This window comes from Lentzea sp. NPDC006480 (genome assembly GCF_040611995.1).
Lineage (GTDB): Bacteria > Actinomycetota > Actinomycetes > Mycobacteriales > Pseudonocardiaceae > Lentzea.
On record NZ_JBEXPJ010000068.1, the window covers coordinates 1 to 41,510 of the forward strand.

At 68.0% G+C, this 41,510-nt stretch carries 40 protein-coding genes; 15 read left to right on the forward strand and 25 right to left on the reverse strand.

The window, feature by feature from the left end; all coding sequences use genetic code 11:
* The 3 genes from ABZX92_RS24970 to ccrA form a co-directional block, all read right to left on the reverse strand.
* A partial coding sequence (locus tag ABZX92_RS24970) for a beta-ketoacyl synthase N-terminal-like domain-containing protein (protein ID WP_355563864.1) occupies positions 1-2,104 on the reverse strand: 2,104 nt, incomplete at its 3' end.
* Positions 2,105-2,222: 118 nt separating this feature from the next.
* Entirely contained in the window at positions 2,223-3,437 is a 1,215-nt protein-coding gene (locus ABZX92_RS24975) for a cytochrome P450 (RefSeq protein WP_355563866.1), read from the reverse strand.
* 11 nt (positions 3,438-3,448) lie between these two features.
* Complete coding sequence (ccrA, locus tag ABZX92_RS24980; RefSeq protein WP_355563868.1) at positions 3,449-4,771, reverse strand: crotonyl-CoA carboxylase/reductase; 1,323 nt, start codon at positions 4,769-4,771, stop codon at positions 3,449-3,451.
* Positions 4,772-4,836: 65 nt separating this feature from the next.
* Here ccrA and ABZX92_RS24985 point away from each other — a divergent pair, with 65 nt between their 5' ends.
* Genes ABZX92_RS24985 through ABZX92_RS24995 form a run of 3 tightly spaced genes read left to right on the forward strand, consistent with a single transcriptional unit; the run spans position 4,837 to position 8,940 of the window.
* A complete protein-coding gene (locus tag ABZX92_RS24985; RefSeq protein WP_355563970.1) occupies positions 4,837-6,564 on the forward strand; it encodes an ABC transporter ATP-binding protein in 1,728 nt (575 codons plus the stop codon).
* On the forward strand, positions 6,561-8,447 hold the full coding sequence (locus tag ABZX92_RS24990) for an ABC transporter ATP-binding protein (RefSeq protein WP_355563871.1): 1,887 nt from the start codon (positions 6,561-6,563) through the stop codon (positions 8,445-8,447). The genes ABZX92_RS24985 and ABZX92_RS24990 overlap by 4 nt, the downstream gene beginning before the upstream one ends.
* Before the next feature lie 43 nt (positions 8,448-8,490).
* Complete coding sequence (locus ABZX92_RS24995) at positions 8,491-8,940, forward strand: hypothetical protein (RefSeq protein ID WP_355563874.1); 450 nt, start codon at positions 8,491-8,493, stop codon at positions 8,938-8,940.
* Here the strand turns inward: ABZX92_RS24995 and ABZX92_RS25000 are convergent.
* The 3 genes from ABZX92_RS25000 to ABZX92_RS25010 all read right to left on the reverse strand — a co-directional run bounded on the left by ABZX92_RS25000 (position 8,937) and on the right by ABZX92_RS25010 (position 11,451).
* Positions 8,937-9,578, reverse strand: coding sequence for a maleylpyruvate isomerase N-terminal domain-containing protein (locus tag ABZX92_RS25000; RefSeq protein WP_355563877.1), 642 nt, complete (start codon positions 9,576-9,578; stop codon positions 8,937-8,939). The two genes, ABZX92_RS24995 and ABZX92_RS25000, sit on opposite strands and share 4 nt — an antisense overlap.
* A 42-nt stretch (positions 9,579-9,620) precedes the next feature.
* Positions 9,621-10,658, reverse strand: coding sequence for a GDP-mannose 4,6-dehydratase (locus ABZX92_RS25005; protein ID WP_355563880.1), 1,038 nt, complete (start codon positions 10,656-10,658; stop codon positions 9,621-9,623).
* Positions 10,659-10,731: 73 nt separating this feature from the next.
* Complete coding sequence (locus ABZX92_RS25010) at positions 10,732-11,451, reverse strand: alpha/beta fold hydrolase (protein WP_355563882.1); 720 nt, start codon at positions 11,449-11,451, stop codon at positions 10,732-10,734.
* A gap of 70 nt (positions 11,452-11,521) precedes the next feature.
* On the opposite strand from ABZX92_RS25010, the gene ligD reads away from it, so the two are divergent.
* The gene (ligD, locus tag ABZX92_RS25015) at positions 11,522-12,466 is read left to right on the forward strand and encodes a non-homologous end-joining DNA ligase (protein ID WP_355563885.1); all 945 of its coding nucleotides are present in this window, start codon (positions 11,522-11,524) and stop codon (positions 12,464-12,466) included.
* Entirely contained in the window at positions 12,456-13,370 is a 915-nt protein-coding gene (locus ABZX92_RS25020) for an ATP-dependent DNA ligase (RefSeq protein WP_355563887.1), read from the forward strand. The genes ligD and ABZX92_RS25020 overlap by 11 nt, the downstream gene beginning before the upstream one ends.
* Here ABZX92_RS25020 and ABZX92_RS25025 read toward each other — a convergent pair.
* The 7 genes from ABZX92_RS25025 to ABZX92_RS25055 form a co-directional block, all read right to left on the reverse strand.
* A complete protein-coding gene (locus ABZX92_RS25025; protein WP_355563890.1) occupies positions 13,349-14,095 on the reverse strand; it encodes a hypothetical protein in 747 nt (248 codons plus the stop codon). The genes ABZX92_RS25020 and ABZX92_RS25025 overlap by 22 nt on opposite strands.
* Positions 14,092-14,979, reverse strand: coding sequence for a hypothetical protein (locus ABZX92_RS25030; RefSeq protein ID WP_355563893.1), 888 nt, complete (start codon positions 14,977-14,979; stop codon positions 14,092-14,094). The genes ABZX92_RS25025 and ABZX92_RS25030 overlap by 4 nt, the downstream gene beginning before the upstream one ends.
* 612 nt (positions 14,980-15,591) lie before the next feature.
* Positions 15,592-17,280: an ABC transporter family substrate-binding protein gene (locus tag ABZX92_RS25035; RefSeq protein WP_355563896.1), complete on the reverse strand. Its 1,689-nt coding sequence runs from the start codon at positions 17,278-17,280 to the stop codon at positions 15,592-15,594.
* A gap of 86 nt (positions 17,281-17,366) precedes the next feature.
* Positions 17,367-19,496 carry an ABC transporter ATP-binding protein gene (locus ABZX92_RS25040; RefSeq protein WP_355563899.1) on the reverse strand — a complete coding sequence of 710 codons (2,130 nt, stop codon included), beginning with the start codon at positions 19,494-19,496 and terminating at the stop codon, positions 17,367-17,369.
* Positions 19,496-20,473, reverse strand: coding sequence for an ABC transporter permease (locus tag ABZX92_RS25045; RefSeq protein ID WP_355563902.1), 978 nt, complete (start codon positions 20,471-20,473; stop codon positions 19,496-19,498). The genes ABZX92_RS25040 and ABZX92_RS25045 overlap by 1 nt, the downstream gene beginning before the upstream one ends.
* A 16-nt stretch (positions 20,474-20,489) precedes the next feature.
* Complete coding sequence (locus ABZX92_RS25050; protein ID WP_355563905.1) at positions 20,490-21,467, reverse strand: ABC transporter permease; 978 nt, start codon at positions 21,465-21,467, stop codon at positions 20,490-20,492.
* A gap of 392 nt (positions 21,468-21,859) precedes the next feature.
* The gene (locus ABZX92_RS25055) at positions 21,860-22,981 is read right to left on the reverse strand and encodes a cytochrome P450 (protein WP_355563908.1); all 1,122 of its coding nucleotides are present in this window, start codon (positions 22,979-22,981) and stop codon (positions 21,860-21,862) included.
* Between the two features lie 70 nt (positions 22,982-23,051).
* On the opposite strand from ABZX92_RS25055, the gene ABZX92_RS25060 reads away from it, so the two are divergent.
* Positions 23,052-23,495, forward strand: a complete 444-nt coding sequence (locus ABZX92_RS25060; RefSeq protein ID WP_355563911.1) for a MarR family transcriptional regulator — start codon at positions 23,052-23,054, stop codon at positions 23,493-23,495.
* Here the strand turns inward: ABZX92_RS25060 and ABZX92_RS25065 are convergent.
* Entirely contained in the window at positions 23,488-24,516 is a 1,029-nt protein-coding gene (locus tag ABZX92_RS25065; protein WP_355563914.1) for a hypothetical protein, read from the reverse strand. The two genes, ABZX92_RS25060 and ABZX92_RS25065, sit on opposite strands and share 8 nt — an antisense overlap.
* Positions 24,517-24,534: 18 nt before the next feature.
* On the opposite strand from ABZX92_RS25065, the gene ABZX92_RS25070 reads away from it, so the two are divergent.
* From ABZX92_RS25070 to ABZX92_RS25080, 3 genes are read left to right on the forward strand one after another with little or no spacing between them, the layout of a single operon-like run.
* Positions 24,535-25,068 (forward strand): DUF6886 family protein, encoded by a 534-nt coding sequence (locus tag ABZX92_RS25070; protein ID WP_355563916.1) that lies wholly within the window; start codon positions 24,535-24,537, stop codon positions 25,066-25,068.
* Positions 25,069-25,077: 9 nt separating this feature from the next.
* The gene (locus ABZX92_RS25075; RefSeq protein WP_355563919.1) at positions 25,078-25,737 is read left to right on the forward strand and encodes a response regulator transcription factor; all 660 of its coding nucleotides are present in this window, start codon (positions 25,078-25,080) and stop codon (positions 25,735-25,737) included.
* Positions 25,734-26,978, forward strand: coding sequence for a HAMP domain-containing sensor histidine kinase (locus ABZX92_RS25080; RefSeq protein WP_355563922.1), 1,245 nt, complete (start codon positions 25,734-25,736; stop codon positions 26,976-26,978). Before ABZX92_RS25075 ends, ABZX92_RS25080 begins: the two co-directional genes overlap by 4 nt.
* Here ABZX92_RS25080 and ABZX92_RS25085 read toward each other — a convergent pair.
* Complete coding sequence (locus tag ABZX92_RS25085) at positions 26,959-27,444, reverse strand: SgcJ/EcaC family oxidoreductase (protein ID WP_355563925.1); 486 nt, start codon at positions 27,442-27,444, stop codon at positions 26,959-26,961. The two genes, ABZX92_RS25080 and ABZX92_RS25085, sit on opposite strands and share 20 nt — an antisense overlap.
* Positions 27,445-27,566: 122 nt before the next feature.
* On the opposite strand from ABZX92_RS25085, the gene ABZX92_RS25090 reads away from it, so the two are divergent.
* Entirely contained in the window at positions 27,567-27,944 is a 378-nt protein-coding gene (locus ABZX92_RS25090; RefSeq protein WP_355563928.1) for a PH domain-containing protein, read from the forward strand.
* Positions 27,945-28,275: 331 nt separating this feature from the next.
* On the opposite strand, the gene ABZX92_RS25095 is transcribed toward ABZX92_RS25090, so the two are convergent.
* Positions 28,276-28,713, reverse strand: a complete 438-nt coding sequence (locus ABZX92_RS25095) for a hypothetical protein (protein WP_355563930.1) — start codon at positions 28,711-28,713, stop codon at positions 28,276-28,278.
* Positions 28,714-28,821: 108 nt separating this feature from the next.
* A complete protein-coding gene (locus ABZX92_RS25100; protein WP_355563933.1) occupies positions 28,822-29,484 on the reverse strand; it encodes a helix-turn-helix domain-containing protein in 663 nt (220 codons plus the stop codon).
* A 159-nt stretch (positions 29,485-29,643) separates the two neighbouring features.
* Here ABZX92_RS25100 and ABZX92_RS25105 point away from each other — a divergent pair, with 159 nt between their 5' ends.
* The 4 genes from ABZX92_RS25105 (at position 29,644) to ABZX92_RS25120 (ending at position 31,741) form a co-directional block, all read left to right on the forward strand.
* On the forward strand, positions 29,644-30,789 hold the full coding sequence (locus ABZX92_RS25105; RefSeq protein ID WP_355563936.1) for an acyl-CoA dehydrogenase family protein: 1,146 nt from the start codon (positions 29,644-29,646) through the stop codon (positions 30,787-30,789).
* Positions 30,790-30,857: 68 nt separating this feature from the next.
* Positions 30,858-31,265, forward strand: a complete 408-nt coding sequence (locus tag ABZX92_RS25110) for a VOC family protein (protein WP_355563938.1) — start codon at positions 30,858-30,860, stop codon at positions 31,263-31,265.
* 75 nt (positions 31,266-31,340) lie between these two features.
* On the forward strand, positions 31,341-31,577 hold the full coding sequence (locus ABZX92_RS25115) for a class I SAM-dependent methyltransferase (protein ID WP_355563940.1): 237 nt from the start codon (positions 31,341-31,343) through the stop codon (positions 31,575-31,577).
* A complete protein-coding gene (locus ABZX92_RS25120; RefSeq protein WP_355563943.1) occupies positions 31,529-31,741 on the forward strand; it encodes a hypothetical protein in 213 nt (70 codons plus the stop codon). Before ABZX92_RS25115 ends, ABZX92_RS25120 begins: the two co-directional genes overlap by 49 nt.
* Before the next feature lie 238 nt (positions 31,742-31,979).
* On the opposite strand, the gene ABZX92_RS25125 is transcribed toward ABZX92_RS25120, so the two are convergent.
* The 7 genes from ABZX92_RS25125 to ABZX92_RS25155 are packed head-to-tail and all read right to left on the reverse strand — an operon-like array spanning position 31,980 to position 39,830.
* Positions 31,980-33,656, reverse strand: a complete 1,677-nt coding sequence (locus tag ABZX92_RS25125; protein ID WP_355563945.1) for a DUF2264 domain-containing protein — start codon at positions 33,654-33,656, stop codon at positions 31,980-31,982.
* Complete coding sequence (locus ABZX92_RS25130; RefSeq protein WP_355563948.1) at positions 33,653-34,603, reverse strand: hydroxyacid dehydrogenase; 951 nt, start codon at positions 34,601-34,603, stop codon at positions 33,653-33,655. The genes ABZX92_RS25125 and ABZX92_RS25130 overlap by 4 nt, the downstream gene beginning before the upstream one ends.
* A complete protein-coding gene (locus ABZX92_RS25135; RefSeq protein ID WP_355563950.1) occupies positions 34,600-35,433 on the reverse strand; it encodes a carbohydrate ABC transporter permease in 834 nt (277 codons plus the stop codon). Before ABZX92_RS25135 ends, ABZX92_RS25130 begins: the two co-directional genes overlap by 4 nt.
* Positions 35,433-36,308 (reverse strand): sugar ABC transporter permease, encoded by an 876-nt coding sequence (locus tag ABZX92_RS25140; RefSeq protein WP_355563953.1) that lies wholly within the window; start codon positions 36,306-36,308, stop codon positions 35,433-35,435. Before ABZX92_RS25140 ends, ABZX92_RS25135 begins: the two co-directional genes overlap by 1 nt.
* Complete coding sequence (locus ABZX92_RS25145) at positions 36,305-37,603, reverse strand: sugar ABC transporter substrate-binding protein (protein ID WP_355563956.1); 1,299 nt, start codon at positions 37,601-37,603, stop codon at positions 36,305-36,307. Before ABZX92_RS25145 ends, ABZX92_RS25140 begins: the two co-directional genes overlap by 4 nt.
* 33 nt (positions 37,604-37,636) lie before the next feature.
* Positions 37,637-38,665, reverse strand: coding sequence for a substrate-binding domain-containing protein (locus tag ABZX92_RS25150; protein WP_355563958.1), 1,029 nt, complete (start codon positions 38,663-38,665; stop codon positions 37,637-37,639).
* Entirely contained in the window at positions 38,649-39,830 is a 1,182-nt protein-coding gene (locus ABZX92_RS25155; protein WP_355563961.1) for an MFS transporter, read from the reverse strand. The genes ABZX92_RS25150 and ABZX92_RS25155 overlap by 17 nt, the downstream gene beginning before the upstream one ends.
* A gap of 47 nt (positions 39,831-39,877) precedes the next feature.
* Here ABZX92_RS25155 and ABZX92_RS25160 point away from each other — a divergent pair, with 47 nt between their 5' ends.
* Complete coding sequence (locus tag ABZX92_RS25160; RefSeq protein WP_355563964.1) at positions 39,878-40,279, forward strand: helix-turn-helix transcriptional regulator; 402 nt, start codon at positions 39,878-39,880, stop codon at positions 40,277-40,279.
* A 183-nt stretch (positions 40,280-40,462) separates the two neighbouring features.
* Here ABZX92_RS25160 and ABZX92_RS25165 read toward each other — a convergent pair.
* Positions 40,463-41,510 (reverse strand): DUF222 domain-containing protein (locus ABZX92_RS25165; RefSeq protein ID WP_355563967.1); only part of this gene is annotated, 1,048 nt, incomplete at its 5' end.

Consider the following 41,510-nt stretch of genomic DNA (forward strand, 5'->3'; position numbering starts at 1 on the left):
GGGTGTGCTGGGTCTGGTCGAGGGCTTCTTCGTCGTCGCCCCAGATGATGTTCTTGAGGTTCGGGTCGAGGTGCCTCAGGACCGCGTCGAACGCCTCGGCGAAGACCGGGAAGCGCGCGTACAGGTCCTTGCCCATGCTCGTGCGCTGAGCGCCCTGGCCGGTGAACAGGAAGGCCTGCTTGGTGCGGGCGGCGGTGCCCTGGGTGAGGCCGGGCGCGGGGGTGCCGTTCGCGAGGGCTTCGAGGCCGGTGCGGAGGTCGCCGACGATGGCGGCGCGGTAGTCGAACGACGCGCGGGTGGTCGCGAGAGAGTAGGCGAGGTCGAGGCTGTCGTGGGCGCCGGCGGGGTCGCGCGCGCCGGCGGGGTCGTGCGCGCCGGCCGGGTCGTGCGCGCCGGCGGGGTCGTGCGCGTTGGCCGGGTCGTGCGCGTTGGCGAGGTCGTGCGCGCGGGCGGGGCCGTGCGCGCTGGCCGGGTCGTGCGCGTTGGCCGGGTCGTGCGCGCTGGCCGGGTCGTGCGCGCTGGCGGGGTCGTGGGCGGGGCCGTGGGCGTCGACGGCGGACAGCAGGCGCTCGGCCTGGGCGCGCAACGCCTCGCGGGAGCGGCCCGAGATCAGGAACGGCACGGCGCCGGGCTCGATCGACGTGGCGCCGGCGCTCGGAATCGATACGGATTCGCGGGCCCCCTGGGGGGAGCCACCCCCCATCCCAATCGTCTCAGAGGGGTCTGACAGTTCCTGGCCGGCCGGTTCTGGGGCGGGCGCTTCCTCGATGATCGTGTGGGCGTTGGTACCCGAGAGGCCGAACGAGGAGACGGCGGCGCGGCGGGGCTGGCCCGTGGCGGGCCAGGGGGTGGTCGTGGTGACCAGCTGGACGGCGCCCGCGTCCCAGTCGACGTGGGTCGAAGGGGTGTCGACGTCCAGGGTGGGCGGGACCACGCCCGCGCGGATGGCCATGATCATCTTGATCACGCCGGCCACGCCCGCGGCGGCTTGGGTGTGGCTGATGTTGGACTTGACCGAGCCGAGCAGCAGGGGCTGTGCGGCCGAGCGGCTGCGGCCGTAGGTGGCGAGGAGGGCCTGGGCTTCCACCGGGTCGCCCAGGACGGTGCCGGTGCCGTGCGCTTCGACGACGTCGATCTGGTCGCTCGACAGGCGGGCGTTGACCAGGGCGGCCTGGATGACGCGTTGCTGGGAGGGGCCGTTCGGGGCGGTCAGGCCGTTGGAGGCGCCGTCCTGGTTGACCGCCGAGCCGCGCAGCACGGCCAGCACCTCGTGCCCGTTGCGGCGAGCGTCCGACAAGCGCTCCAGCACCAGCATGCCGACGCCCTCGGACCAACCCGTGCCGTCGGCCGAGTCGGAGAAGGAGCGGCAGCGGCCGTCGGAAGAAAGGCCGCCTTGGCGCGAGAACTCCACGAAGGTCGCCGGGTTGGCCATGACGGTGACACCGCCGGCCAGAGCCAGAGACGACTCCCCCGCGCGCAGTGACTGCATCGCTAAATGCATTGCCACGAGAGAAGAAGAGCAAGCCGTATCCAAAGTCACCGAAGGGCCGACGAAGCCGAGGGTGTAGGAGATGCGGCCCGAGATCACCGAGTTCGACGAGCCGAGCAGGACCATGCCCTCGCCGCCCTCGCCGGGGCCGAGCTGGTAGTCCTGGTTCATCGCGCCCGCGAAGACGGCGGTCGAGGAGCCCTTCAACGCGTGCGGGTCGATGCCCGCGCGCTCCAGGGCCTCCCAGGTGACCTCCAGCAGCACGCGCTGTTGCGGGTTCATGCCGAGAGCTTCGCGCGGCGAGATGCCGAAGAAGTCGGCGTCGAACTCGCCCGCGCCCTCCAGGAAACCGCCCTGGTCGCTGGACGACAGGGCGAGCATCTCCGGGTCCCAGCCGCGATCGGTCGGAAACGCGCGGATGCCGTGCTCGCCGTTCACGACCATCTGCCACAGATCTTCGGGACTGCGCACCCCGCCGGGGAAGCGGCAGCCGATGCCCACGACGGCGATCGGTTCCGACGCGGCCGACTCGAGGTCCTGCAGGCGCCTCTTGGTGCGCTGAAGGTCCGTACTGGCCCGGCGGAGGTAGTCCCGGAGCTTCTGTTCGTTGTCCATCCCTCAACCCATCTCGAGACGCGACCTGTCAGGAATCCTCGCGAAGAAGCGCCTGGCATACCCCTAGAAACGACCAGGGGCGCCCCTACCACGAGGGGCGCCCCTGAATCGAAAGCACTTACCAGGTAACGGGAAGCTCCCGCAGTGAGTAGACGATGGCACCGTCGCGGAAGCGGAGTTCGTCGGCGGGTTTGGCCAGAGCCAGCGTGGGAATGCGGGTGATCAGAGTCAGCAGAGCGACCTGAAGCTCCACCCGGGACAGGAACTTCGCGATGCACGAATGGATGCCGTGCCCGAAAGCCAGCGGAGTCGAGTCCTTGCGCGTGATGTCCAGCGCATCGGCGTCAGAATAGACGCTTTCATCGCGGTCGGCGGAGGACAACAGGGCGATGATCCCCTCCCCCGCCTTGATCGGCTGTCCCGCGATCTCCAGGTCCACTTTGGCCACCCGTCCGACGCCGCACTGCATGACGTTCTGGTGCCGCAACAGCTCCTCGACGGCACCCACGATCAGATCCGGGTTCTCACGCAGCTTCGCGAGCTGTTCCGGGTGCTCCAGCAGCGTCAGGATGCTCAGTGCGATCGACGACGCCGTGGTGTCGTAGCCGGCCGAAAGCAGCATCATGCCGATGACCACGGCTTCTTCGCGTTTCAGCTCGCCCGCGGCCATCTGCTGAGACACGAGACGGCCCAGCACGTCGTCGGTCGGCTCTTTTTCCTTCTGGGCCACCAGCTTCGTCAGGTAGCCGAACAGGGCACCAGCCGCGGCGTTGCGGTGAGCCTGCGACGACGTGGTTTCCACCAGGGTGTTGATCCAGCGGCCGAACGCGAGGCGGTCCTTGTAGGGCACGCCGAGAAGCTCGCAGACGACGGTCAACGGGATCGGCCGCGCGAAGTGCGTGACCAGGTCGACCGGCTGCGGCAGCTTCAGGATCGCGTCGATCCGCTCGTCCACCAGCTTCTGCGCCGACGGACGGACCTCCTCGGCCTTCTTCTTGGTGAACATCGACATGATCATGCGCCGATACCGGGTGTGGTCCGGCGGGTCCACCGTCACGAACGCGCCCGGCTGGGGGTCGACCGGGAACAGGTACCGCGGGTAGCCGGGGTTCATCACCTCGGCCGAAAACCGTTCCGTGTCAGCCAGCAGCGCCCGCACGTCGTGATACCGGGCGACCAGCCAGGCCGTGTCGCCCGCCGGTGTCGTCACCTTCTGCACCGGGCGGTCGGCGCGCAACCGGCCGTACTCCGGCGGCAGGTCCAGCGGGCGGTGCGGGTCGCGGGCGAACGGGAACGGGCACGCCGAAGCCGGCGCGATTACTTCTTCCGTCATCGCGGGAACCTTCAGGTAGAGGTGCGGAATCGGTTGATCGCGCCGAGATTTCTGTCGCGCAGCTCGTGGTCCAGCACGCCGAGGCCCTCGGACGGCGCCAGGCACAGCACGCCGACCTTGCCCTGGTGGGCGTTGCGGTGCACGTCGTGCGCCGCCTGGCCGGTCTCGTCGAGCGAGTACACCCTGGACAGTGTCGGGTGAATCTTCCCCTTGGCCACCAGGCGGTTCGCCTCCCACGCCTCGCGGTAGTTCGCGAAATGAGAGGACACGATCGACTTCAGGTTCATCCACAGGTACCGGTTGTCGTACTGGTGCAGATAGCCGGACGTGGACGCGCAGGTGACGATCTTGCCGCCCTTGCGCGCGACGAAGACGGAAGCACCGAACGTCTCCCGGCCGGGGTGCTCGAAGACGATGTCCGGATCCTCGCCGCCGGTCAGCTCGCGAATCCGCGCACCGAAACGCTTCCACTCGCGCGGATCCTGCGTGTGCTCGTCCTTCCAGAACCGATACCCCTCGGCAGACCGGTCGATGATCAACGAAGCGCCCATCGCCCGGCAGAGCGCGGCCTTGTCCGGCGATGACACAACACAGACAGGAGTCGCGCCGCCGTTCAGCGCGAACTGAGTGGCGTAGGAACCGAGCCCACCGGAAGCACCCCAGATCAGGACCGTGTCGCCCTGCTTCATGTTGCCGCCGTTGACCGACACGAGCTGCCGGTACGCGGTGGAGTTCACGAGACCGGGAGAAGCGGCTTCCTCCCACGTCAGATGCTCGGGCTTCGGCATCAGCTGGTTCGCCTTGACCAGCGCGAGATCCGCCAGACCGCCGAAGTTCGTCTCGAAGCCCCAGATCCGCTGCTGCGGGTCCAGCATCGAGTCGTTGTGGCCGTCCGGGTGCTCCAGCGGCACGTCCAGGCAATGCGCGACCACCCGGTCACCCGGCTTCCACACGGACACACCAGGCCCGACCCGCAGCACAACACCGGCCAGGTCCGAACCCACCACGTGGTACGGCAACGCATGCCGGCCACCAAGCCGGCGAAGGAACCCGAACGTCGACACCGGCTCGAAGATCGAGGTCCACACGGTGTTGTAGTTGATCGCGGACGCCATCACCGCGACCAACGCCTCACCCGGAGCCAGCGCCGGCGTCGCGACCTCGCGGACCTTCAACGACCGCCGCGGATCCTTGTCGCGAGTCTCCAGACCCGCGAACATCTCGGCGTCGCTCTCCTCGACGACGACGGCGCGGTAGCTGTCGGGCACCGGTAGCGCCTCGAAGTCCCGCGCCACCGCGTCGCCCGATTCGATGGCGCTGAGGATTTCGCTCATGCACTAGACGGTAGGAGAGCGAACGCTAGGGAATCTCCGTGAGAAACTGCGGTCTGCTGGACCGCGTGCTCGTCAGATTCCTGAACCACCACCTCCGGCCGTACCGGGGAACACTCGTGCTCCTGGTGGTGCTGCAGCTGGTCCAGACCGCCGCTACCCTGCTGCTGCCCACGCTCAACGCGCAGATCATCGACAACGGGGTGCTCCTCGGCGACGCCGGCTACATCTGGAGCACCGGACTCACCATGCTCGGCGTGGCCGCCGTGCAGATCCTCACCGCGAGCGGCGCCATGCTGCTGAGCTCCCGCGCGTCCGCCGGTCTCGGCCGTGACCTGCGGCAGAAGGTGTTCCGCAAGGTCATGAGCCTCAGTGCCCGCGAGGTCGACCAGATCGGCGCGCCGTCGCTGATCACCAGGACCGTCAACGACGTCGGGCAGGTCCAGAGCATCGTGCTGACCACCGCGGACGTCGCGGTGTCGGCGATCATCATGTGCGCCGGCGGCGTCGCGCTGGCGCTGGTGCAGGACGTGCCGGTGTCCACGATCCTGATCGCGCTGGTCGCGATCGTGATCGTCGGCCTGGTTCTGATGCTGGGCAGGCTCTCTCCGTTCTACGAGGCCATGCAGCGCTTCCTCGACCGCATCAACCACCTGCTGCGCGAGCAGATCACCGGGGTGCGGGTGATCCGGGCGTTCGTGCGGGACCCGCACGAACGCGGCCGCTTCGACGCCACGAACCGCGACCTCTACGGCACCTCGCGCCGGGTCGGCCAGATCATGGCGGCGATGCCGGTGATGGTCATGACCATCATGAACGTGCTGACCATCGCGATCATCTGGTTCTCCGGCCACCGCATCAACGACGGCAGCATGCAGCTCGGCGCACTCCTCGCGCTGCTGTCCTACATCACCCTGATCATCGTCGCGATCATCATGGCCATGCTGGTGTTCACCGAGGCCCCGCGCGCCGCGGTGTCGGCGGGCCGGGTGAACGAGGTGCTACAGGCGGAATCCAGCATCAAACAACCCGAAAAGCCCCTGACAGCAAGGCGAACACGCGGGCATCTGGAGCTGCGTGGAGCCACGTTCGGCTACCCCGGTGCCGAGAAACCCGTGCTGCGGGACGTCGACCTCGTGGCGCGGCCGGGCGAGACGATCGCGATCCTGGGCAGCACGGGCAGCGGCAAGTCGACGCTGCTGTCGTTGGCGCTCAGGCTCTACGACGTCACCGGCGGCCAGGTGCGGATCAACGGCGTCGACATCCGCGACCTCGACCCGCTGGCACTGCACGAGGTCATCGGGTACGTGCCGCAGAAGGCACACCTGTTCAGCGGCACGATCGCGTCGAACCTCCGCTACGGCAAGGAAGACGCGACCGACGACGAACTGTGGCACGCGCTGGAGATCGCGCAGGCCGCCGAGTTCGTCCGGCCGCTCGGCCTCGACGCACCGATCACCCAAGGCGGGTCGAACGTCTCAGGTGGACAGCGGCAACGGCTCGCCATCGCCAGGACGCTGGTGCGCAGGCCCGAGATCTACCTGCTCGACGACTGCTTCTCCGCGCTCGACCTCGGCACCGAGGCCCGCCTGCGCAGAGCCCTCGCCCACGAGCTCGGCACCGCCACCATCCTGCTGGTCACCCAGCGGATCAGCACGGTCGAGGCGGCGTCGCGGGTCGTCGTGCTGGAGGACGGCCAGGTCGTCGGCTCCGGCACGCACGCCGAGCTCATCGCGACCAGCCAGACCTACCGGGAGATTGCCCTCTCCCAGCCTGTTGGAGGGGCCGTCCGATGACACTGCTCGCCGATCCCGCACCAGCCACCGAGCTCGAAGCACCGCGTGAACCGAGTACCACGAAACGACTGTTCGGGTTGCTGTTGCCGTACAAAGGCAAGATCGTCGCGATCGGCTCGCTCGCGGTCGTCACGATCGGGCTCAACCTGCTCGGCCCGATCCTGCTCGGCCGCGCCACCGACCTCATCTTCACCGGCCTGGTCAGCCGCGGCCTGCCCGCCGGCGCGACCCAGGAGCAGATCCTGGCCCAGCTGCGCGACCAGGGCAAGGACACGCTCGCCAACGTCATCAGCACCGTCCACGTCGTCCCCGGCCAGGGCGTGGACTTCCCCGCGCTCGGCCAGCTGCTGCTGATCATCCTCGGCCTGTACGTGGTCGGGTCGCTGTCGATGCTGGCGCAGGGCTGGGTCGTCAACAACATCGTCCAGCACGCGGTCTACCGGCTGCGCGAGGACATCGACGCGAAGCTGACGCGGCTTCCGTTGTCCTACTTCGACCGCAACCCGCGCGGCGAGGTGCTCTCCCGCGTCTCCAACGACGTCGACAACCTGCAGCGGACCGTGCAGCTGTCGATCGGCCAGATGCTGACGAGCGTCGTCAGCGTCGTCGGCGTGCTGGCGATCATGCTGGTGATCTCCGTCGAACTCGCGGTGCTGGTGCTGATCTGCGTGCCGATCGCGCTGGTGCTCGCGGCGTGGATCTCCAAGCGCGCCATGCCGAAGTTCGCCCAGCAGTGGCAGTCCACCGGCGCGCTGAACGCGCACGTCGAGGAGATGTACAGCGGGCACGCGCTGATCACCGCGTTCGGCCGGCAGGAGCAGGCCGCGCAGGAGTTCGCCGAGCGCAACGAGACCATGTACCGGTCGTCGTTCAGCGCGCAGGCGATCTCCGGGCTGATCGGGCCCGCCACGCGGTTCATCACCGACCTCAACTACGTGCTCGTGGCCGTGGTCGGTGCGCTGCGAGTCGCCACCGGCAGCGTGTCGATCGGTGACGTGCAGGCGTTCATCCAGTACTCCGGCATGTTCTCCCGGCCGATCATCGACGTCGCGAACTTCTCCGGCCAGCTGCAGTCCGGAATCGCGTCCGCCCAGCGGGTGTTCGAGCTGCTGGACGAGCCGGAGCAGTCGCCGGCGCCCGCCAGCCCGGCAAAGGTCTCCCCGGTGCGCGGCCACGTGGAGTTCTCGCACGTGTCGTTCCGGTACGTGCCGGAGAAACCGCTGATCGACGACCTGTCGCTCACCGCCTCCCCCGGTCAGCTCGTCGCGATCGTCGGGCCCACCGGTGCGGGCAAGACGACGCTGGGCAACCTGCTGCTGCGGTTCTACGACCTGCAGAACGGCAGAATCCTGTTGGACGGCACGGACATCACGACGATGACCCGCGAGGACCTCAGGTCCGCCATCGGGCTGGTGTCGCAGGACACGTGGCTGTTCGAGGGCACGATCGCCGAGAACATCGCCTACGGACGGCCCGGCGCGACCCGCGACGAGGTCGTGGAGGCGGCGAAGGCCATGTGCGTGGACCGGTTCGTGCGGTCGCTGCCCGACGGCTACGACCACCTGCTCGACGAGGAGCACGGCGGGCTGTCCGCGGGTGAACGGCAGCTGATCACGCTCGCCCGCGCCTTCCTCGCCCAGCCCGCGATCCTGCTGCTGGACGAGGCCACGTCGTCGATCGACACCCGCACGGAAGTCCTGATCCAGCAGGCCATGACGTCGTTGCGGGCGGGCAGGACGAGCTTTGTGATCGCGCACCGCTTGTCCACGATCCGCAACGCGGACCTGATCGTCGTGATGGATCAGGGTGCGGTGGTGGAGCGCGGCACGCACGAGGAACTCATTGCCGCCAACGGGTTCTACGCCCGCCTCTACACCGCCTGAAATCGTTCGTCACCGGGCCGGCGGCCGTGTCACGCTCGTGCGCATGCACATCGACACGCCGCTCGGCCCGGTGACGTTCGCGGTGGAGCCCGGCGCGGACGTGGCCGTCCAACGGGCGGAGCCTCAGGTTCCCGGCCACTTCCCGGCGGTGACGCTGTGGACCGCGACTTTCACCGCGGACCAGACCGGGGTGACCGTCACCGCAGGCCTGACGGCCACGGCATCGGACGTCACAGGCGGGCCCAGCTCCGGGGAGTGGCTCGACGCCGTCACGCTCGAGAACGGCGAGGCGGCCGTGTCCATCGGCGGGCCGGACGAGGACCGTCTGCGCGAGGAGTCGGGAGTCGAGGGCAGCGTCGAGTACGTGGACGACCGCACGATCACCTGGCGGTTGCCCTCGGCGGCGGAGCTGACCATCGCGGTGGCGTGGAGCGAGCCCACCGAGCATCCGGCGTCCTGGTTCGCGGTCGGCCTGCCGTTCGAGAAGCGCTAACCCAGCACGAACGGGATCGCGAGGTCTCCCAGCTCGGCGCGCTCCGCTTCGGTCGGGGCGCGCCGTCCCGTTCCCACCAGCAGAACATCCGCGTCGGACCACGATGCGGGGAACGCGCCGGCGATCTGCTCCAGCATCTCGCGGCACCGGGCCAGCGCCTCCGCGGGCGGACCAGCAGCATCCGGCAGGTGCATCACCAGGTCGAGGTGGTGCAGCGTCCACTCCCAGACGTACGCGCCCAGGAACCCCGACGTGCACAGCACCATGTCCTGGGTGCTGACCTTGAGCGTCGGATCGGCCAGCTCAGCGGCCCGCAACGCCGCCTGCCCCACGTCGTCCACGTGGTGCTTCAACATCCACGGCTCGCCGTAGGCGGCGGCCAGCCGGACGATCAACGCCGACAACGGATCGTCGGACGGCGAACCGGAAACCTTCCAATACGTCACCGAATCGTGCGTGACGGCGTCCGCGGTCGGCGTCACCAGCGTGATCAGCACGTCCTGCGCGTCGATCACCAGATGGCACACCAGATCCCGCACCAGCCAGCCCTCACACCCCGTGGGCCGGGCGAAATCGTCGTCCGTCAGTTCGCCCACCGTTTTGAGAAGCGCCCCCAGCGCCCGCGAAAAAAGATCCACAGCCGCAAAACTACAGCGGCTGTGGATCCCGGGCAGATGGATCTACCAGCTGGCGGCGGCCAGCAGCTCGCCGTACTGGTGCTCGGTGGCGACGTGCTTGAGGTCGGCCTCCACCATCATCTTCATCAGCGACGAGAAGTCGACCTCGGGCTTCCAGCCGAGCTCACCGCGCACGCGGGTGGTGTCGGCGCAGAGGATCTCGACCTCGGCCGGGCGGACGAGGACCGGGTCGATGTAGACGTGGTCCTCCCAGTTGAGGCCGACGTGCTCGAACGCCAGGCGCACGGCGTCGCGCACCGAGTGCATCTCGCCGGTGCCGACGACGTAGTCCTCCGGCTCGTCCTGCTGCAGCATCAGGTGCATGGCACGCACGTAGTCGCCGGCGAAACCCCAGTCGCGCAACGCGTCCAGGTTGCCCAGAGCCAGCTTGTCCTGCAGGCCCTGGGCGATCTTCGCGACACCGAGGGAGATCTTGCGGGTCACGAACTCCGCGCCGCGCCGCGGTGACTCGTGGTTGAACAGGATGCCGCCGACCGCGTACATGCCGAACGACTCGCGGTAGTTGCGGGTGATGAAGTGGCCGTACGCCTTCGCCACGCCGTACGGGCTGCGGGGGTGGAAGATCGTGGTCTCGCGCTGCGGCGTCTCGGCCGCCTTGCCGTACATCTCCGACGAGGAGGCCTGGTAGAAGCGGATGTTCTTGGCAGACGCGCCGTTGTGGCGGCTGCTGGACAGACCCGAGACGATGCGGATCGCCTCCAGCACGCGCAGCACGCCCATGGCGTTGACCTCGGTGACGAGCTCGGCCTGCTGCCACGACATCGGCACGAACGAGATGGCGCCGAGGTTGTAGACCTCGTCCGGCTGCACCAGGTCCACAGCGGACACCAGCGACGCCTGGTCCATCAGGTCACCGTCCACGAAGGACAGTTCGGACATCAGCCGCGAGACCCGCATCTTGCGCGGGTTGGCCTGGCCCCTCATCAGTCCCCAGACCTGATACCCCTGCTTGAGCAGGTGTTCGGCGAGGTACGACCCGTCCTGGCCGGTGATCCCGGTGATCAGTGCCCGCTTGGTCATCCCGTTTTCCTCTCATCACCTTACAACTTGGTCCGACACGGGACGGACCTGAATCCCTTGCAAAATTAGGGGTTCAGGCACTAGGTGATTCGCCGGAAACAAGGGCGGCGACCGCGCTTCTGTTGTCCGACAGAAAGAAATGGCCGCCGGGGAACACGTTCAGCGAGAAAGCACCTGCAGTTCGTTCACGCCACAACGAGACCTCGTCCACCGAGGCCTTCGGATCGGCGTCCCCGGTCAGCGCGGTCAGCGGGCACGACAACGGCGGGCCCGGCCGGTAGCGGTAGGTCTCCGCGGCCCGGTAGTCGGCGCGGATCGCCGGCAGCACCATCCGCACCAGCTCCTCGTCGTCGAACACGCGTGCGTTCGTGCCCGCGAGCCGCCGCACCTCCGCGATCAGGCCGGCGTCGTCCCGGAGGTGCACGCGGTCGTCCCGGACGATCTGCGGCGCGCGCCGCCCGGAGACGAACAGGTGGTCGGGCTCCACGCGCAGAGCGACCTCGAACGCGATCATCGCGCCCATGCTGTGGCCGAACAGGTGCAGCGGCCGGTCGCGGGTCAGCAACCCCGAAATCTGGTCGGCCAACGTCCGGATGTCGTCCAGCAACGGCTCTGACCTGCGGTCCTGCCGCCCCGGGTACTGGACGGCGACCAGCTCGCACCGGCCGGAGAAGTGCTGGGCGAACGGCTGGAACCAGCTCGCCGCCCCTCCCGCGTGCGGGAAGCACACCAGCCGAGGAGCACCCTCAGGAGCCTCGCAGAATCGCCGGAACCACAGGCCGGTATCAACCATGGACGCCACGTCCGCCAGCGAAACACCGTTCGGGCTGAGGAAACGCCTGGAAACGGTTAGGTTGGGCAGCATGGGCAAGTCTCCGGCTGTGGAGCTCGAGGTGGAGGACCGCGTCGTGCGGATCTCCAACCCCGACCGCGTCTACTTTCCCGCGCGCGGCGAGACGAAACTGGATCTCGCGAACTACTACCTGTCCGTCGGCGACGGAATCGTCCGTGCGCTGCGGGAACGGCCGTGCATGCTGCACCGCTTCCCCGAAGGCGTGACCGGCGAGAAAGTGCACCAGAAAAGGCTTCCGAACGGCGCACCGCCGTGGGTGCGGACCGTCCGCGTGCATTTTCCGCGCTACAACCGCCATGCGGACGAACTGTGCGTCACGCACGTCGCCGACGTGATCTGGGCCGTGCAGATGTCCACTGTGGAGTTCCACCCGTGGAACTCCCGCGCGGCCGACACGGAGAAGCCGGACGAGTGGCGCATCGACCTCGACCCCGGCGAGACCTGCACGTTCGACCGGGTGCGCCGCGTGGCGCTCGTGGCGCAGGAGGTGCTGGCGGAACTGGGCGCCACGGGGTTCCCGAAGACGTCCGGCAGCAAGGGCCTGCACATCTACGTGCGGATCAAGCCGGACCACGGCTTCCAGGACGTCCGCAAGGCCGCGCTGGCGTTCGCGCACGAGGTCGAACGCCGCGCACCCGACGACGTGGAGACGACGTGGTGGCGCAAGGACCGCGACCCGTCGCTCGTGTTCGTGGACTACAACCAGAACACGCGCGACCGCACGATCGCGAGTGCGTATTCGGTGCGTGGCTTCCCCGAGGCGACCGTGTCGACCCCGATCCGCTGGGACGAGGTCCCGGACGTCGACCCGCGCGAGTTCACCATCGCGACCGTGCCGAAGCGCTACGCCGAGCTGGGCGACCTGCACGCCGGCATCGACGACGCGGTGTGGTCGATCGAGCCGCTGCTGGAGTGGGCCGCGCGCGACGAGCTCGAGGTGCCCGATGAGCAGTAGCGAGATCAAGTTCTCCAGCCTCGACCAGCCGCTGTTCGGCGGGACGGTCAAGGGCGACCTGGTGGAGTACCTGGACTTCGTCGCCGACCGGTTCGTGCCCGTCCTCCAAGGCCGTCCGCTGTCGGTGTGGCGGATCCTGCGCGGCCAGGACCCGTTCATGCAGAAGAACGTCCCCAAGTACACGCCGGACTACGTGAAGACCGTCGAGATGTGGGCGGAGACGTCGCACCGGCAGATCAAGTACGCGTTGTGCGACGACAAGCAGACGCTGATGTGGTTCGCGAACCAGCGCGCGGTCGAGTACCACGTGCCACTGTTCCTGGGCGACCACCAGACGCACATGGTCCTCGACATCGACCCGCCAGAGGGTTCCGGTTTCGACGTCGTGGTGCGGTCGGCGTTCCTGATCAAGAACGCACTGGCCGACGCGGGCCTGGAAGGCGCCGTGAAGACCAGCGGCGCCAAGGGCGTGCACATCTTCGTGCCGCTCGACAAGCACGACCCCGACGACGTGGCCGCGGCAACCCGGGCGGTGGCGGCGAGAGCCGAGAAGCTCGGGCCCGAGATCGCCACCACCGCCTACATCCGGGCCGAACGCGGCGGGAAGGTGTTCCTGGACTCGACCCGCGCGTGGGGCGCCACGGTCGTCGCCGCCTACAGCCCGCGGCTGCGCGACGGCCTGCCGATCTCGTTCCCCCTGCCCTGGGACGCGCTCGAGGACGTCACCCCGGCCGACTTCACCATCAGGACGAGGTTCGACGGCGACCCGTGGACCGAGCTGATGCCGAAGCCCCAGCGGCTGCCGGAGGACCTGATCGCCGAGGGCCACACCATCCCGGTCGCACGCGTCGTCGCCATGCACGAGGGCAAGCGCCGCAAGAATCAGCGGGAACGCGAGAAGTAAGCCGCTCCCACAGCCAAAAGCGTCAGCACGACGTGGGCGACCCTGGTGAAGTCCAGCGAGCTCACGTAGGCGTATTCGGCTGCCCGCATGAGCAACACAGCCGCGACGGTGAGCCGTGCGGCGAGCTTCGCCGAGCCGGTCAGCGCGATCTCGGCGAGCGGCACGACGACCAGCAGCGGCAGGAACGCCAGGTTGTACGGGTAGAAGCCCGGTTCCATCGCCCAGGCGGCGTTGACCAGCAACAACGCGGGCGCGATCGCGTCACGCCAGCTCTCCCGCAGCGCAAAGCCCGCCCATCCCACGAGCACCACCACGACGATCCAGAAGATCACCGCCCACACCAGGTCGCGTTCCTGCCCGAGCAGCGCCAGCGCCTCCACCAGCAGCACGCCCATCGCACCGGCGCCCAGCACCGCCGCCACGGCCGAAGCCCGCAAGAACACGAGCACGGCCAGCACGAGCGCCACCACCTGGAACGGACCGCTCGCGCCCGCCAGCAGACCAGCCGCACCGCCGAGGAGCCCCAGCACCAGCCCAGGCACCCAGACTCGATCGGACCAGGCCATGACGAACAGCCCGGCCGCGAGCAGCCACGGCAGAGCCCAGGCGAGAAACGCGGTCGCCGGAGTCAGGTCGTTGACGAGCGGCTGGATCACACCGTCGTCCAGCGTCACGGTGCCGAAGACGACCGCCACGAACGCGAGTCCGGCGACAACGCGGGTCACGACGGGTCGGACCCCCGGAACGCACCCCACCACAGTCCCAGAGCGGCGACGACCACCGTCGCCGTGATCCAGCCCGTGAACCCGCTGCCGTCCACATAGGCCCAGAACAGGCCCACGATCGGCGCGGGCACCAGGAAAACCGAGTCCACCCGCAGCTGAGCCAACAGTCCCCGAGGCGCCCGTGTCTCCGGATCGGGCTGCGTGGGGTTGTCGACCCGGCGACCACGCGGATGCTTCACCACCGGACGCCCCGACGGGTAGAGGGTCACACCGTCGACAACGGCAACGCGCCCACCCCGCAGCGAGACGTCAACGGGCGACGGCAACGTCACGAGCACCGGGTCGTAGTAGACCGGCAGCCACCGCTCGACCGGCCCGTCGATCTCCAGCCACGACCGGACCATCAGCCCGGACTGCAACCGGATCCGCCGCACCGACACCGTCTCGGCGGCAGCACGCGCAGAACGAACAGCCAGCAACAGCCGCACCGCACCGGCCAGCACCACCAGTATCGCCACCGCGATCGAGAACGTCACGCCGCCCAGCGCACGATCGGTTTCCAGCAACAGGTCCGCACCGGGAATCACGGCCCGCGAAGGGTCGGCGGGATCGAACGCCACCTGCGTCTGCTTCCCCACGATCCGATCGCCGTCCTCGTACGGGACACGCGCCGAACCGGACGGCCACCGCACCGAGACCGCACCGTCCGAATAGGACACGACGTCGCCCTGCGAACGCGAGGTCATGGAGGACAACAAGTCGCGATCGGACGAATACGCGAGCCACGACAGCAACGCGACCACAAGGCAGACGAGGAGCACGAGAGCGGTCGCGGCGATTCCGTGGCGGAGGGCGCGAACCGGCTGAGAGGTCTGGGAAGTCATCGCGCGGCCATCGTAACCGGCAAGCGGAAAGCCGTGTCCGCGCTGGGCCCCCGCGCGGACACGGCCCTGGAGTTCAGCCTCAGACGTTGACGCAGGCCGTGTTGACCAGGTCGTACCGCCCGCCGCCGAGTGCCTTCCACAGCTGAGCGCACGCCTGACCGGGTCCGACGCCGCTACCGGTGATCATCGGGCGCACCTCGTCGGTGCTGTTCACGTCGAGCCCGCCCGCCCGGTCAGGTGGATGTGCCCGTAGATCTCGGGGTTGAGCGCCATGTCGTGGTACCCGGTGACCTGGTAGAAGTGGCCGTCCTGCCAGTCGCTGTCGATGCAGACACCGGACGGGGCACAGCCCGGAATCGGAGCCGCCGACGCCGACGCGACCGTGACACGGTGGTGATCGCTGCCGCCGCGACGAGCGCGCTGACTGCGGTGCGCGTCTTGAACATGAGAAAAATACCCCGCGAATGCAGTTGAACCAACAGTGCCCGTTCAGTGGCACACGGTGACCACAACGGCGTCCGGGGAGCGATGATCCACAGTTGCACGACACAACGGCCCGGCAGGCGCGAAGCCTGCCGGGCCGTTGTGGCACAACCGGTACAGCGAACTACATCAGGCCGTGAAGCCCATGTGGATGTAGTCGTACGGACGGTTCGCGTACGCGACGGCGCCCATGTTGGCGACGTTGCTCTTGATCGCGACCGCGCCGGGCAGCTGGTAGAGCGGCAGCTGAGCGCCGAGCTCCCAGATCTTCTTGTCCGCCTCGTTGGTGATCTCGGCGCGCTTGGCGTCGTCGAGCTCACCGTTGGCCTGGTCGAGCAGCTTGTTGACCTCTTCCGAACCGATGTGGCCGTAGTTCTGGTTGGTGCTGGCCGGGTCGAGGTAGTAGATGCCCTTGCCGTCCGAGATCGGCGTGGCCGAGGCCAGCCAGCGGAAGCCGGTCATGTCGAAGTTGCCGACGTTGACGTACTGCTTGAAGAAGTCGGTCGACGGCACGGCCTGGATGTCGACCTTGGCGCCGACGTCCTTCAGCTGCGACTGCACGAGCTTCGCGATCTGGTCGGAGACGGGGTTCGGCGTCGGGATGACGTAGCGGACGGTGAGGTCCTTGCCGTCCTTCTTCCGGGTCTCACCCTCGAGCTTCCAGCCCAGCTCGTCGAGCTGCTTCTTCGCGGCTTCCTTGTCGAACGACGCGATGGACGAGTTGTCCTTGTACTCCTTCGTGCCCAGCAGGAAGAAGTGGTTACCGGTGACCTGCGCGTCGCCCTTGAGCATCTGGCCGAGCAGCGCGCGCGTGATGACCTTGGTGTCGATACCGCGCATCAGCGCGACGCGGAGCTTCGCGTCCTTGAGGATCGACGTGTCCGCACCGTTGAAGGTGATGTGCGAGTAGTCCGGCGTGATCGCCTGACGGATCGTGACACCCTGCATCGCCTTCGCCTTGGTGAAGTTGTCGATGCTGGAGCCGATGTCGAAGTAGTCGATCTGGCCGTTGGCGAGCGCGTCCGCGAGCGCGGGGCGGTCGACCTGACGGAACGTGATCTTGTCGAGCTTCGGCTTGTCGCCCCACCACGCGTCGTCGCGGACGACGGTGACGGTCTTGCCGGTGAGGTCGATCGTGCCGATCTTGAACGGACCGGAGGTGATCTTCGGCTGGTCCGCCCAGCCCTTGTTGAACTCCTCGGCCGTGGCGTACGCGGCCTTCGGGTAGAGGGGCGAGAACAGGCCCTTCCACTCGGCGAACTTCTTCTTGAACGTGACCTTGACGTCCTGGTCGGTCGCGCCCTTCTCGACCTTCTCGATGTCCTCGTAACCGGTGGTGCCGGCGACCGAGAAGTCCTTGTTGGTGCCGTTGAGGGCCTTGAACATGCCCTCGAAGTCCTGCCAGTTCAGCTGCGTGCCGTCCGACCACTTGGCCTTCGGGTTGAGCTTGAACTCGAGGACCTGCGGGTCGGTGGACGCCAGCTTCGCCTCGAGCAGGTAGTCCTTGTTGACCTCGATGGTCGAGTCTGCCTTCTGCGTGTACAGGTTCGGCAGCACCGCGTCGATCATCTTGCGGCCGTCGGCGTTGGTGCCGTCGAGCTGGTAGTAGTTCCAGTTGTCCGGCAGCTGGTCGACCGGCCAGCGGAACTCGCCGCCGTCCTTGACCTTGGACGCGTCCTGCGGGTTGATGTCCGCCTGACCGACCGTGCCTTCCGACCCCTTGAGCCCGGAGTCGGTCTTGCTGGGCCCCCCACACGCGGTAAGCGTGAGGGCGACCGCGACCAGCGCGGTCACTCCCACCTTGGTACGTCGACTCACTGTCGTGAACCTCCCTCGTGCCCGGACACCAGTTGCCGGGGACACTGTTCCTTCGTGCTCGCAGGTCATCTGAGGCGACGGATGCATCAGAGGACCTGACGGATCTGAGCGAAGTGGCAGGCGGCCTCGTGGTCGGGGGCCTGGACTTCGCGGAGCGGTTCGACTTCGATGCACTGCCGCTGCTTCTCCGGAGGCAGCTGCGCGTGCAGGAAGCACCGCGTGCGGAACCGGCAGCCGGACGGCGGGTTCGCCGGGCTCGGCAGGTCGCCGGTGAGGATGATCCTCTCCCGCTGGCGTTCCTTGACGGGGTCGGGAATCGGGATCGCCGACAGCAGTGCCTGCGTGTACGGGTGGCGCGGTGCCTCGAACACCGAGTCCACCTCGCCGATCTCGATGATCTTCCCGAGGTACATGACGGCCACCCGGTCCGCGATGTGCCGCACGACGGACAGGTCGTGGGCCACGAACAGGTAGGCCAGGCCGAGCTTGGACTTCAGCTCCTCCAGCAGGTTGATGACACCCGCCTGGATGGAGACGTCCAAAGCGGACACCGGCTCGTCGAGCACGACGAGCTTGGGCTCCAGCGCGAGCGCCCGCGCGATGCCGATGCGCTGCCGCTGACCGCCGGAGAACTCACCGGGATAGCGCGACAGCTGCTCGGGACGCAGGCCGACGAGACGGATCAGCTCCGGCACCCGCCGGTTGATCTCGTCCTTGCCGTAGCCGTGCACCTGCATCGGCTCGGCGATCACGTCGTTGATCGTCAGGCGCGGGTCCAGGGACGCCATCGGGTCCTGGAACACCACCGACATGTCGCGGCGGATCTCGAAGCGGCGCTTGGAGGTCAGCGACGACACGTTGGTGCCGAGCACGGAGATCTCGCCGCCCATGGGCTTCTCGAGACCGAGGATCTCCATCAGCGTGGTGGTCTTGCCGCAACCCGACTCGCCGACGAGACCCAGGGTCTCGCCCTCGCGGACGTCGAACGAGATCCCGTCGACGGCGTGCACGGTCCCGACGCGGCGCTTGAACACCACGCCCTTGTTGACCGCGTACTCCTTGACGAGCTTGTCGAGCTCCAGCACGGTCTCGCGCTGCTCGCGCGGCACCTTGGCGATCTCGGCGTCCTCGACGACCTCGGCACCGAAGATCTCGGCGGCCGCCTCGGCACCCTCGGCGTCGGTCGCGGCGATCTCACCGGTCCTGATGCACGCGGCGTGGTGCTCGGCCGAGCCGTCCACCTCGATCAACGGCGGCTCGGCGGTGTGGCAGGCGTCGACGACCATCGGGCAGCGCGGCGCGAACGGACAGCCCGGGGGCAGGTCCGTGAGCGACGGCGGCTGGCCGGTGATCGGCACGAGCGCCTGCTTCTCGCTGACGTCGAGGCGCGGGATCGAGCCGAGCAGGCCGAGCGTGTACGGCATCCGCGGCTGCTGGTAGATCTCGTCGACCTTGCCGGTCTCGACCGCCTTGCCCGCGTACATGACCATCAGCCGGTCCGCGAACCCGGCGACGACGCCGAGGTCGTGGGTGATGATCACGATGCCCGCGCCGGTGACCTCCTGCGCGGTCTCGAGCAGCTGCAGCACCTGGGCCTGCACCGTCACGTCGAGCGCGGTGGTCGGCTCGTCGGCGATGATCAGGTCCGGGTCGTTGGCGATCGCCATGGCGATCACCGCGCGCTGCCGCATACCGCCGGAGAACTCGTGCGGGAACGCCTTCACGCGCTCGGCGGCGTTCGGGATGCCGACCAGGTCGAGCAGCTCGACCGCGCGCTTTTTCGCCGCGGCCTTGGACACCGCGCCACCGCGGTGCACCAGGATCGCCTCGGCGATCTGGTCGCCGACGGTGTAGACGGGCGTCAGCGCGGACAGCGGGTCCTGGAACACCATCGAGATGCGCCGGCCGCGGATCCTGGACAGGTCCGTGTCGGTGCGGCCGATGAGCTCACGGCCCTGGAACTTGATGGAACCGGTGATGCGCGCGGACTCGGGCAGCAGGCCCATGACCGCGAGCGACGACACGGACTTGCCGGAACCGGACTCGCCGACGATGCCGAGCACCTCACCGGGCGAGACCTGGTAGCTCAGGCCGCGCACGGCCTGCACGCGGCCGGCTTCGCTGGGGAACGACACGTGGAGGTCTTCGACCTGCAGAACCGGTCCCTCGACGACACGATCGGTGGGCGTGTCGAACTGGAGCTCCGAGGTGGTCATCAGGCGGCCTTCTCCTTGGTGTCCTTCTTCTCCCGCTTGCGCACACGCGTGGAGGTGGGGTCGAGCGCGTCACGAAGCCCGTCGCCGACCCAGTTCACCGCCAGCACGAACACGACGAGGAAACCCGCCGGGAACAGGAACAGCCACGGGAAGGTCGTCGCGGACTCGGCGTTGCCGCCGATCAGCGTGCCGAGCGAGACGTCGGGCGACTGCACGCCGAAGCCGAAGAAGCTCAGGCCGGTCTCGGCGAGCACCGCGGAGCCGACGTTGATGGTGGCGTCGATGATCAGCAGCGACGCCATGTTGGGCACGATGTGCTTGGCGATGATCCTGCGCGCCGGCTGGCCCATGAACTTGGCCGCCTTCACGAACTCGCGTTCTTTCAGCGTCAGCGTCATGCCGCGCACGATGCGCGCGGTGATCATCCACTGGAAGGCCGCCAGCATCAGCACCAGCAGCCACCACGACTTGCCCCGGAACCACGGGCTGAGGATGGCGATGATCAGGAAGGACGGCAACACGAGCAGCAGGTCGACCACCCACATGAGCGCCTTGTCGGCGACTCCGAGGAAGTAGCCGGCGGTCGCGCCCACGATCGCCGCCACGGTCGTCGAGATCAACGCCACCAGCAGACCGATGATCAGCGACTTCTGCAGTCCGCGCATGGTGAGCGCGAACATGTCCGTGCCGATCTTGTCGGTGCCGAAGATGTGGTCGGCGTACGGCGGTTCGAGGAACGCGGAGTAGTCGCGGTCCTCGTAGGTCCAGTGCGTCAGCAGCGGGCCGAGGAACGCGAGCAGGTACATCAGCACGATGATGGCCAGGCCCACCAGGGCCAGCTTGTTGCGCATGAAGCGGATGAACACCAGCCGGCCGCGCGTCATCGCCTTGCCCGGTTCGGGCGCGGCGTCGACGGGGCTGCCCGAGGCGGCGCCGGCGGTTCCCGCGGAGTCGCCCTCGTTGAGGATCACGGTCACGTCGTCGTCACCTTGCCTAGTTCACGCGGATTCGGGGGTCGAGCGCGGCGTACAGCACGTCGGCGAGCCAGCCGGAGAACAGCACGCACACCGCGACGAACAACGTCACCGTGGCCGTGATGTTCGTGTCCTGCGCCGAGATGCCGGTGACCAGCCAGTCACCCATGCCGTACCAGGTGAAGATCCGCTCGGTGAACGTGCCGCCGACCACCAGCAGGCCGAAGCCGAACGCGAACAGCGTCGCCATCGGGATCAGCGCGGTGCGCAGGCCGTGCTTCATCAGCGCCTTGCGCCGGGTCAAGCCCTTGGCCTGGGCGGTGCGCAGGAAGTCGCTGCCGAGCACGTCGAGCATCGACGAGCGCTGGTAGCGGCTGTAGTACGCGATCTGGCCGAGTGCGATCGTCAGCGTGGGGACGATCAGGTGCTGCAGCCGGTCGCCGAGGTGCTCGAACCAGTTGCCCTGGAAGCCCGGCGTCTCCTCGCCGACGAAGATCAGCAGGTTGGTGCCGATCGAGTCGTTGACGCCCTGCGCGCCCATCTTGAGCAGCGTGCCCAGCACGAAGACCGGCGTCGACAGCAATATGAAGGAGAACAGGGTCGCGAAGTAGTCGCTGAACTTGTACTGCCTGATCGCGCTGACCACGCCGATCAGCACGCCGAACGCGATGCCGAGGGTGATGCCGAGCAGGAACAGCCGCAGGCTCACGCCGATGCGCCGGCCGAGCTCGTCGGTGATCGGGCGGTCGACGATGGTCTTGCCGAAGTCGCCTTGGACCACACCGCTCATCCAGGTCACGAACCGCTGCGGGATCGGCTGGTCGAGATGCAGGTCTCGTTTCTTCTGCTCGATCGATGCTGCCGGGGGCGGCGGGTTGCGTTGCTGCAACACCCCGATCGGGTCAAAGGTGACGGAGGCCAACGTGAACGCGAGGAACGTCGCCACGAGGGCGAGCACCACGTAGTTGACCAACCGCCGCAACAAAAATCCGGCCACCCGTGTTCAGTCCTCTCCCCGGTGGTTGCGACGTCGGCACACTGGATTGCAGTGGGACGAGTTGCCAGAGATTAACCGCCGATCCGGCGGACCGCCGCCCACCCCCACCATTAGGCGGGGGCCCACTGACCGGGCCATAGTCACCCATGCGTGGCGGAATGGACGGCCGAACAGCCACATCAACAGTTGACGCTCGGCAATTGTGTGTCCAAGCGTGACCATTGTGCGGCCGGATCGCTGTATTCACCGTGAAGTTCTGTCAGGCCATGACGCATCCGGGTGAATGCAATGACCGGAAGATGTGGGACAAGCAGCGCAATGTGATCAAAAGTCGGACATCACGCTGTGGAGCGCTTTGAGCGTGCACGGTTACTGCATCGATGCGGACCAGGTCAGAGGGCCGTCCAGCGCACCGGGAGCTGGGCCACCCCGCCCACCAGCTGCTCCGTCCGAGGGGTGAGCTGCGCCACGTCGACCGCTAGGCCGAACGTCTCGAACCGCGTCACGAGGGCGGTGAAGACCTCGGTCAGCTCGACCCTGGCGAGGGGCGCGCCGAGGCAGAACCTCGGGCCGTGGCCGAAGGTCAGGTGCGGGTTGGACTCGCGCGGGACGAACTGCGTGGGCTCCGGGAAGCGCGTCTCGTCTCGATTGGCCTGATCGATGCCGAGCAGGACGAGGTCGCCAGACGGGATGGTGGTGCCGTCGATCTCGATGTCGGCCATCGCGTACCTCGGCATGCCGATGTCGTCGCTGCGCTGCGACACCGGCGAACGGTGCCGGAGGATCTCTTCGACGGCATTCGGGACGGCGCTGGGGTTTTTGCTGAGTGCGTCCCATTGGTCGGGGTTGAGACTCAGCAACATGACCCCGCGGTCGATCACCGCGACCGTTGTCTCGTGTCCCGCGAACAGCAGACCGGCGCTGAGCTGGGCAATCGTTTCCTCTTGGCCGGACGGGGTGCCTTCGATGAGACGGGTGATGACGTCGTCGCCCGGTTCCTTCTTCTTCCGGTCGACGAGTTCACCCATGTAGGCAGAGAGGTGCGCGTGGCCCTCCTGCGATTTCCGCGGGTCGTTGAGCGTGCTCATTGCCTCTGACCAGCGACGGAACGTTTCGCGGTCCTCGTACGGGACGCCCAGCAGTTCGCAGATCACGAGTACGGGCAGCTTGAACGACACGGCCTCGTGGAAGTCGGCGGGCTGAGGCTGCCGCACGAGGTCGTCGAGGAGGTCGTCGGCCAGCCGCCGGACGCGCGGGCGCAGCTTCTCCATGTTCCTGGCGGAGAACGACGGGGCGAGCATCCTGCGCATCCAGGTGTGGCGCTCGTTCTCCTGCTGTTCGGTGCCCTGGCGCGGACGGCCGAGCACCGCCGAGTCGATGAACCTCGGCGCGTTGTCCGGGTCGACGTGGCTGCGGCCGAGTCTGCGGTCCGCGAGCAGCGTCTTGATCTGGTCGTAGTCGGTGATCAGCCAGGCCTGGTCGCCCGCTGGAGTGGGTACGCGCTTGATCGTCATCTTGTGTCCCCCTAGATCCGTCGTATGCGACGCGTCGCGTCCAACGTACCTCCCGCCTAGACTTCGCGCCATGGTCGATGCCTTCCACGACGCCGAAACCGTGATGGCGCATTTGCGCGTCTTGCGACAGGAGCTGCTGACGACGTCGATGGAACCGGCGAGCGACCAGGCTCGGAGCGGGTTGACCGCCCCGCAGATCGGCCTGATCCGCTCGCTGGTGGTCGAGGGGTCGGCGACGGTGACGGAGCTGGCGCGGCGGCTGAGCCTGTCGCACTCCACCACGTCCGGGATCGTGGATCGGCTGCAGGCGCGCGGGCTCGTCTCGCGAGAGGTCGACGCGTCCGACCGCCGCTACACGCGGGTGCAGGTGACCGCGCCGGTGCAGAACTACACGCGGGAGATCTCGGAAGGTCCGTACGCCCGGCTGACGTGCGCGCTGGCCGAGGCCTCCCCCGCCGAGCGCAAGGCCGTGCTGGACGGGCTGGAGACGTTGCGGGCGTTGCTCGCTAGGTGAGGCGCCAGAGCCTGCCACCGGCGATCACGAACACCTGATCGCCTGTTTTCTCGGCCGCGGTGACCGCTCCGGTCGGGCCGTTCGCGGGGCGTTCGTCCTTTTCGGACACGAGCTTCACGCCGTTGTGGTCGATGAAGAGCGTGGGAGTGCCGTTGACCGGGACGGGGGCGGCGAGGACCTGGTCGTCGGTGACCGGGACGTCCGGGGTGGTCAGCTTCTTCCAGTCCGCGCCGGTGCCGGTCCACCAGGCGAGCTTGCCCTTGCTGCGGCCCACCACGTGGCAGGTGCCGTCCCAGCAGCGGGCGGCCAGCGCGGCGTCGCCGTCCGGGAGCGCCGCTGTGGTCCAGGTCTTGCCGTCGAACTGCCAGACCGCGGCGCTGACCTGGCCCTTGCCGGTCTGCCAGCCGGCGACGAGGACGCCGTCGCCGTTCTGCGCCACGGCGAGCGGGAAGCGCAGCAGGTCCTGCGAGCTCTCCAGGACCGTGCCCGCTGAAGGCTGCCGGCTCCACGTGTCGGCCGCGTAGGTCCAGACCGCGATGTCGAGGCCCGCCTTGTCGCTCTGCCAGGTGCCGATGATCAGCGGACCTCGCGGGGTGCGGGCCGGGCCGATCAACTCGCCCGCGCCGTAGCCGCCGAACGTGCTGAACGCCTGCGGTTTCTCGACGATCTGCCGGGTGTCGCCGGTCCAGGCGCTCCACCGGACGTTGCCGTGCGCGCCGCCGCGTTCACCGCCGACACCGGTGATCGTGGCGCCGTCGGAGGTGATCCCGTACCAGTGCGCTTCCTTGCCGTACGGGGTGGCCGGGGTGAGCCGGGCGTTGTTCAGAACGCCGTCTTTGGTGCGGGTGACCAGTTCCGGGTGGTCGCTGGGGCGGGTGCCGATGATGAGCATGTCGCCGTGCGCGGCCAGGGCTTCCGGCGTGGCTGTGAGATCGACGGCGGTGAACCCGGTCGCACCGTCGCCGGTGGACGACGAGCAGCCGGTGAGGACGAGCAGTACCGCGAGCGTCAGCCTCCGCATGCGGGCCAGTATGACCACATGCGCCCCGAATCCGGTCAGGTACTGCACTTTTCCGAAGATCCGTCGATCACGCGGTTCGTGCCGCATCGGGCGGCGACGGCCCGGCAGCCCGAGGAGTACGTGTGGGCGGTCGACCACGGCCGCTCCCCCGACTACTGGTTTCCGCGGCAGTGTCCACGGGCGATGGCGTGGGTGGTTCCTGGGAGTTCGGCTGCGGACCAGGAGCGGATCATCGGTCCGGGGTGCGGCGAACGAGTGCACGCGATCGAGTACGGGTGGCTGGAACGGATGCGGACGGCGGAGCTGTACGCGTATCGGTTGCCCGCCGGCGTGTTCCGGCCGTTCGGGGACAACGCGCACGTCGCCGTCGAGCCGGTCGTGCCGCTCGGGCCGGCCGAGCGCGTGGGCGACCTCTTCGAGCTGCACGAACAGGCAGGAATCTCACTGCGGGTGCTGCCGAACCTCTGGCCGTTCTGGGACGCGGTCACCGCGAGCTCGCTCGGGTGGAGCGGGATCCGGCTGGGGAACGCCGTGGCGCGTTCAGTGGAATGATCAGCGCCCATGCGGGTGCTGCTGGTGGAGGACGACGAGCCGATCGCGGAATCGCTCACGCGCGGGCTGTCCCGCTACGGCTTCGAGGTGCGGTGGGTCAGGACCGGGGCTGAGGCGCTGGCCGACACCGGCGAGGCGGCCATCGTGCTGGTCGACCTCGGGCTGCCGGACATGGACGGCCTGGACGTGTGCCGCGAGCTGCGGGCGCGCGGGGACGTGCCGATCATCGTGATCAGCGCGCGGTCCGACGAGGTCGACCGGGTGGTCGGGCTGGAGATCGGTGCCGACGACTACGTGACCAAGCCGTTCGGGGTGCGGGAGGTCGTCGCCCGGATGCGCGCGGTGCTCAGGCGCGTGCAGCCGGCCGCGAAGGAATCCTCGCCTGAGGAGCACGGGCGGTTGCGGATCGATCGCCGAGGCAGGCGCGTGCACCTCGACGGTGGCGAACTGGAGCTGACGCCGAAGGAGTTCGACCTGCTGGTGTTCCTCGCCGAGGAGCCGGGCGCGGTGTTCACCCGCGAGCAGATCATGGAGGCGGTGTGGGACGAGAACTGGTTCGGGCCCACCAAGACGCTCGACGTGCACGTGGGGGTGCTGCGCCGCAAGCTCGGTGACGCGGCGTCGCTGGAGACCGTGCGCGGCGTGGGATTCCGGTTGGTGCTCACGTGATCCGCCAACTCGTCTGGAGCTACGTGCTGCTGGTCGCGATCGCGATCGCGGCGTTCACCGTGCCGGTGGCGTTCACGCTGAACAACCAGCTGTACGGGGACGCCGAGAACACGGCGCGCCGCGAGGCCGAGACCGCCGCGCTGCTGCTGGCGTCGGGCGACACGCGCTCGTTGAGCGCGCTGGTCGACGCCTACGAGCGGCAGACGCCTGGCCAGATCGACGTGCTGGGACCTGAACCCGCCGACGTGGTGTGGGACTCCGAAGGTTTGAAACTCACCGTGCAGGCCAAGAAACCGGACGGCACGGTCGTCGGCGCGATCCGGCTGTCCTATCCGGACGGTCCGATCGTCGACCGGCTCTGGTACATCTGGGGTTTCCGGGCGTTGCTCGCGGTCGGGGTGCTGATCGTGGCGGCGTTCCTGGGGCTGTGGCTGGCCCGCCGGGTCACCCGGCCGCTGCGTGAGCTGACCGGGATGGCGACCCGGTTGCGAGACGGCGACCTGTCCGCGCGCGCCGAGGAGACCGGACCGCCCGAGACCCGCACGCTCGCGAGGACGTTGAACACCGCCACCGAGACGATCGGCACGCTGGTCGGGTCGCAGCGGGCGTTCATCGGCGACGCCTCGCACCAGCTGCGCACGCCGCTGACCGCGCTGAGGCTGTCGCTGGACAACGTGGCGGACGGCGTCGACGACCCGCACGTCCGCGAGGACGTCGAGATGGCGACCGCCGAAGTCGTGCGGATGTCCCGGCTCGTCAACGGGTTGCTCGCACTGGCCAGGGCCGAGGCGAACGTCGCGCACCCGGAACCCGTGCAGGTGCTGGACATCGTCACCGAACGCTTCACCGCGTGGCGCGCGGCTGCCGACGAACGCTCGATCTCGCTTGTCTGCGAAGGGTTCGACATCCGCGTGCTCGCCACGCCGGGGCACCTCGAGCAGGTGCTGGACAACGTGCTGTCCAACGCGCTGGAGGTGTCCCCGGACGGCGGCACGATCCTCGTCCGCACCACCCGGCCCGGTCTGCTGGAGGTCATCGACTCCGGCCCTGGCCTGGCGGACGCAGACCGAGCGCGGGCGTTCGACCGGTTCTGGCGCGGTCAGGGGCTGACCGGCAAGGGCGGGTCCGGGCTCGGCCTCGCGATCGTGAAGCAGCTCGTCACCGACGACGGCGGGTCGGTCAGCCTGGAAGCCGCGTCGGGCGGCGGGTTGTGCGTGCGGATCAGACTTTCTCCGGCATAGCCGACGAGTGGTGGTTCACGATGAGCCACTTGCCGTCGACCTTCTCGTAGACGAACGTGTAGCGAGCGTCCACAGTGGTCGGCTTGCCGTCCTTGGTGAGCGCGAACCGGTAGGTGCCCGCGTCGATCGCGTCGTCGGCGTCGAGCACCGCGACGTGCGAGTCGAGGATCGTGCCGCTGGGCTTGTTCTGCAGGAAGTGCTCGAAGTAGTCGACGATCTCGGCGCGCGTGGACCGCACCTGGTTCGACACCGTGGGCAGCAGGACCGCGTTCGGAGCGTAACGGTCGGCCACCTTCTGGGCGTCACCCGTCGCGAGAGCCGCGTTCCAGTCCGCGAACAACGCCTTGATCTGGTCCGTCGTCGGCTTCACGTCTGACTTGGGCGCCTCAGCGGCATTGCTGGCGCATCCGGTCACCAGCAGAGCGGTCGCGGCCAGAGCGGTGATCCCAACAAGCTGCTTGCGCATCGTCATCCTCATCCCGATCGAGTGGCTGTTGACAACCACTTTCGGGTAACGCACGGAAGCGTCAGGACAAGAGAACGCCTGCTCAGGTACAAGCTTTCGGAAAGCCTGGTAAACGTGGACGTATGGGACTTCTCAGCGGAATGATGGGGAACGCGTCGAAGCTCGACCCGCGGGACGCCGCGAAGGAGTTCGGGCGGCTGCTGGCGCAGGGGGAACAGCTGCACGCGGCCTACCAGCTGGTGCGCGACTCGTTCCTGTTCACCGACCGGCGGCTGATCCTGGTCGACAAGCAGGGCATGACGGGCAAGAAGGTCGAGTACCACTCGGTGCCGTACAAGGCGATCACGCAGTTCTCCGTGGAGACCGCGGGTCACTTCGACCTGGACGCGGAGCTCAAGATCTGGGTCTCGTCGCACGACGTGCCGATCTCCAAGCAGTTCGGCAAGGGCGTCGACGTGTACGAGGTGCAGGCGCTGCTGGCGGCCTTCGTGGCCAGGTAGCCCGGAGACGACTGGGAACCGAGCGCGACGGCGATCTCAGCCGCGGCCACGATCAGCGCGGTGACGAGGCTGCTGGTGTCCAGCAGCAGGTTGAGCACGGTCAGGGCGGCGGGCGCGAACCGGCTGCGGACCAGCACTCGCGTGATGACTCCTGCGCAGCGGGTGGTGGACATTTCCGTTCCCTTCCAACGATTCGGCCTCTACAACTACGTCGAACCAGACGCTCGCGCTTCGACATCCAGAGGACGAAAAGTCAGGCTGCGCAACGAAAAATCCCCCGCGAGCACGTGGCCCTGCGGGGGATTTCGCTTGTGTGCTTGAACAGCGCTGTTTAGCGGTACTGCAGCATCGAACGGAACTTGTCGCGGTACGCCCACGCCAATCCGAGCTCGGCGGCGACCACGATCAGCGCGGTCACGATGCCGGACGGCTCCAGGAACACGTGGAACAGGAAGATGTTCACGACCATCGGAGCCAGCATCGCGAGCGCCAGCGGCACGAAACGGCCCACCAGCAACAGGATTCCGGACAGCAGCTGCACACCGGACGCGAGCTGCAGCATGTACCCGGTGGCGTAGAGGGCTCCGCTGAACGCCACCCCGGCCGGCGCCATCGTGCTGGGATCCGGTGCGGGCATGAACATCAGGAACCCGTTCAGGCCCGTCGTGGCGAACAGCAGGCCGGTGAGCACGCGGGTCACGATCGTGGCGTAGCGGCCGACGGCGAACTTGCGGGTCGTGGTGGCGGCGGTGACGGTCGTGGCGGTCATCTCAGGTTCCTCCTGGGCTGTGGTGTCCTTCCACTGATGCGTCGAACGGCCACCACGCCGGATCGACAACCACGCCCAGAAAATCTTGAGAAATTTTGAAGGCCCAGGTCAGGTGGTTCGAGCAGCGCGCACGACCTCGGCGATGGGGCTGAGCTTGAGCCAGTCCGGCAGCCCGCGCACGACCCAGCGCGGCCCGCTCAGCTCGATCGAGCCCGCGCGCACGGCGTCGAGCAGCTCCACCTCGCCCTCCCACATCCGGTAGAGCGTGGCGATGTCGGACGCCAGCACCGCGTCGACCTCCAGGCCGGGGTCGGTGTAGCAGACGGAGGCGTCACCGGGTTCGACGACGAGCCAGAACGTGCGGCGCCGGTCGTTGATGCGGATCTCGATGGTGGCGCGGCGGGTCAGCGTGCCGGTGTCGACGCGGCCGTGCATCCACCACATCAGCACCTCGGGGTCGAGCTCGTCCGCCCGCGGGTCGCCGAACGCGTAGCGCGCACCCCAGTCCGCGAGGCCGAACACCAACGGCCGCAACGCTTCCCCGGCCGGGGTGAGCGTGTACCCGTCACCGGTGCGCACGATCAGCCCGGCGTTCGCGAGCTGCCGGAGCCGCCTCGACAACAACGCACGGGAGAGTCCTGGCAAGCCGCGGGAGAGCTCGTTGAAGCGCGAGGCACCGATGAGCATGTCCCGCACGATCAGCAACGTCCACCGGTCGCCCAGCACCTCGACGGCGCGGACGATCGGGCAGTACTGCGCATACGTCCTCATGGGGCCGATCTCCGCTCTTCCACGATCTTCTGCGGCACTCGATGGCACTGTGCAGACGTCCTCACAGGGAAAGTCTCCGCCGGGACGGGTGTTCCGTTACCGCCGTCCGGTTCACTTTCAGAACTACCTGCGGGGCTCGTCTGTTCTTACGTTCGTCGCATGACAACTCTTGAGACACCCCGAGTGACCAGCACGTTCCCGACCGTGACGAGGGACGACGACGCGAAGTTCGTGGACCTGGCGGCGCGCATCGGCGCGATCGCGGCGGCCCACGCGCCCGAGCACGACCGGGATGCGACGTTCGTGGCCGAGGCGTACGAGGCCATGCGCGAGGAGGGCTACCTGGCGTTGGCCGTACCCGAGGAGCTGGGCGGTCTCGGCGCCACGATGCGCCAGGTCTGCTACGCGCAGGCCGAGCTCGCCCGGCACGACGGCGCGACCGCGCTGGCCGTCACGATGCACCTGTACCTGACGCTGATGCAGGCCTATCGCAGACGTAAGGGCGCGCCGGACGCCGAGGGGGTGCTCACGCGAGTGGCCTCGGAAGGGCTGGTCATCGCCACGAGCGGCGGTTCGGACTGGCTGTGGCCGACGACGACGGCCACGCAGGTCGACGGCGGGTTCCTGGTGAGCGGGCGCAAGGCGTTCTGCAGCCAGTCGCCGCGCGCGAACGTCGTGGCGACCTCCGCGGTCCTCGGCGAGGAGGTGCTGCACTTCAGCGCGCCTCTGAACGCCGACGGCGTGCGCATCGAGGAAACCTGGGACACGCTCGGCATGCGCGGCACGGCCAGTCACGACGTGGTGCTGGAGGACGTGTTCATCCCGGCCGGGAAGATCGCCGCTCGCCGGCCGTACGGGGAGTTCGGCGCGCCGCTGTTCGCCGCGGTCGTGCACTTCGCGCCGGTGTGCGGGGCGACGTACTTCGGCATCGCCTCCGGTGCGCGCGACGTTGCGGTCCGGTCCACGTCCAAGAGCGCCACCAGGCAGATCGGGCTGATGGACTACAAGCTGCGCACCGCGTGGTGGTCGCTGATGGGATCGATCGAGGAGCTGGGCGACGGCTACACGGCCAACGCCGAGTCGACCATCACCGTGATGCTGGCCAAGCGCCAGGCCGTCGTTGAAGCCATCGAGGTCGTGAACATCGCGATGGAGGTCCTGGGGGGACGGTCGTTCTTCAAACGTTCACCGCTGGAACGCGCTTACCGCGACGTCCGCGCCGGCACGTTCCACCCGCTCACCCCGGAAGCCACACTCATGTACGCGGGCAAGGTCGCTCAGGGTGATCCGGGAGTCACGGAATAAGTTCAAGTTGTAGGCATGCCAAGGGTTTGCGAGTATTCGGGTCCGTCTCTCTTGAAGGAGCGATTCCGGTGGCCACTCGCCTCAACCCGTACCTGCGCTTCGACGGTTCCGCCCGTCAGGCGATGGAGTTCTACCAGTCGGTCTTCGGCGGCGAGCTGAGGATGAACACCTTCGGCGAGTTCGGCATGCAGGACTCGCCGCAGGCCGACCAGATCATGCACGCGCAGCTGGAGACCGACGCCGGCTACACGCTGATGGCCTCCGACACGCCGCCCGGCATGCCGTTCAACCCCGGCGACACCGTCACGATCTCCCTGTCGGGCGACGACGAGGTGCTGAAGGAGCACTTCGCCAAGCTCGCCGAGGGCGGCAAGATCGGTACGCCGCTGGAGAAGCAGATGTGGGGCGACGAGTACGGCGACCTCGTCGACAGGTTCGGTGTCGCCTGGATGGTCAACCTGGGCACCCAGGGCTGACGCCGAGTCTGGCCGTCACAGTCGGTGGGGCCGCGGCGGTGGCCCCACCCGCCGCGCTGACGCATCATGTGGACCATGAGCGAGCGTCTGCGCGGTGTGGTCGACCAACTCGCGATCCGGCCTGACGACCGGGTGCTGGAGATCGGCTGCGGCCAGGGAGTCGCGGCCACGATGGTGTGTCAGCTGCTGGCCACGGGCACGCTCACGGCGATCGACAGGTCCACGAAGATGGTCGAGGCCGCCACTCGCGCAACGCCGTGTACGTGGCGTCGGGCAAGGCCGAGTTCCTCATCGCGTCGCTGGAGGACATGAACCTCGGCGACCGGCGGTTCGACCTCGTCTTCGCGGTCCGCGTCGGGCTGTTCCAGCGCGATCCCGACCGCGCGCACTCGCTGCTCGCGCCCTGGCTCGCACCGGACGCCCGCGTGTGCGCGTTCTACGACGTGCCGGTCCAGATGGTTGATTCCAAGGCGTGATCGGCGGCACCGTGCACAGGCTGCCCCGGCCCACATCCATGAACGGCGCATTCATCCACCTGAGGTCCATAAAGGTTCTCTTCATGGACCAGCCCGATCGTGCATACCGGGCACATCGGCCTGGCCGCGCCACGTGTCGGCAGGTTCCCGGGCCGGTTGGTGGCAGTCAGCGGCGATTTGATCAAGAGTTGGTGGTACTTGCAGACGCCAACAGAGCCAGACGCCACTGCGAGGAGCTTCACCTCGCGTCCAGTGTCCTGCCGAGCACCTCGTCGACGCGGGCGTCCCAGTCGATCTCCTGGACACTGCCGTTGAGGACGGCGACCGCCGCGAGCGTCACCGTGCCCTCGATGTCGGCGGTCAGCGTGGGCAGACCCGCCGAGCTGATGAACGCGGTGCCCTGCGGCGCCGCCTGCCACTCGACGCCGGTCCAGCCGCGGATGCCGACCAGCGGTGACGGCAGGTCGGTGGCCCATCCGGTGAGCTCGGCTCGCGTGCCGGGCGGGGCGCCGATCACCCGGTGGATGCGCAGCTCCTGGTCGTCCCACACCGCCGTGACGCTCTCGACCTTGAGACCCGGCACCATCGGCTGGTGCGCGTCGAACACCGGCCGGTGCCACGAGGCGGCCCAGTTGTCCTGCGCACCCAGCGGGTGGATGCGCCTGCGGACACTGCGGTTGCCCCTGATCAGCAGACTGAGGTGGTTGTCGGCCGGGTTCTTCGCCGACGTCGGGCCGGTGGTGGTCGAGTAGGCGAACCGGCTGTAGAGCGGGTCGTCGTCGGTCGCGTACTCGCCCTCGAACGGCCGGACGTGGTCACTGCCGTGGTTGTGCAGTCTGGTCACGCCGTTGTGCCGCTGGATCAGCAGGCCTGGTCCGGGCAGCGCAAGCATGTGGTTCTCGTCGCTGTGCTCCTCCGGGGCGGTCCACAGTGGATGGTCCGGTCCGGCGAGCAGGCAGACGAACGCCTTCGAGGCCCAGTACGGCGAGGCAGGCCCGGAGTAGGGCTGCAGGGTGGCCTCGTGCGGGCCGTGCCAGCCCAGGCTGAGCAGGCCGTCGGTCAGCGAACCCCTGTCGAGGAAGTACTCGAGGGTGTTGCCGATGAGGTACCGGGAGTGGCCGGGGCTGAGCGGTGTCTCGCCGGTGACCGCGCCGAGCGCGATCGCCGACGCGGCCGCGAACCGGTACGTCAGCGACCGTCCGAAGTAGATCGGAGCGCCATCCGCGCCGAAGAGCAGCTGGAAGTTCTCCAGGTGTTCCCTGAGATGTGTGGTGATCGGCTTGCCGTCGAGGAACGCGTCCAGCGCCGGGTAGAGGTGCAGGGCCCAGCCGTTGTAGTGGTCGAACGCGCGGCCGTCGCCGTCGGAGTACCAGCCGTCACCGCGATACCAGCCTTGGAGCAGCTCCATCGCGCGCGACTTCGCCTGCGCTGTTTCCTCGTCACCGCGTCCGGCCGCCTCCAGGAACGCGGCCACCGTGTAGGGGAAGAAGTACCAGTTGTTGGCCGCCGGGACGTGCCGCAGGGCCTCCCGGAGCCAGGCTTCCGCGCGGTCCTGCTGGGTTTCGGACAGCTTGTCCCACAACCACGGCTTGGTCAGGCGCAGGCCGAGTGCGACGGACGCGGACTCGACCATCGGCTGGCCGACGTCGGTGATCGCGGGCCACTCCCCCGCCGTGCCCGCGATGAGACCGGTGGCGTAGCGCTCCAGCCAGTTCTGCGGGTCGTCGCCGTGCGCGGTGCGGAAGGCGGCGGCGAGGAACGTGCGCGCGTAGCCCTCCAAGCCGTCGGACTTCACGCCGTTGCGGGACGGCCGGCCGGGGAGATCCAGGAACGCCTGGCTGGGCGAGGCGTACCTCCAGGCGGAGGTCAGCAGGTCGTCGGCCGTCTCCACCCACTGTTCACGGCTGTAGCTCACGCGATGCGTTCCCTTCGTTCCGCCGGCACCGGAGTCGCGAACGGCTCCCCCGCGACCCACCTGCGCACCTCGGCGAGGGCGTGGTGGGCCAACCGTCCCCACTCGTTGCCCTGGGAACCGGCCAGGTGGGGCGTGATCAGGACGTTCTCGCTGCGCCACAACGGATGCTCCGGCGGCAGCACCTCGGGATCGGTCACGTCGAGCACCGCGCGGATGCGGCCGATCTCGCGCACCAGGGCCTCCTGGTCGATCACCGCGCCTCTCGCCGTGTTGATCAGCATCGCGTCGTCGCGCAGCCGCTTCAGCAGCTCGCCGCTGACCAGCCCCCTCGTCTCCGGCAGCAGCGGGGTGTGCACGCTGACCACATCGCTGCGCGCGAACAGCTCCTGGAGGCTCACCGACTCGGCACCGTCCACTTCGGTCACGAACGGGTCGTGCACCAGCACGTGGAAGTCGAAGGGCCGCAGCAGTTCGATCACCCGCCGGCCGATCATCGACGCGGACAGGATGCCGACAGTCGCGCCGTAGTTGCCGACGGTCGGCGGAAGGTCGTAGTAGTCGATCTGCTTGACGGCCTGGTAGTCGCGTGCCCGTTCCAGCACGCGTTTGCCGCTCAGCAGGATCATCGCGAGCGTGTACTCGGCGACCGGCAGCGCGTTGGCCGACGCCGCCGACGAGACGACGATGCCGCGATCCCAGCAGGCGTCCGTGACGAACCCCTTGACGGAACCGGCGGTGTGCACGATCGCTTTGAGGCTCGGCAGATGTTCCAGCGCCTGTGCGGTGATCGGCGGGCAGCCCCAGCCGGTGACGAGCAGATCCACGTCCGGCAGTTCGGCCAGGTTCTGGGTGACCGGGCCGAAGTCGCAGGTCGCCTTGAGCTGGTCGAGCACGGGTGCGAGGACGGCCTTCTCCGCGTGGGCCGACATGGCACCCGCGGCCCTCACTTGACGGCTCCCGCGGTCAGGCCGGCGCGCCAGAACCGTTGCAGCAGCATGAACGCGAGGATCAGCGGCAGCACGGCGAATAGCGATCCCATGATCACAACCGGGTAGTACTCGGGGCTCACCGTGGCGGAGCTGTTCCACTGGTAGAGGCCGAGGCTGACCGGGTAGAGCTTCTGGTCGGACAGCATGACCATGGGCAGGAAGAAGTTGTTCCAGATCGCGGTGAGCTGGAACAGGAACAACGTGATCAGGCCCGGTCCGAGCATCTTGAGCGCGACCTTGAAGTAGGTCGCCAGATCGCTCGCGCCGTCGATTCTCGCCGCTTCCAGGACCTCGTCGGGCACGTAGCCCTGGCTGAAGATCCGGCCGAGGTAGACGCCGAACGGGTTGAACAGCACCGGGATGAACACCGCCCAGAACGTGTTGACCAGGCCCGCCCCGGACGCCATCAGGTACAGCGGCAGCGCGAGCACGGTCTGCGGCACCATGACAGCGGCGAGCACGAGCCCGAACAGCTTCTCCTTGTGCGCAAATGCGTACTTGTCGAACGCGTAGCCCGCCGCCATCGAGATGAACGAGCTCGCGGCGGCACCGACGACCGCGTACAGGACGCTGTTGAGGTACCACCGGGGATAGAGGCCCTTGTCCATCGCGAAGAGGTTCTTGACGTTCTCCGTGAACGAGAAGTCCTTGAAGGAGAACAGATCGCTCTGGAAGAGGGCGTCGACGTTCTTGGTCGCGGCCAGGAGCAGCCACAGCACCGGCAGCAGGGTGTAGAGCACCGCGATGCCGACGACGACGTTGACGGTGGTGCGGCCGAGGAGGGTCATCAGGCGGCCTTCCTGTTCGTCCAGCGCGTGACGCCGTAGGACAGCGCGATCGTGAAGGCCAGCAGGATGACGGACGCGGCCGCCGCGAGGCCGTAGTTGTTGCGGGTGAACGCGGCGTCGTAGATGTACATGCTCGGCGAGAACCTCGCGCTGATCATCGGCGTGGACTGGCTGAGCAGCACCGGTTCGGTGAACAGCTGCAGCGCCCAGATCAGCGTGAAGATGCCGACCGTCACGATCGCGCCCTTCACCAGTGGCGTCTTGATCCGGACAGCCTGCTTGACCGGACCCGCACCGTCCACAACGGACGCTTCGAGCACTTCCCGGGGCACGGCCTGGAGTGCGGCGTAGAAGATCACCATGTTGTAGCCGAGGTTGCTCCACAGGGCGATGTTCACGATCGACGGCAGCACCGTGTTGATGCCGAGGAAGTTGAGGTGGATGTCGCCCTTGGCGAACAGGTCGATGATCGGGCTGAGACCGGGCGTGTAGAGGTAGAGCCAGATCAGGGCCGCGATGATGCCGGGAACGGCGTGCGGCAGGTACAGCCCCATCTGGGCCCAGCCGCGCAGTTTCGCGACGCCGGAGTCGAGCAGCAGCGCCAGGGCGAGCGCTGCCACGACCATGATCGGGATGTAGAGCAGGCAGTAGAGGACGACGGTGAGCAGACCGTTGCGGAAAGTCGGGTCGCTGAGGACCGCCGCGTAGCTCCGGAGCCCGACGAAGACCGTGCTCTCCGGGCCGAAACCCAGTCCTGGCTGGTCCTGGGCGAAGAAGCTGAGCCAGATCGCGGTGCCGGTCGGGATCAGGAACACTGTGACGAGCAGGACGAAGAACGGCGCCATGAGCACGGCGCAGGCGAGTTTGCCCTTCACCGCTCGACCTCCTCTGTGGACAGTCCGAGCGCCTTGAGGTCGGGCATCGTGCCGCTCTGGGCCTCTCGCACCGCGTCGATCAGGGTTCCCTCGCCCGCACCGGCTTTCGCGAAGCCGTCCTGCATGACCTTCTGGGTGGCGGTCATCCGCGGTCCCCACACCCAGCCGTCGCGGATCTTGTCGGCTTCCTGCTTGAAGAGCCGGTAGATGTCCTGGTTGCCGTAGTACTCACCGGGGAACGCCTTGGCGCCCGCCGTGACCAGGCCGGGTGCGACCGGGTACTGGCTGCTGGTGCCGCTCTTGAGACGTGCGGTGAGCGCGGCGGGGTCGGTGGTCTGCCACTCGATGAACTCCATCGCCGCTTCGGGTTGCTGCGAGTCCTTGGTGACCGCGAACGTGGAGCCGCCGTGCGTGCCGACCACCGGCTGGTCCCAGATCGGCATGGGAGCGATGCGCCACTTGCCCTTCTGACCCGGCCTGGCCCGCATCTGCGCGCCCGCGTCCCACGCGCCGCTGAGCCTGGTGAGGATGAGGTCCTGGCCGAGCTGCGCGTCGTGCTGCTTGCTGTCACTGGCGTTGCGGTACACCAGGTCCTCGTCGATCAGGCTCTGCCAGTAGGCGGCGACCTTGCGCGTGGGCGCGTCGGCGAGCGAGACCTGCCACTTGCCGTTGCCGGTGTCGAACCACTGCGCGCCGGCCTGCCAGGCGAAGCACGCGAACTGCATGGCGCCGTCGGTGGGGAACAGCACGAGCTTCTTGTTCCCGAATTTCGCCTTGACCCACCTGGCGAGGTCGGTGAACTCGTCCCAGGTCTTCGGGGGCTGGAAACCGTTGGCCTCGAACATGTCCGCGCGGTAGTGCAGCACCATCGGCTCGATGTCGAGGGGGACGCTGAACACGCGGTTGTCGAACGTGGTCAGCTTGAGCGCCTGGGGCAGCAGCTTCTGCTTGAGGCGGTCGGTGACGAGGTCGGTGATGTCCCGGGCGACGCCGTCGATGGCGTAGCCGGGCACCTGCGGGTACTCGATGGTCGCGACGTCGGGTGCGTTGCCCGCGCGGGCGGCGTTGCTGAGCTTCGCGTAGCCGCCCTGACCGCCGGAGGGGATCTGCTGGAAGATCACCTTGATGCGGCTCTGACTTGAGTTGAACGCGTCGACGACCTGCTGGCTACCGCGCAGGGCCGACCAGAACGTGATCTCGACCGAGCCTCCGGCACCGCGGCGTTGCGGAGTGGAACAGGCCGCCAGTGGTGCCGTGAGACCTGCCGCGAGGAGGGTGCGACGACTCAGGCGCATGGTTCGCATCCTGATCGCCTGATCGCTTTGCCGTCAAGAAACGTGCAAACGCTCAGTCGATGAGCGGATCTTCAGCTCGGGCAGCAGCTCGATGCGCTCAGCCGTCCGGGACTCGTTGCTGAGCTTCTGGATGAGCAGCTGCGCGGCGACCTTGCCGACCTCGGTCTTGGGCGGCGCGACGGCCGTGAGCGGGATGCTGCCGAGTGCCGCGACGACGTCGTCGTACGCGACCACCGAGCACCGCTTCGGCACCTTGATGCCGGCCTCGGTCAGCTGCTGGACCAGCATCAACGCGTCCACGTCGCCGTGCAGGATCGTCGCCGTCGCCCGGTGCGCCCGGAGGATCCCGACCAGGCCGGTGTCCGGTGAGCTGCCGACCGTGATCGCGTCTTCGAGGTCCCTGGAGATCTCCTTGAAGGCGCTGCGGAGCGCTCTCGCGGTGGGGCTGTCGTCGCGCGCGGCCAGGACGATTCGGCGGTGGCCGAGGTCCGTCAGGTGCTTCACGGCCAGGTGCATGCCGTACCAGTGGTCGGAGCAGACCGAGTTCATCGCTCTGAGCCGTCCGCTCGGCCTTCGTTCCATCAAAACCGTCGGTACGCCGGTGTCCGCGAGCCAGTCGTCGGCTGTTTCTTCTTCCTGCGTGCGCCATCTCGGGGCGATGAGCAGGCCTTGGACCGGCTCGGCGAGCGCCCGTTCGACGATCGGCTTCTCGGCGCCTTTGACCTGCGGCGCGATGTGCAGGACGACCCGCAGGCCGGCGTCTTCCAGGACCTTGCGGGCGCCGTTCATCGTCTCGTACAGGTACGTGTGCCGCTCGGGCACGACCAACGCGACCGCACCGTTCTCCGGGTTCTTGGGCTGCGGCTGTTCGACCGGCGTGATCGGTTTCGCGACGCCGTGCCCGCGGCGGAGTTTGCCGAGCTTCGCCAGCTCCTCGACGTCGCGCCTGATCGTGACGAGCGAAACGTCGAGCTCACCGGCCAGATCACTCACCTTGACCGAGCCCCGGGACGCGATCACGGCCAGGATTCGCTGCCGCCTCTCCTCACCGGGTTCGCGCATGACCGTCCGCCTGTTCGTTTGAGCGTTTTGCGGCGAGCATAACCCGAGGAACGGTCACAGCGCCGACCAATGCGCTCGCAGCGGTGATCGCTGCCGCTGTCATGGCCGCGAAGTGCAGGGAAACGCTCTCAGCCAGCCATGGTCCGGCGATCGCGCCGGTGAGGGTCGCGGCCGCTTCGACGGTCAGGAAGATCGCGCTGATCCGGCCGAGCCTGTTGTTCTCAACGGTTCGCTGCACGGCGGTCTGCGGTGCGACGACCGTGACCGACCCGAACATCCCGATCACCGCTGCCGCGACCATCGCCGAGGTGAGGTCGTTCGCGGAGAACAGGAGCACGAATCCTCCAGCCGTCGCCAACTGCGCAGTCGCGAGCACCGTTCTCAGCTGGATCCGGTCGAGCCAGCGGACCAGCACCGCGCCGCCGAGAAAGCCGATGCCGAGCGCCGACAACACCGTTCCGACTTGTGCGGAGTCGCCCAGATTCGTCATGCCGTACGGGACGAGAAGCGCGCTCAACGCCGCGTTCGCTGCCAGGAAAACTCCGGTCAGCGGCAACAACCGTCGCACCAGTTGTGGGGTCTTCGTCGTTGACTGGCTTGGTGTTCTCGTGATGGGCCTGCTCGCGGTGAAGGCGATGGCCGCTGCCGAGATCAGGTAGCTGGCCACGTCCAGTGCGATCACCATCTCGAACCCGGCCCAGGCGAACAGAACTCCTCCGAGTGGCGGGCCGACCAGCCTCACCACGCCGTCGGTGGTGGCGTTCCACGAGTTGGCGGCGGCGAGTCGGTCTGGACCGACGACCGCTGGCACGTGTGCTTGGGCTGCTGGGCGGAACACCAGTGCCCCAACGCTTTCCGCCACCACCGCGAGGTAGATCGCGGTCGGTGTGCCGATGAGCATGGCGGCGACGGCGGTGGCCCTGAACAGGTCCGCCGCGATCATGACCTGGCGCCGGTCCCACCGGTCGACCAGGACTCCCGCTATCGGGCTCAGCACCAGCACCGGCAGGTACTCGGCGGCCAGGGTCGCTCCCGTCGCGAACACCGAGCCGGTGACCGCGTACATGTGCGCCGGAACCGCCACGACCAGCAGCCACGACCCGAGCAGGCTCACGGCTCGGCCCGACCACAGGAACCTGAAGTCCCTCATCCCCCAGATGCTCATCCTGTCAGGATAGAGACGTGCAGGCTGTGTTCTGTCAAGATAGTCGGGTGGACTCTCTCGGACCTGCTCTGCGTGCCCTCCGGCAAGCCAGTGGTCGTACTGTCGCGTCGGTTGCGGCTGATGCCGGGCTGTCGGTGCCGTACATCGCCAATCTTGAGAACGGACGCGGTAATCCGACGACTGGGGCGCTTGCTCGGCTGGCTGATGCGTTGGGGACTTCGTTGCGGGTCTCGTTCGGGGAGCCGGATGTGGTGGCTCCTGCGTTGCCGGCTTCGTTGGTTCGGTTGCGGCGGACTGAGCGGTTTCGGCGGGCCGTTGCGTTGATGGAGGCTGATCCTGGGGAGGTTGTTGCGGCTTTGGCTGCTGTGGGGCGGGTTGTTGAAGCTGGGGAACCGGATTGGTGGCGGGTGCTGGATGCGATGGTGTTGATTTCCCTGTCCCCTGCTTAAGAGCGCGCCTTGCGGCGACCCGGCACATGCCCTCCTTCGTCGGGCGTGTGCCGGACCGGAATTGTCGGGTCGGCTTGCGTAGGTGGTTGCGGGGCCGGGTTCCGTTGCGGGCGATGGCCGCCGGGTGCGTGCGTGGTCACCAGGTGCGAGTTGCATAGCAGAACAACAACACCTGGCGATGGCTTAGAAGGGTGGTAGGTCGCCGAGTACCGGTTCCGGTTCGCGGGTGTAGGTCTTGCCCGCTGGGCTGGTGAAGGTGAACCTGCCTGGCTTGCGCTGAGCCACTTCCCAGGTTGACCGGTGTTTCACGCGGTGGTGGTAGCGGCAGAACGCACCGAGGTTGCCTTCCGAGGTGGGGCCCTTCGGGAACGGGATCGTGTGGTCCAGATCCGACTCGTGCGAAGGCCTCATGCAACCCGGGAAACGGCAGGTCCGATCGCGGGTCCACACGAACCTGCGCAGGGCGGCTGGTGGCCGGTAGGTGGTGGTGCCGAACTCCAGCGGTTCGCCGCTGGTCGGCTCCGTGAGCAGGCGGCGCCAGGTCGCGTCAGCGGCCAGCTGGCGGGCCATGTCGGCGCTGATCGGGCCGTAGCCCGCCAGTTCACCGGGCTGTTCGGACAGGCCCATCAGGGTGGCGGCGGAGATGGTCACGTAGACCTCGGTCTTGACGGAGCTGGTCTTGTCCGGGGTGGCCAGGATGAGGTCGGCGACGACGTCCGCGCGGATCTGGTCCAGCGTGCGCGCGTCCTTGGGGTTGCGGACCGAGCGGGCGATGGCGTCCACACGCTCGTAGCACTTGGTGGCCGTGTCACCGGGCAGGAAAGCCCAGAAGCGGGCCATGCCGTCATCGAGTTTGTCCATGCCGGTGCAGCGCTGGGCTTTGCGGATCTCCTCGCGGTCCTTCTGGCCTTCGGAGTCGACGCGCATCACGACGCGGTGGGTGAGGCGGCGCATCTGCGCGCCCGTCTGGTCCGGGGCCTTCACCAGCACACGCGCCTCGACCTCGGCCGCGTGATCCGCCGACAACGGCATCGTCTTGTCGTACAGGACACGTGCCTTGTAGAAGTCGATCTCGCCCTTCTCCAGGGCGTCGATGGTCTGCGGCAGCCTGGTGACCGTCTCCCGCCCCATCGCCACCTGGTCACTGGTCCACCGCGTCGTCCACTTCATCGCAGCGGCGATCTCGGCCTCGAAGAACTCGTCACCCTCACACGCGATCGCACAATCCGCC

Excerpts from the sequence above, each read along its gene's own strand:
- ABZX92_RS25090 (WP_355563928.1), top strand. The coding sequence starts at position 27,567 with ATGGGACTTCTCAGCGGAATGATGGGGAACGCGTCGAAGCTCGACCCG.
- ABZX92_RS24990 (WP_355563871.1), top strand. The coding sequence starts at position 6,561 with ATGACACTGCTCGCCGATCCCGCACCAGCCACCGAGCTCGAAGCACCG.
- ABZX92_RS25070 (WP_355563916.1), top strand. The coding sequence starts at position 24,535 with ATGCGCCCCGAATCCGGTCAGGTACTGCACTTTTCCGAAGATCCGTCG.
- ABZX92_RS25150 (WP_355563958.1), bottom strand. The coding sequence starts at position 38,665 with ATGCGCGAACCCGGTGAGGAGAGGCGGCAGCGAATCCTGGCCGTGATC.
- ABZX92_RS25135 (WP_355563950.1), bottom strand. The coding sequence starts at position 35,433 with ATGACCCTCCTCGGCCGCACCACCGTCAACGTCGTCGTCGGCATCGCG.
- ABZX92_RS25005 (WP_355563880.1), bottom strand. The coding sequence starts at position 10,658 with ATGACCAAGCGGGCACTGATCACCGGGATCACCGGCCAGGACGGGTCG.
- ABZX92_RS25010 (WP_355563882.1), bottom strand. The coding sequence starts at position 11,451 with ATGGTTGATACCGGCCTGTGGTTCCGGCGATTCTGCGAGGCTCCTGAG.
- ligD (WP_355563885.1), top strand. The coding sequence starts at position 11,522 with ATGGGCAAGTCTCCGGCTGTGGAGCTCGAGGTGGAGGACCGCGTCGTG.
- ABZX92_RS25040 (WP_355563899.1), bottom strand. The coding sequence starts at position 19,496 with ATGACCACCTCGGAGCTCCAGTTCGACACGCCCACCGATCGTGTCGTC.
- ABZX92_RS25115 (WP_355563940.1), top strand. The coding sequence starts at position 31,341 with ATGAGCGAGCGTCTGCGCGGTGTGGTCGACCAACTCGCGATCCGGCCT.
- ABZX92_RS25030 (WP_355563893.1), bottom strand. The coding sequence starts at position 14,979 with ATGACTTCCCAGACCTCTCAGCCGGTTCGCGCCCTCCGCCACGGAATC.
- ABZX92_RS25020 (WP_355563887.1), top strand. The coding sequence starts at position 12,456 with ATGAGCAGTAGCGAGATCAAGTTCTCCAGCCTCGACCAGCCGCTGTTC.
- ABZX92_RS25105 (WP_355563936.1), top strand. The coding sequence starts at position 29,644 with ATGACAACTCTTGAGACACCCCGAGTGACCAGCACGTTCCCGACCGTG.
- ccrA (WP_355563868.1), bottom strand. The coding sequence starts at position 4,771 with ATGAGCGAAATCCTCAGCGCCATCGAATCGGGCGACGCGGTGGCGCGG.
- ABZX92_RS24975 (WP_355563866.1), bottom strand. The coding sequence starts at position 3,437 with ATGACGGAAGAAGTAATCGCGCCGGCTTCGGCGTGCCCGTTCCCGTTC.
- ABZX92_RS25055 (WP_355563908.1), bottom strand. The coding sequence starts at position 22,981 with ATGACGATCAAGCGCGTACCCACTCCAGCGGGCGACCAGGCCTGGCTG.
- ABZX92_RS25085 (WP_355563925.1), bottom strand. The coding sequence starts at position 27,444 with ATGCGCAAGCAGCTTGTTGGGATCACCGCTCTGGCCGCGACCGCTCTG.
- ABZX92_RS25145 (WP_355563956.1), bottom strand. The coding sequence starts at position 37,603 with ATGCGCCTGAGTCGTCGCACCCTCCTCGCGGCAGGTCTCACGGCACCA.
- ABZX92_RS24995 (WP_355563874.1), top strand. The coding sequence starts at position 8,491 with ATGCACATCGACACGCCGCTCGGCCCGGTGACGTTCGCGGTGGAGCCC.
- ABZX92_RS25075 (WP_355563919.1), top strand. The coding sequence starts at position 25,078 with ATGCGGGTGCTGCTGGTGGAGGACGACGAGCCGATCGCGGAATCGCTC.
- ABZX92_RS25060 (WP_355563911.1), top strand. The coding sequence starts at position 23,052 with ATGGTCGATGCCTTCCACGACGCCGAAACCGTGATGGCGCATTTGCGC.
- ABZX92_RS25155 (WP_355563961.1), bottom strand. The coding sequence starts at position 39,830 with ATGAGCATCTGGGGGATGAGGGACTTCAGGTTCCTGTGGTCGGGCCGA.
- ABZX92_RS25065 (WP_355563914.1), bottom strand. The coding sequence starts at position 24,516 with ATGCGGAGGCTGACGCTCGCGGTACTGCTCGTCCTCACCGGCTGCTCG.
- ABZX92_RS25095 (WP_355563930.1), bottom strand. The coding sequence starts at position 28,713 with ATGACCGCCACGACCGTCACCGCCGCCACCACGACCCGCAAGTTCGCC.
- ABZX92_RS25100 (WP_355563933.1), bottom strand. The coding sequence starts at position 29,484 with ATGAGGACGTATGCGCAGTACTGCCCGATCGTCCGCGCCGTCGAGGTG.